Source organism: Sinobacterium caligoides (assembly GCF_003752585.1).
Lineage (GTDB): Bacteria > Pseudomonadota > Gammaproteobacteria > Pseudomonadales > Sinobacteriaceae > Sinobacterium > Sinobacterium caligoides.
The window spans coordinates 34,947-92,617 of record NZ_RKHR01000005.1; the positions used below are offsets into that span (position 1 = coordinate 34,947).

Annotated in this window: 50 protein-coding genes (1 of these 50 only partly in view); 10 read left to right on the top strand and 40 right to left on the bottom strand. The window is 46.4% G+C overall.

Translation table 11 applies throughout. The features are described from left to right. Positions 1-227: 227 nt before the first annotated feature. The 7 genes from EDC56_RS12530 to EDC56_RS12560 form a co-directional block, all read right to left on the bottom strand. Positions 228-1,391, bottom strand: coding sequence for a zonular occludens toxin family protein (locus EDC56_RS12530; protein ID WP_123712925.1), 1,164 nt, complete (start codon positions 1,389-1,391; stop codon positions 228-230). Then, positions 1,391-1,711: a DUF2523 family protein gene (locus EDC56_RS12535; protein ID WP_123712926.1), complete on the bottom strand. Its 321-nt coding sequence runs from the start codon at positions 1,709-1,711 to the stop codon at positions 1,391-1,393. Before EDC56_RS12535 ends, EDC56_RS12530 begins: the two co-directional genes overlap by 1 nt. Before the next feature lie 8 nt (positions 1,712-1,719). Further along, entirely contained in the window at positions 1,720-2,901 is a 1,182-nt protein-coding gene (locus EDC56_RS12540; RefSeq protein ID WP_123712927.1) for a hypothetical protein, read from the bottom strand. A gap of 259 nt (positions 2,902-3,160) precedes the next feature. After that, a complete protein-coding gene (locus EDC56_RS12545; RefSeq protein ID WP_148059406.1) occupies positions 3,161-3,385 on the bottom strand; it encodes a hypothetical protein in 225 nt (74 codons plus the stop codon). A 190-nt stretch (positions 3,386-3,575) separates the two neighbouring features. Then, positions 3,576-3,875, bottom strand: coding sequence for a hypothetical protein (locus EDC56_RS12550; RefSeq protein WP_123712929.1), 300 nt, complete (start codon positions 3,873-3,875; stop codon positions 3,576-3,578). Positions 3,876-3,890: 15 nt separating this feature from the next. Then, the gene (locus tag EDC56_RS12555; protein ID WP_123712930.1) at positions 3,891-4,169 is read right to left on the bottom strand and encodes a hypothetical protein; all 279 of its coding nucleotides are present in this window, start codon (positions 4,167-4,169) and stop codon (positions 3,891-3,893) included. Positions 4,170-4,178: 9 nt separating this feature from the next. After that, positions 4,179-5,420, bottom strand: a complete 1,242-nt coding sequence (locus tag EDC56_RS12560; RefSeq protein WP_123712931.1) for a phage/plasmid replication protein, II/X family — start codon at positions 5,418-5,420, stop codon at positions 4,179-4,181. Between the two features lie 170 nt (positions 5,421-5,590). Here EDC56_RS12560 and EDC56_RS12565 point away from each other — a divergent pair, with 170 nt between their 5' ends. Together EDC56_RS12565 and EDC56_RS12570 are read left to right on the top strand one after the other, a co-directional pair. Beyond that, positions 5,591-5,950, top strand: a complete 360-nt coding sequence (locus EDC56_RS12565; RefSeq protein ID WP_123712932.1) for a helix-turn-helix domain-containing protein — start codon at positions 5,591-5,593, stop codon at positions 5,948-5,950. Positions 5,951-6,216: 266 nt separating this feature from the next. Then, positions 6,217-6,816, top strand: a complete 600-nt coding sequence (locus EDC56_RS12570) for a hypothetical protein (RefSeq protein WP_148059407.1) — start codon at positions 6,217-6,219, stop codon at positions 6,814-6,816. 182 nt (positions 6,817-6,998) lie between these two features. On the opposite strand, the gene EDC56_RS19625 is transcribed toward EDC56_RS12570, so the two are convergent. The 4 genes from EDC56_RS19625 to EDC56_RS12580 form a co-directional block, all read right to left on the bottom strand. After that, complete coding sequence (locus EDC56_RS19625) at positions 6,999-7,154, bottom strand: hypothetical protein (RefSeq protein ID WP_162844186.1); 156 nt, start codon at positions 7,152-7,154, stop codon at positions 6,999-7,001. A 634-nt stretch (positions 7,155-7,788) separates the two neighbouring features. Continuing rightward, on the bottom strand, positions 7,789-7,956 hold the full coding sequence (locus EDC56_RS20115) for a carbon storage regulator (RefSeq protein ID WP_123712934.1): 168 nt from the start codon (positions 7,954-7,956) through the stop codon (positions 7,789-7,791). 607 nt (positions 7,957-8,563) lie between these two features. Then, positions 8,564-8,710 (bottom strand): hypothetical protein, encoded by a 147-nt coding sequence (locus EDC56_RS19630; RefSeq protein ID WP_162844187.1) that lies wholly within the window; start codon positions 8,708-8,710, stop codon positions 8,564-8,566. A gap of 94 nt (positions 8,711-8,804) precedes the next feature. After that, positions 8,805-9,422, bottom strand: a complete 618-nt coding sequence (locus EDC56_RS12580) for an SGNH/GDSL hydrolase family protein (RefSeq protein WP_123712935.1) — start codon at positions 9,420-9,422, stop codon at positions 8,805-8,807. 509 nt (positions 9,423-9,931) lie between these two features. Between EDC56_RS12580 and EDC56_RS12585 the strand changes: the two genes are divergently transcribed. Next, positions 9,932-10,456 carry a beta/gamma crystallin-related protein gene (locus EDC56_RS12585; RefSeq protein WP_123712936.1) on the top strand — a complete coding sequence of 175 codons (525 nt, stop codon included), beginning with the start codon at positions 9,932-9,934 and terminating at the stop codon, positions 10,454-10,456. A gap of 162 nt (positions 10,457-10,618) precedes the next feature. On the opposite strand, the gene EDC56_RS12590 is transcribed toward EDC56_RS12585, so the two are convergent. The 14 genes from EDC56_RS12590 to pdxR all read right to left on the bottom strand — a co-directional run bounded on the left by EDC56_RS12590 (position 10,619) and on the right by pdxR (position 31,658). Then, positions 10,619-10,822 (bottom strand): hypothetical protein, encoded by a 204-nt coding sequence (locus EDC56_RS12590; protein WP_123712937.1) that lies wholly within the window; start codon positions 10,820-10,822, stop codon positions 10,619-10,621. A 223-nt stretch (positions 10,823-11,045) separates the two neighbouring features. After that, on the bottom strand, positions 11,046-11,783 hold the full coding sequence (locus tag EDC56_RS12595) for a SapC family protein (RefSeq protein ID WP_123712938.1): 738 nt from the start codon (positions 11,781-11,783) through the stop codon (positions 11,046-11,048). Between the two features lie 198 nt (positions 11,784-11,981). Beyond that, positions 11,982-12,536: a GNAT family N-acetyltransferase gene (locus EDC56_RS12600; protein ID WP_123712939.1), complete on the bottom strand. Its 555-nt coding sequence runs from the start codon at positions 12,534-12,536 to the stop codon at positions 11,982-11,984. 173 nt (positions 12,537-12,709) lie between these two features. After that, the gene (locus EDC56_RS12605; RefSeq protein WP_123712940.1) at positions 12,710-12,952 is read right to left on the bottom strand and encodes a plasmid replication protein RepB; all 243 of its coding nucleotides are present in this window, start codon (positions 12,950-12,952) and stop codon (positions 12,710-12,712) included. Positions 12,953-13,279: 327 nt separating this feature from the next. Next, positions 13,280-15,499, bottom strand: coding sequence for a DEAD/DEAH box helicase (locus EDC56_RS12610; RefSeq protein WP_211333683.1), 2,220 nt, complete (start codon positions 15,497-15,499; stop codon positions 13,280-13,282). Beyond that, a complete protein-coding gene (locus EDC56_RS12615; RefSeq protein ID WP_123712941.1) occupies positions 15,499-16,806 on the bottom strand; it encodes an ATP-binding protein in 1,308 nt (435 codons plus the stop codon). Before EDC56_RS12615 ends, EDC56_RS12610 begins: the two co-directional genes overlap by 1 nt. A gap of 17 nt (positions 16,807-16,823) precedes the next feature. Continuing rightward, positions 16,824-19,037: a tellurite resistance TerB family protein gene (locus tag EDC56_RS12620; RefSeq protein ID WP_123712942.1), complete on the bottom strand. Its 2,214-nt coding sequence runs from the start codon at positions 19,035-19,037 to the stop codon at positions 16,824-16,826. Positions 19,038-19,371: 334 nt separating this feature from the next. Further along, entirely contained in the window at positions 19,372-20,310 is a 939-nt protein-coding gene (locus EDC56_RS12625) for a bile acid:sodium symporter family protein (RefSeq protein ID WP_123712943.1), read from the bottom strand. A gap of 247 nt (positions 20,311-20,557) precedes the next feature. Continuing rightward, entirely contained in the window at positions 20,558-23,110 is a 2,553-nt protein-coding gene (locus tag EDC56_RS12630; RefSeq protein WP_123712944.1) for a choice-of-anchor D domain-containing protein, read from the bottom strand. 358 nt (positions 23,111-23,468) lie between these two features. Then, on the bottom strand, positions 23,469-24,653 hold the full coding sequence (locus tag EDC56_RS12635) for an MFS transporter (protein WP_123712945.1): 1,185 nt from the start codon (positions 24,651-24,653) through the stop codon (positions 23,469-23,471). Between the two features lie 101 nt (positions 24,654-24,754). After that, the gene (locus EDC56_RS12640) at positions 24,755-26,326 is read right to left on the bottom strand and encodes a tetratricopeptide repeat-containing sulfotransferase family protein (RefSeq protein ID WP_123712946.1); all 1,572 of its coding nucleotides are present in this window, start codon (positions 26,324-26,326) and stop codon (positions 24,755-24,757) included. A 130-nt stretch (positions 26,327-26,456) separates the two neighbouring features. Next, positions 26,457-28,805: a TonB-dependent receptor gene (locus EDC56_RS12645; RefSeq protein ID WP_123713333.1), complete on the bottom strand. Its 2,349-nt coding sequence runs from the start codon at positions 28,803-28,805 to the stop codon at positions 26,457-26,459. 90 nt (positions 28,806-28,895) lie between these two features. Then, positions 28,896-29,738: a carbon-nitrogen hydrolase family protein gene (locus tag EDC56_RS12650; RefSeq protein WP_123712947.1), complete on the bottom strand. Its 843-nt coding sequence runs from the start codon at positions 29,736-29,738 to the stop codon at positions 28,896-28,898. Between the two features lie 90 nt (positions 29,739-29,828). Next, positions 29,829-31,658: a MocR-like pyridoxine biosynthesis transcription factor PdxR gene (gene pdxR, locus EDC56_RS12655; RefSeq protein ID WP_123712948.1), complete on the bottom strand. Its 1,830-nt coding sequence runs from the start codon at positions 31,656-31,658 to the stop codon at positions 29,829-29,831. A gap of 752 nt (positions 31,659-32,410) precedes the next feature. Here pdxR and EDC56_RS12660 point away from each other — a divergent pair. The 7 genes from EDC56_RS12660 (at position 32,411) to EDC56_RS12690 (ending at position 40,722) form a co-directional block, all read left to right on the top strand. Continuing rightward, positions 32,411-33,469, top strand: a complete 1,059-nt coding sequence (locus EDC56_RS12660; RefSeq protein ID WP_162844189.1) for an LbtU family siderophore porin — start codon at positions 32,411-32,413, stop codon at positions 33,467-33,469. Positions 33,470-33,530: 61 nt separating this feature from the next. Beyond that, entirely contained in the window at positions 33,531-34,787 is a 1,257-nt protein-coding gene (locus EDC56_RS12665; protein ID WP_123712950.1) for an imelysin family protein, read from the top strand. Positions 34,788-34,899: 112 nt separating this feature from the next. Next, complete coding sequence (locus EDC56_RS12670) at positions 34,900-36,312, top strand: di-heme oxidoreductase family protein (protein WP_123712951.1); 1,413 nt, start codon at positions 34,900-34,902, stop codon at positions 36,310-36,312. Between the two features lie 32 nt (positions 36,313-36,344). Next, positions 36,345-37,490, top strand: a complete 1,146-nt coding sequence (locus EDC56_RS12675) for an imelysin family protein (RefSeq protein WP_123712952.1) — start codon at positions 36,345-36,347, stop codon at positions 37,488-37,490. A 2-nt stretch (positions 37,491-37,492) separates the two neighbouring features. After that, positions 37,493-38,629, top strand: a complete 1,137-nt coding sequence (locus EDC56_RS12680; RefSeq protein ID WP_123712953.1) for a DUF1513 domain-containing protein — start codon at positions 37,493-37,495, stop codon at positions 38,627-38,629. 54 nt (positions 38,630-38,683) lie between these two features. Continuing rightward, the gene (locus tag EDC56_RS12685) at positions 38,684-40,063 is read left to right on the top strand and encodes a multicopper oxidase family protein (RefSeq protein WP_123712954.1); all 1,380 of its coding nucleotides are present in this window, start codon (positions 38,684-38,686) and stop codon (positions 40,061-40,063) included. 89 nt (positions 40,064-40,152) lie between these two features. Then, positions 40,153-40,722: a DNA-3-methyladenine glycosylase I gene (locus tag EDC56_RS12690; RefSeq protein ID WP_123712955.1), complete on the top strand. Its 570-nt coding sequence runs from the start codon at positions 40,153-40,155 to the stop codon at positions 40,720-40,722. A 69-nt stretch (positions 40,723-40,791) separates the two neighbouring features. Here the strand turns inward: EDC56_RS12690 and lipA are convergent, their stop codons facing one another. The 15 genes from lipA to EDC56_RS12765 all read right to left on the bottom strand — a co-directional run. Beyond that, positions 40,792-41,793, bottom strand: coding sequence for a lipoyl synthase (lipA, locus tag EDC56_RS12695; protein WP_123712956.1), 1,002 nt, complete (start codon positions 41,791-41,793; stop codon positions 40,792-40,794). A gap of 220 nt (positions 41,794-42,013) precedes the next feature. Further along, positions 42,014-44,044 (bottom strand): transglutaminase TgpA family protein, encoded by a 2,031-nt coding sequence (locus tag EDC56_RS12700; protein ID WP_123712957.1) that lies wholly within the window; start codon positions 44,042-44,044, stop codon positions 42,014-42,016. Further along, complete coding sequence (locus EDC56_RS12705) at positions 44,037-44,681, bottom strand: DUF58 domain-containing protein (RefSeq protein WP_162844190.1); 645 nt, start codon at positions 44,679-44,681, stop codon at positions 44,037-44,039. The genes EDC56_RS12700 and EDC56_RS12705 overlap by 8 nt, the downstream gene beginning before the upstream one ends. Before the next feature lie 319 nt (positions 44,682-45,000). Next, entirely contained in the window at positions 45,001-45,918 is a 918-nt protein-coding gene (locus EDC56_RS12710) for an AAA family ATPase (protein WP_123712959.1), read from the bottom strand. Positions 45,919-46,068: 150 nt separating this feature from the next. Next, positions 46,069-47,280, bottom strand: a complete 1,212-nt coding sequence (locus tag EDC56_RS12715; RefSeq protein ID WP_123712960.1) for an O-succinylhomoserine sulfhydrylase — start codon at positions 47,278-47,280, stop codon at positions 46,069-46,071. Between the two features lie 6 nt (positions 47,281-47,286). Further along, the gene (gene purF, locus EDC56_RS12720; protein WP_123712961.1) at positions 47,287-48,822 is read right to left on the bottom strand and encodes an amidophosphoribosyltransferase; all 1,536 of its coding nucleotides are present in this window, start codon (positions 48,820-48,822) and stop codon (positions 47,287-47,289) included. 110 nt (positions 48,823-48,932) lie between these two features. Continuing rightward, positions 48,933-49,442, bottom strand: coding sequence for a CvpA family protein (locus EDC56_RS12725; RefSeq protein ID WP_123712962.1), 510 nt, complete (start codon positions 49,440-49,442; stop codon positions 48,933-48,935). Between the two features lie 80 nt (positions 49,443-49,522). After that, complete coding sequence (locus EDC56_RS12730) at positions 49,523-50,152, bottom strand: SPOR domain-containing protein (protein WP_123712963.1); 630 nt, start codon at positions 50,150-50,152, stop codon at positions 49,523-49,525. Beyond that, positions 50,145-51,398 carry a bifunctional tetrahydrofolate synthase/dihydrofolate synthase gene (gene folC / locus EDC56_RS12735; RefSeq protein WP_123712964.1) on the bottom strand — a complete coding sequence of 418 codons (1,254 nt, stop codon included), beginning with the start codon at positions 51,396-51,398 and terminating at the stop codon, positions 50,145-50,147. The genes EDC56_RS12730 and folC overlap by 8 nt, the downstream gene beginning before the upstream one ends. Before the next feature lie 54 nt (positions 51,399-51,452). Beyond that, positions 51,453-52,316, bottom strand: coding sequence for an acetyl-CoA carboxylase, carboxyltransferase subunit beta (gene accD, locus EDC56_RS12740; RefSeq protein WP_123712965.1), 864 nt, complete (start codon positions 52,314-52,316; stop codon positions 51,453-51,455). 93 nt (positions 52,317-52,409) lie between these two features. After that, on the bottom strand, positions 52,410-53,219 hold the full coding sequence (trpA, locus tag EDC56_RS12745) for a tryptophan synthase subunit alpha (RefSeq protein ID WP_123712966.1): 810 nt from the start codon (positions 53,217-53,219) through the stop codon (positions 52,410-52,412). 38 nt (positions 53,220-53,257) lie between these two features. After that, complete coding sequence (gene trpB / locus EDC56_RS12750) at positions 53,258-54,478, bottom strand: tryptophan synthase subunit beta (protein WP_123712967.1); 1,221 nt, start codon at positions 54,476-54,478, stop codon at positions 53,258-53,260. After that, on the bottom strand, positions 54,478-55,119 hold the full coding sequence (locus EDC56_RS12755; RefSeq protein WP_123713334.1) for a phosphoribosylanthranilate isomerase: 642 nt from the start codon (positions 55,117-55,119) through the stop codon (positions 54,478-54,480). Before EDC56_RS12755 ends, trpB begins: the two co-directional genes overlap by 1 nt. 118 nt (positions 55,120-55,237) lie before the next feature. Next, positions 55,238-56,071, bottom strand: a complete 834-nt coding sequence (gene truA, locus EDC56_RS12760) for a tRNA pseudouridine(38-40) synthase TruA (protein WP_123712968.1) — start codon at positions 56,069-56,071, stop codon at positions 55,238-55,240. A 7-nt stretch (positions 56,072-56,078) separates the two neighbouring features. Then, a protein-coding gene (locus EDC56_RS12765; RefSeq protein WP_162844191.1) for a FimV/HubP family polar landmark protein crosses the window boundary here: on the bottom strand, positions 56,079-57,671 show its 3' end. The gene runs 1,596 nt beyond the window's last position; only the last 1,593 of its 3,189 coding nucleotides appear in the window; its start codon lies off the right edge, out of view; its stop codon occupies positions 56,079-56,081.

A 57,671-nucleotide genomic window follows, 5' to 3' on the forward strand; every position in this document is an offset into this window, starting at 1 on the left:
CCTATGTTAAAGCCGCCCGTGTTAGGAGATATAACACGGGCGATTTACGCGCAGTGGCGCTTAACATAAGCTGCAATCACATTATGCGCAATTGGCTATTAGGGCCCTTAGAGGCCGTTCTAGGCTATCTACCTGATTGATAAGGTGCTGGAAAATCATATTCGAAGTTTGAAATGACGCTGTCGGCCCTAAATATGACGCTGTCAGGACAAAATGTCGTTAAAAACTCAAAAGCCCATCGCAGACACCGGAGTGACTGCGGCTTGCATTGCTGCGCCTCGCAACTCCGGTGTCTGCGACTGGCAAAGAACGAGACGACGAAGACTGCCACGCGTGATGGCGACAACACACGATGACAGGCGCTGCACGGTAATACCAAACGCCTGTAGATCTTCAGAACTCAGGTTAAAAACGGTGTCGCCATCCTTGAACGTAAAAAAGTCACGATCATTGATACTGCCGGTATAAATCGCGTCAAGATCCATCAAAACCGGCTGAATTACACTGACAGCATCACCAGAAACCTCAGACAGGCTGTTACCAGCAGCATCACCATCAGCAATAGCAGCAGACGAAACAGTTTGCGCAACAGAAGCCGACTGATCCGCCAGCTCTTCAGGCCGATCTTCCCCAAAACGAGACAAGTTGTAGAAAAAAAACACAAAACAAATGAGTGTGACCACTCCAAAAGCCACCAACTTAGGTTCCTTATAAAGTGGTTTATCTTCGCTAGATTCTTGCGCAACCCCCGTGGCTGTTGACTTATAGCAGTCGAAGTAGCGTTTATCGGCTCGGTACTTCTTGTGACCACCAATAGCGCTGGTGAGTGATTGTCCAGATGTTGAAGCGTCATGACAGACCTCTTTCCAACAATGTTTATGAAACGGAAGTAAATTCGATAGATCGCGGTGACGGTAGGCAAACTCACAAACTTGACGCACTTCCTTATGAACTTTGCCAATATTGGGTGTTGCCATGTAGATGTCCCAATTGTGATGGCGATGGCGATCGAAGGCATCCTCAACCGTCGCCGGGCGACCAACCTCCTCGGCTGCATCCTCACCGTCAGGGAAGTCAAACACATCAAACTTCTTAATACGCGTCGGGTAAATCTTTTGGACTTCATCCATGAAAATGAGCGCTCCCTGCGGCGCCCAATGGAAAAACTTGGCCATCAAATCAAAGCCGTCTTTATCGTGGTTGATTGCAACGATAGCCGCAGAGTCTGGGAAGCGCTCACCGAGTGCTGCTTCAATACGATCAATCGAATCAAAGCCGCGCAGGTTTGTAACAACAACCCTCCCCTCACGCAGCGCAGGAATGACCTTGAATTGCATGATGCCAAAGGATTTATAGCTGCCCGGAGCGCCATGATGAACGACGGCTGTCATCAGAACATCCCCAGAATAAACCGTGTCACATAGGCGTTAAGCAGGACGTTAATTGCATCCGGTATTCTGAACGCAGTAATAATCCCCATGATCTTACTATCGATACCGCCCCAGGCACTATTGATCATGGCGGAGAGGCCAATATTATCGAGAACCGCAACGGCGACCTCATAAGCAAAGACCATCGCGACCATCTTGGCCTTAAACATCCAAATCACAACATACGAGCCGAGCTGTACCAACGCCTCATTAAAAAAGGTATAGACATCAACCGTAAAGAAATCGATTAAGGTCTGAAAACCAACCATCACTTGATCCATATTACCCCCTAATTTTTAGCTGATAAGACGATAAACGCGGCCGACAAACTCGCGCACGCCAAAAACACATTGCCAACAATGGACAACAAAGACATGTGCCGAGCAATGGAAAAATCAACATCGACACCACGGATTTTCGAGACATTAGAAGCCACACTCCCCCCTCCATTCACGCTCAAGCTCAACCGATCGTAGAGGTCATCTTTAACCTCGTTAAACTTATCTTCGTATTCAGACTGAGCGTCGGCCATCTGCTGAGTGAGATCCTCGAACTGACCGCGGTCAGGGACTCTGAGCTTTTTATTGCCAGCGATGCACTGTAGATACGTTTTCGATTGAGGGTTACAGGCACCAGTCGCGACCTCAGCACCTTGAGAATCGGTTTGAACCGGATTTTCCACCACAGCCGGAGGCGGTTGGTCTGACGGGTTATTACCGGGCTGTGACGGGTGATCCGGCGGTAACTCAGGGTCGTATTGTTCTGGTTCTGGACAACTCGCCAAGTCCCAAACCGGCACGTTATTATCACAAAACTGCGACGGCGTCGGACGATCACACGTAAGACCTGACGAGCCGTAGCGGCTGGGGTAACCATCGTCACAGATCTTAGGCACCGGACAATTGGCACCGTAGCAAATTTCATCCGACACCGGGCACTGATTCGCGGAGTTCGGCCGGGAACCGTCGGGGCAGACATAGTTGCCATCAAGGTCGGTCGGGCTGCCCTCACCGGCCTCATCATATGTCCCGCCGAGAGGCTCCCCCTCGGCACCGGTAGCAGGCGCGGCAGGCAACGGGGCGCAATCAGTAGAGCCATCACCGGACGCGATCACCGCAGAATTTGCACCACAACCACCATTCGCTGGCACGCCATCCAAACAAGCGGTACCACCATTGAAAAAGCCGAACGCCCCACCGGCCGCTTCGCACGAGTCTTTTTGAGCCGCGCAATCTGGGTTTGTCAGTATGTCGTTGGAGTTCTCACACGCGTCAGTTGGCTGATCGTCCATACAACCTGTAGAGAAATTTGTCAGACAATCATCAGGGGCGTCGCACTGCTCTAAAGACTGATCCCAGGCGAACCCATCGTCACACGGCCCATCGTCATCACTTTCAGGAATGTAACGATGACAATAGTAACGATTATCATCGGCCTCAAAACGAACAGCAGTTATTACCCCAGAATCCATTACAACCCCCAAAAGGTCGTAACACGCAATTCGGCGAAGAGCTTCAGTCCCCGTGCTTATACGGTAAGTCCAGCCCGCATTCGCAGACATAGACGACATCAACAAAAGAACCACCAACAAATAACGCATCCCTGCCCCACCAATCAAAGAAAAAAAAGGAGGCCGAAGCCTCCGTTGTACAAGCTACGCTATGCGGCCGGTGTAAAACCCATAGACAAAGGACATCCAGAACACCGACACAAGAAGCAGCGTATACACGCTAGGAGCGTTTAAGCAGGCTGATAATAAAACCAACACCGACCATTATCGCGGTTAGACCGATAAGACCAGTAATCGCCAGCCCTACAGAGACCTCACCAGCAGCGAATGCATCCGTGATATCGCTATCAGCAGCCATTGCACCAGCAGATACAAGCATGCCAGCACCTGCAACAACACCAGCCTTTGAAAACTCTACAACCTTGCCTTTAACTTCTTTCAACATAATAAACTCCATTTCTATCATTTTTATGAGCGTGACATCAGCCTGATGACTTTGCCCGTTACATGTCCGCTAATGAACGTGACGATGCAGCCAGAAAGCACGGCGGCGAACATCGCAGGATCAAAGCTAAACAATTCGGTTAGCGTATTTGACAGAGTTATAACCGCTGTCAGATCGCAAGATTCCATTTTTAGCCAGCCTTCTTTAGCGCTGCTGGCTTAACGTCAACAACATCAAGATAAGTGGTGTCCTCATCAAATTTCTTTTGCTGACCAGTACTTTTATCTGTCCAAGTCTTATGGCGAACAACACCGCGAACATTCACTTTAACTTCAACCTCTTGTAGTGGGCTGCCCAATGCTTGGTCAGAGTAAAGCTTGAACTTTGACGGGTGACTGAAAGCGTCCGGTGCCGGAGTAGTCACAATCGTGATCGTTCTGCCGTTATAAACTTCTGATTTTTCGATGCGTGCTGTCATAGTAAATTGCATATCAGTACCTTTTGGTTACGAGTAATCGGCATCATGTGCCTGTTTTGCCTTCGCATCTAAGTAAGCGAGAGGAGATCTGTTAGATAGAATTAGTGGTGAAGATGGGTTTTTCTGGAGGGTTTCAACCTGCAATTTCAACGCGAGATACAGTTCCTCAGTCCAACCAAGAGTGCCGTTTTGAGCCATTTTTTCACGTTCCGCAAGGATATTATCGACGTTGCCGCCATCGATGATCCCCTTTGCAAAATGGTAGATAAACCGTTGATCTGAAACGGGAGAAGCTAAGCTAAACATGGCAAATCCTTATGCAATGAGTCGTAAGTGGCGGCGACGGTCATCAAACCCAGATTCGGGCTCAACGTACCAATCTGGGCGTTGCTGGCTGAAGTCCACGTTAATCAGCTGAACCATAGAGACAACGTTTTCATTAGGCTTATCTGGGTCAAGCGATTTAAGAAGTGCCCGAGAAATACCGGCATCTTCCAAGTGTTTTACATTACGGAAAAAAGTTGAGCTTTTCTCAGAGGCGAGTTGATCATAGCCCTCGCGTTTAATATCTCGATACATACGAAATATCGCATTAGCCTTACGCTTGCAGACTTTCCCGTTATCCTTTACTTTTATGTACTTAGCGTCAATCTTCAACCTGATTGAGTTATCATCTACGTTCTTCATTGTGTGGCCCTCAAACTGGGAAAAGTAGCGATCAAACGCCCTATGCCATAATAGTTGTGCTAACGGTTGTTTATGTGTGCGCTCGTACCAATCGTGGAATTTGAGGAACTCAAATAACTTTAACGGGATACCATCGGTTTCTAGTGCTCTATAGCCTGTAGTGGCCTCAAAACGAATGCGCCCGAACGCAAAGTCTTGCAATCGCTCATCAGACAAAACAGCGACTTTATCGCTTTGCCTCTTTTTTGTAGCATCTTCAAGATCCGCTAAAAGTTCTTGATGCTTGTAATAGACTTTTTGCCGACGATACTCGCTATATTTATTCGCCTGCATATAGCCCTGATAACGGCTAATCGAGTCTTTATTGGGGAATAGGTTTTCAAACATCCTGATAACCTGCGCACGCTTATATTCGCTAGGGATCAATGCTGAGTAGGTCGAGTCAAGGTAACGAATCTCAGCTTCAGGGATGTCTAAGTGTTCGTAAAGCTTAGGAAAAGCTAAGGCGACATTAGCGAGCATCTGCATTATCCCCGGCTTAATATCCTCCGTTCCAAAAACATTATGACCTTGCAATATCTTGGATGGGCTCGCCTTAACACTAATGTGTGGCCACTGATAAAAACCATTGCCTTCAGGGAAGAATCCAATTGCTGTTTGGGATAACGCGCTAGAAATAGAGTTCCAAGTTTGAGCTTTAGGTGTTGAATGAACCCCTTTACCGTCCACGAATACAACTGAGGCGGATGCAGGAAATTCATACTTACTAATATCAACAAAGCCGCAAGGCTCACCATCAGGCGACAAATCAGCCAGCAAGTTCACGTGCTCAAATGCAAATGGTATCCGTATATCTGCTTTATCCCACATGAATCCCTGCCAAAAAATATACTAGGTCTATAAGGTGATAGTAATACACCCTATAGGCCTATGACAAGAATATATGACGAATAATCAGTAAATAAATAGGCCTAAGAAGCGACTATAATGGCAACATAGTGCATAAAGAACTATTTAGGCATACAAATAGAGGCCAAGTAATGAGCATAGCCACCAATCTAACCAACCTAAGAAAGGAAAAAGACCTAAAGCAAAGCGAACTCGCAAAGCTCGCGAATCTAAAGACCGAATACATCTCTAAGATCGAGCGGGGGAAAATGAACCCAACCGCCGAAAAGATAAAGAAAATCGTCATCGCTTTGGAAACAACAGCGGACCGCCTGTTGTTTGACGAGGATGAATACGAGCCAGAAGATGACCTAAAGCCCTACTTCACTAAAGCCTCGAGCCTGAGCCAATACCAGAAAAGCGTAGTGAAGGACTTCCTCCGTGGATGGATATCTGTCTGCACATCAGATGCACTATCAGGAACAGAGCAAACAAGGCGCTTCGATGACTAGTAAAAAGTCCCATCATGGGACTGATACGGGGCATTAGAGTGCCCCGTATGGCTCAACTGCTTTCAAGACAAAAGCCAGATCAAAAGCCGACGGTGTTACACAGTAGATCGAGCAATCGAATAAGTACTCCTGCTCGTTTGAAGAGGTAAAGCGGTTGATATTAAGAAGCTGAGATAAAGAGCAAATAGGTATATCGGTGTGAACCGATGACTGCCGCGACCATCCGATCGCAAGCCAAACAAAACTATCCCAGGAACAAAAGCAAAATGGATCTAGAAGCAAAAGACGTAATCATTCCTGTTGTATCACTATTCACACTCTTTATCGGAACATGGCACGGCAGAAGATGCCATGAAAGCGCACTAAGATCTAACGAAAAAACACACAAGATGGCGCTAAAACATAATGAAACAATGCAAACTAAAGCATTTGAAGAAGAAGAAAGAAAGCGCAAAGAAAACATAAAGATAGAGAGGCTTGAGGAGGCGTATAGCCTTGTTCCTGATATAGCAGATGAATGCAGAAAAAACACAGATGATGAGCTAGACCTGATAGAAAAAGCTAAAAAGGGGTGCCCTGAGCCTCAAGGAAGAAGAGAAAAAAATAGCAACAGCAACAAAGGATTGAGGTTAAGCATGATAATAGCGTCATGCACAAACGGAGATACTGAAAAAAAGTGCGATGAGTTCATAGAATACTATCTCAGAACCATAGGCACAGAAGGAATAAATTGGTATGAAGGAAAAGATAGTCAACACCTCGAAAGCAAAAAAAACTGGATAAAGATTCATCATGACGAGGGAATGTATTTAGCTGGCAAACTAAGCGATAGCATTTCCCGAGAAATAAAAAAGCTAATGAACTAGCTCTTTATCGACCTAGGAAACCTGCTCGTTTGAAGAGGTAAAGCGGTTGATATTGAGAAGCTGAGATCAAGAGCAAAGTGGTATATCGGTGTGAACCGATGACTGCCGCGACCATCCGATCGCAGCCAGACACAACTAGCCCAGGAACAAAATAGATAGCCCGCCAAAACGGGCCTCTAAGGCTAGCGGTAGTGAAGCTCGATATTATTACCAGAAAAAATCGAGACATCACCAACACTGAAGACAAGCCCATCACCTTGAGTCAATGGCTGACTAAAACACGCAAAGACAGTAGTAAGTACGACTGATACCAAAAAATGAAACTTATTCTTATGCATAAATTGCTTCCTTATAAGGGAGATTGATCCCCGCAAAGTAAAGCATCTGTGAGAAGCAATATTTACGAGGAAAGATTAAACCAAGACAGCCCTCCGGCAACCTTGGAAAGCCAACAGTACCTCAATACATCTAACAGGGCAAACCCCACCCATGTAGTTATTTCTTATAGTACTTTCGACTCAGGAACAAAAAAGCCGACAATAGAATTGCCGGCTTAGGAGATATCATACCATATATTTCGTTCGAGCACAAGAAAGCGCCCTTTAAAACAGGCGCTTATTTCAATGACCTAGAAAGAGGCCACCCATAGGTTACAAACTATGGTTACTTTAGTGCCAGGCAATGAGTGGTTGCAGCACGTAAAGCATGTAAATATCACTTCTCACGATGTAAAAGATACATATACAAATGTTAGCAGTCAATTGAATTCTCAACTAAGTGAGTAAGTTTTGACTTTAGTATCAGCAACTTGAAGAGGCAAAAAATTGTAAATCCTATTAGCAACAGACCCTTACAGGCCTATTTAGACCTACAAAAGGTTATTAAACCATTCTATGCGTCAATGAACATTAACAGGTTTAAACACCATTTATTAGGTATATCTAATATACAGACAGCCCATATGTCACGAACCTATGACTTTTGCGACTTAGAAAACCTAACTTTTGCATCAGCTCTAAGAATGGGGACTTCAGGAGGCGCAGTAATAAATATTCTAGTTTGATGACCGTACTGCTCTACTTCAACGATAGCATTCCCAATTGTCACTCTTTGATTGTTACCCAACGTTAAAACCAACATAAGACACTCCTTGTCTGTTAGTGAGAACCAAGCGTAGTACAAGAGCGCAACTTGCGCATAATGCAGCCTATGTTAAAGCCGCCCGTGTTAGGAGATATAACACGGGCGATTTACGCGCAGTGGCGCTTAACATAAGCTGCAATCACATTATGCGCAATTGGCTATTAGGGCCCTTAGAGGCCGTTCTAGGCTATCTAGCTGATTGATAAGGTGCTGGAAAATCATATTTAAGATTTGAAATGACGCTGAACACCATAGATTTTGTGCTTGGATACATGTTGCTATTGAAACCGCGAAAAATTATTAACTTTCACAGCTCGGTTTCGCGCCGATGAGAAATCAGAAACAGCGTAAGCATGTCGTGGCTATGGAAACTAAGCTGATATTCTTTGAGCATCGATACGTTGGATGCATTAAAAAAGGGGCCGAAGCCCCTTTTTTATATTATTGCAAAAAACCATTGTGATCTTGAAGGCGGCATCGACGCTTTCAGCGTAGCCTCTCAAGTAGTTATTCATATTACCTGCACGTGGACGCATCAGCTTTAATTAATTCTAATGCAATTTGTACTGCAGTTGCCCTACGTATCTTTTTTATATCTTCTTCGCTATCGCTCATAAACAAAACCTTTCTTCATATTATTTTTGGAAAGTGCAGCTTGCACCCCCACTAATACTAACACACTAGATATTGTTCTTTTTCTTTTAAGTGCAAGAATTAATTGCGGTTTTGTAATTAATAACGCAAAAAGCATAGACCACTCCTGGAATAAGCATTACCTCTAGCGTGAAAATGGTAACCACTGATCAAAGTCTATCTTCGATTCAGCGGCCCATCCATCGTGAACGTTAACTGCTGACGATCTTGTTGCTCAGTGTGACGGCAAAATCTTGGTGTTGATGTGCCGTCCAATGGAAGCCATCGGCATCGCTTGTTTCTATTATCTCGCTCGCATCCATGTACAAGATGCCGAGCTCATCCGCGACTCTTTTATACTCAGCGGAAAATTGCAGCGACTTATCTCTGGCGCCGATAAAACCCATGACTTCTTCTGGCATATCAGCCACGTGAGTCGGTGCAATTAGCAGTATCTGAGCATTGGCGTTTTCAACAAACTCGCTATTGAGCACCATTTTACAGAGCCTTTTGACACTCTGGCTAATATCCGACGGCGTGAGATTAAATTGCGACTTAAGATCGTTGGTACCTAGCATGATGACGACTAGATCCAATGGCCTATGGCTCTCAAGTAGCATAGGCAAGTAGCGAGCCGCGTTTCTAAAATCACGACCAGGTTCATCAAAGCCTGAGTTACGGCCGGGAAGCCCCTCCTCTATAACTCGAAAGTTACTACCGAGTTTATTTTGCAGTACCCCCGTCCATCGCACATGCCAGGGATAGCGCAGACAAGTGGCTGGGTCATGCCCCCAAGTATTGGAGTCACCGAAACACAATATATTCTTCATTTCTCTCTCATTATTAACTGGCAAACAACATTTAACTCAACGACTTAGGGTAGCATTTTCGCCTTGATAAGACTACATGAGTGCTGTGGGTTTGGTATTAAAGGAGTATAACAATGGCATAAAGAGCTAGTTGTCTCACTGTGAGACGCCGGCAGAACCTGCTGAGCTGCAGCACTCACTAAGCCCACAGAGCCAAGGATACGGCTATCATTAGTTGACGGAGGTTGTCGCTGCCACTATTCCAGTCATTTTCTTTGTAACTCCCGCTGAAATAACAACGGCGACAACGACAGCCCTGCCGGCGAATAAGTCATTAAAAACTGTAGACTTGGTAATGAAATGGCCCGAGAAGTTGACCTAAAACACCGATTCAATCAGATAGCGGATAGATTCCTCCTGTACGCACTGGTGTCCACTGGGCAACAACATTACTATCGCGGGCAGTTCACCCGCCACTGATTGTTTTTTAATCACTGGCTATCCTTTATTTTCTAATCGATGAGGAAAATATGAAGAAGATTCTTTGTTTAGCGATGATGTTGGGCTGTGCAGCAAGCGTACAGGCGTCCTCAAACCACAATGACGAGACCATTTACATCTGCACTATGTCTGCTTTCTCTGACACCTTTGCCGACGCTGGCAGAACAGAGCAAGAAGCGCGCGATAAAGTCGTCGAGCGGTGCAAGACCAAACGTAACGAAATGTTTTGTCAGCCGAAAGATTCTCATTGCTTCACCAGCACGCTGGCAGGCAATGGAAACAACAACAATCACCACAATAAAGGCAGTCTTGTTCTCTATAGTCACAAGAACCAAAAAGGGCATTCGGTCACTATAAATAAGGATCAGGCCAACTTCTTCAAGCAAGACTTCAACGACAAGATGGTTTCTTTCCATGTACCTAAGGGTTGGAAGGTGCGCTTCTATGAGGACATCAACTTCACTGGTAAGTCGTACACCTACAAAGGCGGCAACGATAACGCCGATGGTTTCGAGCACAGCGTCAGTTCAGTAAAGATCATACACACGCGCTAATTGCTCTGCCCCCTGCTCCATATCCCCTGTAAAGAGTGTCGATTGAATCGGCACTCTTTACCCATCAGCTCGTTTTGTTCGATTCGAAATCTCGACTCATCACCGATATAAGTTGCTGATAGCAATATAAAACATCATATTTAAAATTTGATATGACCTCTTTTAGGCTTCCAGTAATGGCTCTGCCTGGACGGAATTGTCCGCGGGTAACGTACGCATAAAGCCTTGGCTGGCTTGGAAGGTATCGGCTGTGTGGCATTTCGGGCAGTGTGCCTGGTAACTGATTTCACTATCAAACTGGCCGAAGACGAAACAACTGTATTTATCGTGGCAGCCCTTACAAACAATTTTTATGTCATGAACCATAACAGCCTCTTAATCATATAATTTTTAGTTTTCTAAACATACAACGCTTCCCAGCATGGCCGAATAGCTATTTATACTTATGCGACAGATCGAGATCCAGACACAGCCACCCTACTCTCATCCATTTGGAGGTTATTTTGTTGGCTATCGTTGATTGCTTGTGGTGGGAATTCTGGCAGCGCCTCCGCTGGAGACGAGGCGCTGTGGGGGTGAGCGGGTATCGCTAGGCTGCTGCAACAGTACTCGGTAACTTATTGACCAGCTTTTTAAAATTACGCATGGAGGCTAAGTGCGTGTAAATTAACTCTAAGCCATCATTGGTAAACAGCTCTTTAATTGCCTCGTCACCTAGCCCTTTAAGCTTGCCGCGGTTAACCGCCATAAAGCCACCGAGTTGAATTTTCTCGTCACTGCCGGCGGGCGTTATCTCGGCTCCCATGGGCTCAAGCAGGTCTAACTCAACGAGCTTTTGACAGAAATTCTGCGTTTTCGCATAGTGTGATTGATACTCTTTAAGGAACTCGAGCACCTTATTCAGGTAGCTGGTGCGCTCGCCTTCAGAATCAAATAAGCGCTCGCCCTTGCCCTCTGTGTTACAGCCTTTAAACGCCTCATCAAGGCACAGTGTAAGGTCGCCACTCTCATTAGCGCTCGCGAAGACGAAGGGATAGCGACGCAAGAACGCCGGCACATAAGCGGCGTCGAAACGGCCATCTTCTAGGGTGAATAGATTCTGAGCGTCACGCAGTCCCAACACGGCGACAGGCATCAGTTGATCGCCTTTGCCGGCAAAGACAATGGGGAACTCATCGGCGGCGTTTGCGAACTCGACGGCGGTTAACGGCAACGAGTTAAGTTGGCTTGCGAAGCTGTAATCCTCGTCGACCTTAATCGACCAATCAAGATGGCGCTGCGTGGACAGTGGTTTCGCGTTGTTATATATAAGCATTTGTTTTGACATTGATTCCTACCTTCGTTGTCCATTTGTTTAGCAGTCCTGCTAAACGTTTTTGGCGGATAAAACTAATCTGCGAGTATCGCGGCAGCGGTATAGTTGCGGCGATGAAGTCACATTATTGGTCGTAAAGCGCTATAGGTGGTTGATAGTAACAGAATGATTCGCATCGGCAACTCACCCGAGTTTCAACAACCGAACTCATTAAGCGCCCTCCCCAATATGCCGGCTTGAAAGGCGGGCATCATTCTCTTGAGCGGCTTCTTTTGTGATCTTGTAGATATCAATATCAAAACCCTCAGGCGCCGAGAACGTCATTTCTTTAACCCAGCCAATTTTTTTAATAAATGATGCGCAGCGTGAATTTCCGGGCATAACGCCGCCGGTGAAATGTCCTCTACCAGTCTTCTCAAAACCCCATCGCACAACTGAATGTGTTGCTTCGGCTGCGTACTCCTTACCCCAGTGACGTTTGGCTATTAGGGTCCCGAGCTCTAAGCTATCCCACTCTTCACGATACAAGAAGCCGCAACGCCCAACGAAGTCGCCGGTTTCTTGTTCAAAAATAGCAAAGCTACCGACACCCTTCATTGCCCAGTGACCTATCATACTGCAGCAATGATTAAAGACCTGGTCAGGGGTCATTGTCGTTCCTTGACCTATAAATTTCATTACATCTGGATCGCTGTGTAACTCTTGTAAGTGCTGATAATCATCTGAGCATATTGGTCTGATGTGTAGCCGCTGTGTAGTTATCATTATGATTTTAAATCCTATTTATGTTTATGCGTTAGGGAAAGCCTGTTTTCGAAGCGAGTATGATTCAAATTTACTCATATCCCAAATTACGCGCAAAGTCTCGCTGTTCTCGATAGTTGCGTTCAGCTTATCAAAGAATGAATCGTCGGCATCTGGTGGTAGCTGATAGGCTGCTAAGCATCGTAAGGCATCGTGCTCTCGATGGTTACCTCTTGAAAGCCGATCTTAGTCGCCGCTGCAAAGGCCGCATCAATCGACTTATAGATACAGTCGCCGCCGCGCTGACGAGTAACCATAAACGGCTTATACCGCCCCACCAACTCAAGCCCCCAGCCCAAGGCCGTTGGCGACGGTATGATCCTAGCCCCCTTAAGGAAGCCCGCGGAATGATAGATAGCGCATTCAGATATAATCATAATAATGAGTTAATCAAATTCCGATTTTGATTAATTCTAGGTCGCTTTGGTGTGCAAAGCAAAGCGGGAGCGCTGTGGCTTAGTAGTTAGATGGGTGCGAGGGCAAAGCCCCCTCGCATATTTTATATGCTTCTTCTTTTATTTCGCTATGGCGTATAGAATTAATAGAGAATCTAAAGCTGATATTTTTTGCATGTCTACAAACTCATAAATTACGAGACACTTGATGCACTAATAACTTTTTTTGATAAAAAACTTACTGTATCGAGCTCTATCAGATCAACTGGACAAGCAGTTGTCGCTAGACCCGAGAAGTTAATTATCACTCTATAAACCCATCTCGTATAGCCATTTTACCGTAGATCTAACATCAAAGGCCCTTTCACCATATGATAGGTTTAATAGTTCCTCTGGCAGTAAATGATCGTACTTTTCTATAATTTTATTTCTTACATGCTTCGCTAAATCTGCGTTTGTTGTTCTAGACATTGAGGTAAAAGATTTCAATGCTTTCTGTACAGTTGATAGTTGCGCTTTCTCAACTTCAATGACACCAGCGGAGCAATCAACATCAAATCCAGACTGGGCAAGCATGGCATAAAGAGTATTTACTATTCGATCTCCCATCCAAGGAATAACATGCACTGAGGAGCCTTGCTGAATGAGGTGGTTATTTTTTAGATCTTTTTGTTTGTAGAAGCTCAAGCCTTCATGGAATAAACCTTTACCTGCCGAGTCCAGAAAATCTAACTTGGCTCCATTTGACGAAATTTTGTAATCGCCCGAGCTATAAATATCAAACATTTCTTTCCTAATTCGATCGTTTACTGACATACCGCCACCACCAAACTTAGGTGGTTTACCTCCTTTAGCAGGGGAGACGAGTATAACTTTTTTCTCCACATCTACATCCAGAACTATCCAGCGCCTGCCACCAAAAACGATATAGCTATCAGGTAGAATGACTGAGTCTATAGGTAATGTGCCCAGTGTTTTTCCTTCAACTACTACGCGATATTCTTCCGGCGTTTTAAATACGGCATAAAAAGAATAATGACCAACCAGCTGTTCTCCTAATTCACCTAGCACCAATTCTCCACTACCAATTTGAATAATTAGATTTAAGCCCCCCATTTGGCTTACTAACTGCTTAAAGTGCTCTACGGTAACAGCGCCAAAAAAGCCTTCTTTGCAAAGCAATGCCCATAACTGGTCAGGTCTAACACCGCCCCACTGTGCAATAACCGCCAATATCTGATGAAGTAATGTTGAGAAATGATAGAGGTGAGTGTCGGATGGTTCATACCATTTTTCCATCAGTAATAATCGAATCATCGCCAGGCTTTGAAGTAACTCTAATCTGAGCTTATCACCTACGCAGGAATTTGCATTCAGCTCTTTCTCAGTGATATACATTCTGAGTATCGCTGGCGTATCTCTGCGACCTGATCGGCCTATACGCTGGCGCAAGCTTGCCACTGAGTGTGGTGCTGTGACTTGTGCGACAGATTTTACTTTACCAATGTCGATACCAAGCTCCAACGTCATGGTGCATACAGCTGTGGTAGGCAATGTTTCTTTCTGAAGCCTAGACTCTAAGTCGGTTCTTAATTCTTTAGAAAGAGAACCGTGGTGAGGAAAAAACTCATTAGGTACATGATTTTTTTCACAGAGGTCACTTAACATCACCGCAAAGTTTTCTGTGCGTTGCCTACTGTTCGCAAACACGAGGTGTGAATCTCCCCGCAATACATCATATAAATCCAAAGCAATCTGTTGCTCAGCAGTTTTTATATCAGATATTTCTTCATCAGAAACTTCAGAGGTATCGGGCTCTTTTTCTTCATAGCCTCTAACCTGCATTTTCAAAGAGGATTGAGATTGTTTTCCGACGATCAACTCACAAGGGATAGATTTAGATGGCCTTAGATAATCTAATACACCGTCCATATCCCCTAATGTCGCACTAAGAGCAATTCTTGGTATTGGTGACGTTTGCCTTTCTAACAAACATTCAAGGCGATGCATGACAGCTTGTAATTGGCATCCTCGTTCAGAGCCTATGAAAGCATGGTACTCATCAATAATAATGTACTTCAAGTTTTCAAATGCCGAAACAAGCCAACCGGACTCCCGCATTAACATGGACTCTAAGGACTCTGGCGTTATTAATAAAATACCTTCAGGGTCTTGCTTTGCCTTCTTCTTTCTTGATTGCAGACTATCTCCATGCCATGGAGTTACCGTCATATCTAAATCGTCACAAAGGCCTTCTAAGCGGCGGTATTGATCATTAATCAGCGCCTTTAACGGACTGATATATAAAATACCAAAACCATCTTTATTATTAGCAATTGCACTGCAGGCGGGTAAAAATGCTGCTTCTGTTTTACCTGCTGCCGTTGAGGCACTAATAACCAGATCAGTCTTGCCTGCAAGAATGGGAGCAATAGACATCTCTTGGATATCTCTCAAAGTGTCCCAGCCTTGTTTATAGACCCACTTCTGTACTCTGGTATCTAGCTGATCAAAAGCACTATTCATCATTAAATAGTGAAGCTGGCTAAGTCATCATCGGGTGTTGCTTCGATTTCAGGCATATCACTGGCTTGCTCAGATTGAACATCTGTTTTTTTAATTAATTGTTGCCATGTAATATCAGGGTGCTGTTCTAGAACAGCCAACATATCTACAAAAGCCTTAATCGTATTTCTAGGCGTTCGAAAATAAGAATCACCGACTTTTTGACTGCAATGCTTTAAGAATGCCTCAAGAGCTTCATCAGGCACTAGGTATTTGCTTTCATCCCCTGAAGAAAATACATGCCTAAGATTACGTAGTAAGATATATAACTCTTCTGGGGTTAAGCTAGCCAAATGTATGGAAGGGGATGAGTAGTCAATGACACCTGATTTTTTTGCGAAGCTATTTTCAGCTAAACGCGATTGTAAGGCATCATAACTATAAAGGCCTTTTCTTGGGTCTAATAAAAACTCTGGTGTACCACCTAGCAAAAAGCCTATATTCTCAGCATTCCCCTGTAAACAATCGTTCAGGATACGCAATATTTGCTCGTAATTAGACACTCTGGCCTGTGTGTTGTTTAACTTATACAAGTTTACCATTTCATCAAGGTTCACCAATAAGCCTTCATAACCTGCTTGGCGTACAAATAAACTCAGAAGCTTTAATGAATCATAAAAGGAAGCATCAGAAATAATGGTTCTTATGCCTAAATCTTTCTTGGCATCTGTTTTTGTTGAATATTCAGCTCTCAACCAACGTACAGCATTGACTTTCAGCTGTTCATTATCACTTTCATGGCCATTCCAATAAGCTTCTATGACTTTCGCAAAATCATATCCCCCTACTAACTCCGTCAATTCGCTGAGGCGTTCATGGATAACCGTGGGCACCTCTATGCCTTTAGCGTCCGCTTCTTGTCGTGCTTGTGTGATAAAACGCTCAACGACACTAGTTATTGCATTTCCTTCAGATTTATTCCTTGTAGCCATATTTCGCATCAATTCAGAATAGAGGTTTCTGGCTTGACCACCGGAGGCATGGATACGTCGATCTGGGGATAAATCAGCAGTGACGGTTACCAGCTTCATTTCCAAGGCAATGGATCTGATGACACTTAAGAAAAATGTTTTACCGGAGCCATATTCACCAATCACTAATCTGAAAGCAGCACCACCAGCGACAATACGCTCAATATCTTGATGTAGTGCTTTTACTTCATTTACTCGCCCCACTTGGATATGCTGGATACCTACACGTGGGGTAACACCCGCTTTAAGCGACTGGATAATCGCATCACGCTCTTTGGGTCGAATTTTTTTGCTAGCCATAACTATTCCCTTAAAATTTAAAGCGCTGCGATTTCTTCTGCTAACTCAAGATCGACAAATACTGTACTACCATCTTCAACGATGGGTGCATCAAGATTTTCGAAGGCCCAGTCATTCAGTGTTTCAATGGCCCCATTCATCATTAGGTTCAGCTCTTTACAAAGAGACCTCACTTCTTCTGAAGCCCATTGTTCTTTAGTGATTAACGTTTCATAAAAACGTGTATGAGACGCATCTAGACCTGTGATTGTGCCAACTGTAGGCAGACCTTCAACAACTTCTGGCTCATCGTCGATAGTTTCATCGACAAAGATTGATCCAAGAATAGCTTTGACATCATCTGTCTCACTTCCATGAATATTGATCAGTTCATAATTAAGGGAGAATTCAGAAGAAACCAGCGACTCAGGCTGTTTAGCGCTGGTGCTGGCTGTCGGTTCTGGAGCAACCTTGCGGGATGTTAAGCTATGAATGTCACTTGAAACCATACTTTTATCCAATCCAAGTGATGTATATAGTTTCTCAAGTTGCTTGATTTCAGTAGGGTCTACATTGCCATCAGCCAAAGCCACACCTACAAGAATGTGACTTACTGCGGTTTTCTCTCTATCACTAATAGACTCCAGGCGAGCCTTTAAACCGGTCATGTTCACCTTGGTATTTAATCTCCAATGCAAATACGCCTGTAAAGAGGGCTTTTCATCTTTCTTTAGCTGCTTGTCTTCTGAAATGAGTTTTTCTAGAAGATCTATTTCTGAGTTATCTATATGCCCATCAATTGAGGCAACCATAGCGCCCAATCTTAGAATTGTACCCACTTGATTAAATGCATTGCTGGGCTTAAATCCCTCACCATGAGCTTTGTTAAATAAAACGACATTACCATTTAACTCAGGTTTTGCTTGATGGTAACGAACATCAGGAGCTAAACCAAAACCTGACTTTTCAACTAGGCCTGCCAACATTATCGCTTCTTTCTTATTAATCTTTAAAGGTGCTTCTTCACCAAGCTGAGATAACAATTCCTCAGTAGTCACCAACCCTGATTCGCTATCAATCTTAGAAGCAATCCATGATTTTAATTGGTCGAACTGACTATTACTGCTGCTTGCAGCTAAATCAGTTGGCAAGTAAGCGGCAGCTGCAAGTGATTCTCTTGAGTTTTCTGGTTTACCGATAAAACGGCTATATGCCTCAAGTTCAACAGTACATACCTCTGCCAAAACCATCAGCTTTTTCACTGGGGCTTTTAATCGGCTAGCATCCGGTAAGTCTACCTTTGTGCCGTGACTGCCTCTAAGTGAGCTGCTGGCCGGATAATACTCTAACTGAACCTTGGTTTTATTGGGCGCTATGACTAAACCATCACCAAACTTCTTCTTATAGCGCATTGCAAATAGTTCATCGAACTCTTGCTCACAGCGCCTTGCCGGGGTGCGCAGACTAAATTCAGGGTGACTCTTTATCCATACCAGTGCCAGCTCACTTGTTACCGGTTCACCACGATCCACTGTTTTAGCTAGTTGGAGCTTAAATACGGAGGTGAAACCTCGTTTTGCCAAAAGTATTGATTTATCAGGATGTTGATCAGGCTTATACAAGGCCCAAGCATGCGAAAGCAGACCTGTTGCATACCCATTAAACGAACGGTTATCACCATATATAGTTCTTAGGCGTTGTAGCTCATTAATTAAAGCATCTATCTCTGAATCAGATACATCACCTGCTGCTGCATCAACAAGTATGCGACGTTCAAGTCCATAAAAGTAGAGAAATACATAACCAATATAAGCTTCAGGGTCCTTTCTATCGCTGGCTAACCATTCAATATATGCAGCTCGACTCTGGGGACTAATCTGGCCATAGGTCGGCCAATACCCCATATCATCACCGCCATAATCTGGCGATGAATTATTAAGTTTGAGAGTTGGGTCTATGAGAGATGCTTCAGTATCATAGCCATCCAAGCTTTTAAGACTACCACCCGTATAAAAATAGCCTCCGCTAATACTTTCACTGCCGACTTTGATTGCTTCACCTGGCTGCACCCATTTCCCTGGCTTTTTATTTTTTGACTCAGGCTCTGATGAATAACTGGTAGATGTGGAGACTGTAATGCGAAAATCTGTTAATTCATTTTCAACATCGTCTAAAGGAGCGGGCTTCTTCAAACTATTTTTCGCCACTGCATAAATGACAACACCAACGATAATTATTATCAACAACTCCATCAAGTACCTATCTCCAGTTATGCGGGCTTATAATGATTTTTGATATATCGCGGTTATTCTGAAGCTCAAAGGTTAAAGAGTCAAAGAAGTTAAGCAATATTAGGAGTCTCAACAGAGGATTAAAGCACTTTAAATTGTTATCAGCCACACTGATGGGCCAAAGCCCCCGATACGGGGCTTTGTTGTTGTGTGCAATCAAACTCTCTTAATCTTTGTTCATCAGGGGATAGTTATCACCCCTAAAAAAACACTAAGGACGACATAGAGAGCGATCTAATACCCGTCTGACCTTATGTTTGGTACCCTGTCCTCTCGCGTTCATTTTGACATACCACTAAAAAGTGGGACTCTCCCCCCCATCCCCCCTAACTCCCCTACTAGACCAATACCCCGCGATCAGCGAGCCTGATAGGTTGTGCCAGATAGAGAATATTGCGGCGGGCAGTGCCGATGCTGGGCTGAAAAACTTAATGCATAACGCGGTAGCGAGGCCGGAGTTTTGTAGGCCCACTTCTATTGAGATGGTTTTACAAACGGTATGGTTGAACCCTAACAGGCGGCAACAGAGGTAACCCGCTGCTAGCCCTAGGCTGTTATGTAATACGACAGCGACGAGTATGATTGGGCCTATCTTATCAAACTGCCCCGCATTCAATCCCACGATAATACTGATGGCCAAGACTATCGCCAGTATCGATACCAGTGGCAATATGGGGGTGATCTTGCTGACCTGGGCGCGAAAATAATGATTGATCAGCACACCGATGGTCACCGGCATTAGCACAATCTTAACCAGACTGATCAGCATTGCTGATAGCGGGACATCGATTACATGGCCTAACAGCAGACTAATAATCAGCGGCGTCAGCAACACTCCCGCTAGCGTCGAAATCGCCGTCATGGTAATCGACAATGCGACATCACCTTTTGCGAGATAGCAGATCACGTTTGAGGCCGTGCCACCGGCGACACTGCCGACCAGTACCATGCCAATGACATTATCACGATCTAAACCTAACGCTAGACTGATTAACAGTGCGCCTATGGGCATGATGCTAAATTGTAAAATCAAGCCAACGAGGACAGCCCTCTTCTGTTTTATCGCCGCTGAAAAATCATCCAAGCTAAGAGTGAGCCCCATAGAGAGCATGATAACAATCAGCAGCGGCACGATCATCAACTTGAGATCGGCAAACCATTCGGGGATACAGTACGCCGTGATTGCGCCAATCAGCGCAAAAACTGGGAAAAATCGGTTGATGTTAATTAGCATGTTGCCTCTTTAGAATACTGTTCCGTCAGGGACGCTCTAGGACAACAACGATATAGATATCTCTCTGTAGCGCAATAAGCTTCTCTGTTGTTAACAGAAAGTTAAGCACGAAGATATAAACAGCCGGGTGTTATGCTTTGCGACATAATACTACCGCCTTGCTATCCTAAATTTTGGCCAAGCTAGACGATGTTTAATAGGCAAAAAAAAGCCCGCAGTTGCGGGCTATTTTATTTAAGCAAAGATCCTAATCACACAGCGGGCTTATCTTATCGAGCTCATTCGTTGTCGTGGTAAACGAGAAGTCAGAGCCATCGCTGAAGAAGTAATAGGTCATGCCGTTGGGCAACAATTGGATACCGATACCGCCATAACCCGACATGTAAGGCACCCAAGTTTCCTTCGAGCAGTTTTGCATCACAGACGATGCGTTAAGGTCGTAAGACCAGAAGCTATCGTTGTAATAGGCCGTTGGCGTATTTTCGGATGGGTCTAGGGGCAAGCCGCGGTCATTAGCATCTCGCTGTAGCGCGGCATTGACCATATCAGCATCCAAGACTTGTGTGCCATTGATGGCGCCGTTGTCATTGTTGAGCATTGCCGCCAGCTTAACGACATCGTCACGATGATAGAACAAGCCCAATGCAGTCAAAGCGGCCGACTCACTGTCGGTAGTACGTATCGACTGTGACATGGACGGGCTCAAGCCCAGTGGTGCAAAGACATCGGCCACCAACATATCAGCGAAGAACTCTTTGCTCCCGCCTTCTTCGTTCTGCAGGTAGTCATTAACACCGCGGCCGACTAAGTAGGAATCTGACGAATGATAGACCCAAGTTTTGCCGGCATCTTCTTTATGGCTATAGAAGTTACAAGAGATATCGACCTTCTCGCTATGGCTGTTGCTGTACAACCAGTCGACCGCGGAATCAACCTCATCTTTCTCATAGTTTGAAGAGTTATAGTTACCCGTGGCCATATCAAGTGCGTTCTCTAGCGTGACACTGCCCCACTTCGTGCTGTTGTCGCACTCAGAGACATAATCTTTGACGATTGCATCTTTAGCTCCTGGGTACTTTTGCTGCAAACGCATTAGGCTCAAAGCACCGACGACGGATTTTGCCGTAGAGTAGGAAGGCAGACTCATCACGTCACAGAATGGATAAGTACCATAACGTGTCTCACAGCCGCCGACATAATGCACACCATTGTAAACAACGCCGTACAGCGTCATATCATCGGCATTCTGGTCTGAGGCAATCTTACTGATATCGACAGAGGCGTTCGGATAATCCGTCGCGAGTTCACTGATCGCCTTGATCGGCATACGGCTCGATACTTCAGTCTCATAAGCACTCTTGATTGACTCCGCACCGGCAACTGCGCTTTCGCTATAGCTAGCCGCTAGCCTACCGTACAGATTAAACTGGTAATAGGCGCATGTTTCAGAGGCCACTTGATACTGCACATTGGAGATCTCGCCGCCATCTTTAAAGAGGAAGCTCAAGACACCGTTATGGGTACAGTTCTGATTGTACTCAACAAGGGTAAAAGGCATTGCCGCACGGCTATAGCCATTATCACTGCTCTCATCCCATACGCGGCCAGGTTCTAGGATCAAGTCCCACTCGCCCAGAGCCGAAGCCGAGGTAATTAAGCCGCGCTGTTGCGGAATAATATGGGTCCCGTGTTGAACAAACGTATAATCGAAATCCGGCAGCTGCTTAATACCGCTTAACGTGGCGTAACGATGTGGATCAGTGATTCTTTTCCAACCCCGCTCAACCCCTGTGAATTTAAGACTTCCCTGAAAGGTATTGCTTGGGTTGGCAGCAGCCTCAGGTAGCGTAAAGCCACTGAAATCAACCAAGCTGCCATCGCCTGCACTCCCCGTTAACTCACTGTAGGTAACCGTTGAGCGCGAGACGTCACCGTCGCCGCTTAAACAGTCATAAGCACACACCGGATTGCCGCCCTCCTCTATACCGCTGCCGGTGACATCAAAGCTATAGGACGACTCGTCACTGTCATTCGAGCTAATGATTAACGCGTCACTATACGAGGCTACCGAAGTAGGCGTGAATAGTACGTTGGCACTGCAACTAACACCTGCGCTTAAAGTGCTATTACTGCAATCATCACTACTAAGGCTAAAAGGTGCAGATAGGCCAGAGAGTCCGCCCAATACCAGCGAAGCATCACCGTCATTCTTGATCGTGATAACAGAACTCGTCGATGCCCCCAGCAAGACAGAACCTAAGGCCGATGTACCCGATACCGTGATCTCTGGTGCCGGCTCAACATTTCCAGCACTACCTTCCACGGTAATATTATCCAGATAACAATAGTCATTCTTACGATCGCCCGCAGCTAACACACGTAGTTGAAAGTCACTGTTGTCGTCGGCATCACTCGGAGAGCCGCTATAGCTGAGAAATGCTGAGTTATCGTTGCCGTTGGCAACGGTGAGTAACGTCACCCAACTGGTTCCACCGTCTACCGAGGCCTGTGCATAGCACTCATCACTTGCTTCTAAGGAATGTGCCGCCAAGTTCAATGCAACTGAAACGTCGACGTAGCCAGCGGTTGAGATAGCAGCCGTTGCTGCTGCGCTCTGATTAACGCGGAGCGAATAGTTGCCAGCATATTGGTTTAGCGTGGCTGAGCCTGAACCTGATGACGTCCAGCCGCTGATATTACCGTCTTGAAAATCCTCGCTAAAGATGACTTCAGCCTGCGTCAGCCCTGACGCCGAGAAAATTACTGTGGCGATACTCGCCGCAATCGCTTTGTATTTCATTATATCCTCTCTTAAATTAAGGAGTTATTTTATTATTTGTAATAGCAAAACTCAGGCACCATCCGACTTAAAGCGTCAATAACATCCAGCCGTTAGCAATGAAAAACACGACAACAGATTCGCTTCAATAAACCTGTTGCTCGCATTAACACAACCTACCAAACAACGGTTTTACTGGTACAAAACTAGGTTACTACTTACACAGCGGGCGTATAGAGCCAGTCAAATTGATCGGACAGGTCCAGTTGATTATTCTTGAACAAAAAAAGCAGCCAGGGGGGTGGCTGCTAATTTTGGGCGGTAATTTTTACTGTTTTTAGACGTAAGGTAGCGTCAAAACAATGCTGTTTGTTGAAGCCTACGCCTTCCTATCAAGGTATAAGGCCGGTGGAATAACAACGACAAGACAACCGAGAACAGCTATTACGGAAATATTTATCATCACCGTATAACTGTCACCGGTGATCAGAAAGGCAGCCGCCAGAGGACCACTTGCCAAGCCCATTTTTGACGCGAATCCGCCCAGTGCGGCAGTTTGGCCAGAGCTATCAAAGTCTGCACACATACCTAAAAGATACGAGATAACAAAGGCCCAAGTGATACCAACTGCCACATTAGAAATCCAATAGACACTCTTAATATCTGAGTAATGCAATATAGCGCAACCAACGGCGGTGAGAATAACGCCAATACTAATGGGAATGATGCGGCCAAACTTTGTCGATATAAAGATGACCAGAACAGAGCCAGCGATGGCGATCCAGGCCGCAACACCCAGCGTATTAGTGATGAAGTCCATCTCTAAGCCAAACTGCTTACCCATGCCAATGATATAGGCATAAATGCCCATGTTTGCCGCCTGAAAGAGAAAGGTTGCCAGCAGCACAAGTAATAGCCCTTTGACATTAAGGGGCTTGTTTGGCTCATCGACTGAAGTTTTTTTCTCGACCTCATAGCGCGATAAGAAAGGCAACATCATCAGTGTCACAGCACTAAAGGCGATCAACGTATAGAACAGTATCGAGGTGCCATACTCTGGGACTAACCCGGGCAGGTACATGATCCCTAACCCACCTAGACCAAACTGTACGGTCAATAGATAACCAAATGTCCGCTCTGTATTGGTTGTTCGCGAGATGATGGAGAAGCCGATGCCAACCAATAAGCCACCAAAGAAGCCATGAATAAAACGAATGATAATCAACAAGTTCGCAGAGCTGAGTTGAGAAGAGAGCAAATCAATAACAATGAGACTAAGCAGTAAGAAAACGGCTGTTTTACGCCAGGCGATATGTTTAATGATGAAGACTGCAGTAAATGCGCCGAGCGCTGCACCATAAACGTTAGCAGAACCTACCATGCCCGCCTCTTTGTTACTAAAGTGTAGCCCCTCGATAAGACCGTTAATTAGCGCAGGCATAATATTGACGTAAAATAAACCAGCCGTAGCTAGAAATGACAATATGACGCGGGCAATTTCACCATCGGCTTTGGTGGTTGGGATAAAACTCGGGCTAGCATCTGCCGTAATATTATTATGCATATCGATACTCAATTATTATTCTTAAATGTAACGTTAATAACTAGGTTATAGCGTTACCGCTACCTGGGTAGTGCCAGTTCAGGGTTAACGACTAATCCAGGCTAGTAATCCACCCCCAAGCTCGCTAGCCTATCTGCCAGTGGCGCCAGGAAATCACGATAATTCAACCAGTTATTTACAGAGCCTGAATAGACTGGACGGTTTGTTTGGGCCACACTGGCTGTCGCAGTTACAGTTCCGTAACGATGAAAGTCGAGACATTGCGCCTCCCAATCTAGCCCTAGCTCAGCAATAACGCGTCGACTATGCCGCTCTTGGTGGCTAACGACATCCTCATAGTGCAGCTGAATAATGTCACCATCGAGCAATTGAAACCAATGTTCCATCAACAAATGATACCGATGATAATAGCGTGCTAGATCATCTAGCGAATAACTGAAAGGATAGCCATCGCGAAATAGCGTTTTCAACATGGCATAGCAGCTATCCATTGGGTTGCGCTTAATTTCTATGATCTTTGCATTAGGCATCGCAGCCTTGATAATGCCGAGATACAGGTAATTATTGGGCGTCTTGTCAACGAGTATCGGGCCTTGATGCGCATAGCCATTGATTGCAGCGACATACTCATCCGCAATCGGCTTCATATCACATCGTGTAATGGTATTAATCAGGTCAAACTTATTACTGCCTGCCCCCTGCGATTGACGGACCATGGTCATTGCCCAGTCTCTTACTTCACCCATGGAGGAGACGCGACTGTGGGAAGAGAGTATTTTATCGACCAAGCTTGAACCTGTACGAGGCAAGCCAAGGATAAAGACGGGTGATAGCTCTTGCTCTAGCCCTGCTGTATTGATGGCCTGTTTGAACCACTGCTTATCGTAGCTACTGATTATCTGGTCGATCGCGGCGATATCGTTAGCAACATCGTAACGCATCAACTTTCTTTTAATTTCATAGCCTTGCTTAAGTGCGGCAAAGCTATCTTGGTACTCACCGCAGTCTTCCAACTCTTTCGACAAGGCATAGTGTACTGGCAATGCCTGAGCAGGGTTTTGGCACTGACGAATTACAGCATGGAGTTGCTCAATATGATTGTTGCCCTTAGACCAATGACCCAGTGTTGCTCGATTGTAATAGAACTCGGTCTGTTGCGGTGCTGCACTGATCAACTTGTTAACTCGTGTGATCGCCGCAGTGGTTTTACCTACTGCCATCTCACAAGCCAATAATTTAGCGCTAACTATTTCGCTATTGGGCTGAGTCGTATCTGCTAGCTTGAGACATTCATAGGCAGGCTGATGTTGCTCCATCATGGTATAGATGTGCCCTACTTTGATCAGTAGTGGGCCGTTATCGTTCTTTTCAGCGTAGCTTCGTAATGATGATAAAGCTGCCAGTGCACATGCGTTTTTACCACAACGAAATAGTGTCAAAGCCCGCTGTAATGCAATTTCAGCTTGGGCTTTATCAATTTCATAGGCCTGCTCAACCGTCGCTAAAGCTCGCTTAAAATCATTCTCTTTCAGCTGTAACTGACTAAGCAACAACAATATTTTCTGCGACTTTGGTTGTTGACGGAGTATGTCGTGGCAGCGTTTAATCGCTTCAGCGTGATTACCCTGCTGGCTCAGAAGGGATATTGTTTGAATTATTCTTTGTTGTTCCACAGTCGCCTCATTATGACGAGAAATGCCCGCATCATGACAATGCAGGCATTACGGCTATTTTTATTATAACTAGTACCTTGCTGGTATATTATAACGCAACCACATCAACTAACTATAATGGTTAGGCGCACTAGAAATTATAGCTCGCACTAACACCTAACGTACGAGGCTCGCTGATCACCTCCTTCGAGCCATTACCATAGAAGTTTTGTGATGGGCTCGTACCCATATACTCTTCCTTATAAACACCGCTTACCCCTTCTTCATTAAACATGTTCTTTAACCAAAGCGAGGCATCCCACTGACCAGTCGTCAACGTGGTTGATAAGTTCCAAATACTGAAGGCATCGAGAGTTTCATTAAAGCGCTCGGAGGTCAGCACGCTATTCTCTGTTGCAGACTGATAATAACCCGACACACGGGTCACTAACGATAAATCACTGCTAAAGTTAATCGTATAGTCCGTGGCAATATTAAAGGACTTAGACGGTATTCCCGGCAACTTAGAGCCATCAGGTGCTTTTAAGGCACCACTTCCAGGAGACACCATGTCGTCGGTTAACTCAGCATCGACATAAGCATAGCCCGCGCTGTAGTGCCACTGCTCAGTCAAGTAGCCATCGATCGACAACTCTATACCTTGGGTGCGTGCAGACTCTGCATTTTGTACGGCGAAGAAAGCCCAGTTATCGGTAGCAGAGTTAAGCTGTGGCTTATCCCAGTCAACATAGAACGCTGATAACGTGTAGCGGAAATTGTCCGTAGCGCCTTTAACACCTAACTCATAATTGTTGACCTTATCAGGCTCATAGCTAGTCCATACCGGATCTTCTGCAAAGTTACCTTGGGTCGGCGCGGTATTGGTGCCGCCGCGACGATAGCCCTGTGAAAACGTACCGTACAGCATGGCTGTATCCGTCATGTCCCAGGCAGCATTGAACTTGAACAAAGTGCCACTATCCTCGACCTTATTACTGTTTCTTTGCTCAGAATAGGCTACATCCCACAAGCCAACAGACATAAACTGATCACTTGAAAACTCCTGTGAATAATGGCGAGCACCAACGGTCGTTCTAAAGTCATCGCTTATATTGAACGTTAGCTCGCCATAGAAGGATAGGTCTTTGAAGTTATTGTTAGTAACATAGCTAAAGTCTTTATCACTGATGACCCCTTCATACCCCCCCCAGGCTTCATATGTCCAAGCCTTAAAGCCGTGTAATAGGCTCGTTTGACTCTGGGATGTATCTTGGTCTTGATAATAAACACCGGCGACATAATCAATGAAAGCATCGCTATCATTTGAGACTAACCTCAGCTCTTGAATCACCGATTTATCTTCGTACCCTCTAACGGCTTCTGAGAGTGGGCGTGGATAGTAGTAATAATAGTCACCATACCAACCGAGCTGAGAGTAGAAACCGGTGCTATCACTAATGATCTCTCCCTCATGATCATACGTTGAGGTGCTCGATGTGAGCGTCGCAAAGCCGAGATCAAACTCCATCTCTAAACCGTACATGTCGATATCACGATGGGAAGGCTCCAGCATCATCGAGCCATTCTCATAATCATCATAGCTTTCGCCGTAACCGTTTAAACCTGGCGTTGTTGCGCGTCGGCTGCCTATATCATCGCTCTGCTGCTGATAGTTAAGCGTCGCGTTAAACCAATCGGTCGGACTGAACAAGAGCGACGCTCTTACGTAGTCAATATCGACCGTATCAGCGTCTTTTTGCTCGGTGAAAGCGCCATCGTAAGAAGTAATGCCATTAGGCGCGACAGGCACCCCATTGCTATCACGCTGATACAGATTGACATAATCAATCACACCGTCATTCTTAACGGTGCTATAACCGACTCGCGCGGCAAACATATCGCCCATTGGCAGGTTCGCGATCAGATCGCCACCTTTGTTCCAGCCGTCAGAGCCATCCGTTTTACTGTAATAGCCACTGACTTTTGCGCTGTACTCATTAAGTTGTGGCTTAGCCATAATGTAACGTACGGTGCCACCGAGAGAACCAGAGCCGTACAGAGTACCCTGAGGGCCACGTAAAACCTCCACTCTCTCAATATCTTTGAGCAAGAAGTTACCGTAGAGCGGCGTATTATTAACGTAGGTTGATACCGTAGGCGCGCTAACCAAGGCGTAGTCACCAGTAATCGCGCTGTCGACATTCAGCCCGCGGATATTGATACTATTAACAACTGAGTTGCTCCGATATCCCCGATCAACCACGGCGACACCAGGCACCGACTTCATCAATTCGGCCGCATCGATGATGTTCGCCTTTTCAATATCACTACCTGATACTGCCGATATGTTGTAGGGAATATCTTCTACTGATTGTGCGCGTGCTGTCGCTGTTACAACGACTTCCTCCAGCATCACATCAGCGAACAACTGACTCGAGTGCAGCAACGATGCCGCGCTTATTGCTAGTGTTAGCTTTGTTTTAGAGAAGTTATTTTTCATATTATCGTCTCTCATGCAGGTCTGTTTATTAGCTATTATTTTATCTGTCACGCTGAAGCGCTTAGCTCCAGGAAATTACTGCGAAAGGCTTTACTTGCTGGTAGGCAAATCGAGCGGCCCCAGCTCATCAAACGTTCCTTGTTGATGACTATAAACACTGTATTCGATGGTATTGTCTCGGAAACTCTTTAATGGCTGCCCTAACCCCATCAAGCCACGCTCACGCGTTCTTCTAACGGTTGAAAGGTCTATTTCAACGGCGATGACTTCCGAGTTTTCACCAGCAGTATGTAATACTCGCCCCTCAGGACTGACAACGGTAGAGAGCCCATTACCGAGATCACCCGCACAGTTAACATCGAAGAAGTAACATTGATTAACCGCTGCATTAGTTCGTGCTATCGACAGCTCGAGGTCACGATCTAGCGTGTTGGTCATAGTTGGATGAATGATGACTTCGGCCCCCAGGCTGACAAGCTCCCGGGTTGTTTCCGGGAACCACATGTCATAACAGATCGATAAGCCAAAGCGCCCAATATTAGGTACATCGAAAACAACAAACTCGGAGCCTGTTTCAACGCCTGCTTCATAGGGGTAAAAAGGGTATATTTTCCTGTAACGGCAGACCACTTCCCCATCCGGGCTAATCACTGGCATGGTGTTATAGACCTTGCCATCATCAAGCTCGAACATAGATCCAGGAATGATCCAGATGCCGTGCTTTTTTGCTAACTCACAAAACATGGCCTCAGTTTTGTTCGGAACGGGTAAAGCATTCGCCGGATTAGGACCAAAACAGGCTAACTCGCCGACGACGACCATGTTAAGCCAGGGGAAACGCTGCTTGGCCTTTTCTATTTCGCTGGCGACAATAAAACTATTATCTTGATTTTTTAGCGCTAGCTGCAGTCCTGCAATAGCAAACTGGCTCATAGATGACCCCATATTATTATTGATTTAATATCTATGGGTAATCATATAAAGAGTTTTAAAACACCAGTAGTTCCAGTTTTACCTTATCAGTTAGTCCAGATTCATAGGCTTTTTGACTTTAATTATCGCCGAGTCAACGAATTTCCCATCTAGTCTAAACCATTTGATCTGCTCACCATCAATAACAGTACGCAAGGCGAGCGCCTCACCGTAGGCCCATTGCTGCCATTGTCGGTGCCAAAAATCTCCCTCAATCCACCAGCGGCCCTGGTCACAATCCTCATTAGCAAAGCCGGCACGTCCAATCATTAAGCCATCAGCATGCAACTCAATCGTGCAAGGGTCGTTATAGACTGTGTTGAGAAAGATAACCGCTCCACTCAAGGTTTGCTGTAACTCATCCGCTGACAATATGTGGCCCGTTGTCGTTTGCAGTGTCTCTGTATTGGCATCCGATAAAGACTTGATCAGGCCCGACAAGGCCTCTATACCGCTACGGATTTTATCGACAGGGATGCTACTAACGCCTAGGCGAAAGCAATTTTTAGCAGGCCCTTTGGAGGCAAAGTAATGATCGACAGGTTCAATCAATATGCCTCTCTTACTTGCCTCGCCAACTAACGTATTAATATTAAGGTGCTCTGGCCCCTCTATCCAATAGCTCGTACCACCGTGGCTAGGTGCTGTGACAATGGCGTCGTGCAGGTAGTGATTAAGCGCATCACGAAGAGCATTCCAGCGCTCTTTAAATATTGCGTGTATCTGGCGGCTATAGGCATCGTAGTGCCCTAGCGAGATAAAATAAGCCATTGCACGCTGATTATTACGCGGTGGGTGATTAACCATGCTACGCCTTAATCGACGTGCAGCCTTAACTATTTCTGCAGGAGCAACCAGGAATCCAAGCCTCAATCCCGGCGTTAGAACTTGCGACAAACAGGAGAGGTATATAACCCGTTGCTGCTCATCCATGCTGTAGAGGGCTGGATGCGGGCTCTCTAAAAAGTTACTTTCACAATCAATATCATCTTCGATAATAATGAAGTCATGTTGCTCGGCCTTCTCTAGCAACTCTTTTCGACGAGAAACCGGCATCGTGACCGACGTTGGGATCTGGTGGCTCGGGCTACAGTATAGGAGGTCTATCTTATTCAGCCTCTCATCGACAACCAAGCCTTGGTGGTCGATGGGCTGATAACGAATGCCCGCTCCTGTTTGCTGGATGATTTGTCGCATAAAAGGGTTGCCGGGCTCTTCTATGGCCACCGTCTGCTGTTGTTTTGCCAGTAGTTGACAACAGATATTCTGTCCTTGCTCTATGCCTATGGTAATTAAAATTTCATCAGCGCTAGCGATAACACCACGTTTAGGTAGGATCTTTGTACGGATTTCTTCAACCAACAACGGATCATCGGCATCGCCGTTATACCCTGACCATTCAATAACATCACGAACGGCTAATGCTTGTTTGTTAGCCTCACGCCATTCATTAACAGGAAATAGCGTGTTATCAAAGACACCGTCTAAAAAAGGATAAGGGTGCTGGTGCCAGTCTGGCGGAATACGAAAATAATCACCACCACCTAGGTTGGTAATCTGTTTACCCTTCCAATGCTTTCTGAGTTTAGACCTGTTTGTCGCAACATAATCAGCACCGATAGGTTTCGCCTGCCTATGATCACAAACATAAAGTCCGCTACGTTGCTTACTCACGAGGAAGCCCTCGTCGCTGAGCTGTTGCAGCGCAGCTACAACGGTGTTTCGAGCGACACCAAGCTGCTCAGCCAACTTTCTTGAAGAGGGAAGCTTGGCTCCAGGGGGCAAAACCCCTGTGGAAATTGAGGAGACTAACTTCTGGCGAATCTGTTGCTGTAAGCTTAAGTCGCTATCACTGTCTAAATAAAATAGAGGCTCGGTCATACTGTCGCATTTTTACTATAATTATTTGCAGGGTGATCATGTCAATTGTCATATTTTTGACAGTACAGGGGTTTGCAGAAGGAGTAAAGCAGCGAAGGCGTTCTATATAAGAGGTTATTTAAGCTTGTCGCTTTTATCACCATTCTTTGTACGCTTTGTCGGCAACGTGCAGTTGATACTGGGGTATTATTGACACTACCTATGCTACGGTGACTACCAATGCATCCATATTGCCTCTACATCACTGGAGTATATTTGTCATGAGGTGCCAAAGATCACGGCAGCTGCTAGTTGAAAATAATTAACAATATGAAACCTAAATTAAAGACCGAATGATTCAGTCCTGTGCCGTCTCCACCCTGCAATACGCCAGGAAATTACATTTCGGGGACCGGTGCTATCCCCTGATCAACAAATTGTGTGTGTGCTCTATTCAGCACACCACCCTAAATCGTTAGAACAGTGTGTTTTGATAAAAATTATCGATTGCTTTTAATTAACAGCTAATGCCGCGATAAGTATAACAAGCAGTCTATCTTACAATAACTTGTGTAATTCTACCTATATCCTTGCGGCTTTCTCTTAGTTGGGCTATATGTATTCGTGCGTACTCTTTGTCAAAGATTACTTGACCTTAATCTTTAACGAAGTGATAATGATTCGCATTAACGCGAGTGCGCAAAACTATGGATTGCTTGAAGCTTCGACTTCAAGACATGACAACCTATAAAAATGACCTTGGTATTGTAAAAATGAAAAAAACACTTATCTCTAGTGCTATCTCCGTCGCACTACTCTCAACAGCTGTTGCCCACGCTGATGACAGCGAACTGCAAGCTATCAAGCAGCGTCTTGCTGAGCTCGAAGCGCAGTCTGCTGCACAGCCAGCCAGCGGCGAGAGCAGCTGGATGGATAACGTTAGCTATAGTGGTTTAGTCGAAGTTTTAGCCACAAAGAATGAAGGTATGGGTGACGAGAGCGACAGCAGTGATTTATCTGTTGCCACCGTAGAGCTTGGCCTTGAAGCCAAGATCAACGAATGGGCCACAGCCAACCTTGTCTTCCTACACGAAGAAGATGCTGATGAAAGCATCGAAGTTGATGTTGCGACCATCGTGTTCGCCAATGCAGAGCTTTCTCCTGTCTCGTTGACCCTTGGTCAGGATTACCTACCCTTCGGTAGCTATGAGACTAACCTCATCAACGATACTCTTGCCCTTGAAATTGGTGAGACTCGCGCCACAACCGCTATCCTAGGCTTTGAAGCTGCTGGTTTTACCGCAAGCGGTTACGTTTATACTGATGAAAGCAACGAAGATGACCATTCTTTGAGCGCCTACGGTGCCAGCCTTGGTTATGCAACAGAGAGCTTTAACGTTGGTGCAGATTACATCGACAATATTCTCGATGCAGACACACTATCTGAGTTCATCGATGACAACGGTTTGAGACCTTTTATCGATAAAAAGGTCTCAGGAATCAGCCTGCATGCTGCTGCTGAGCTAGGCGACCTAAACTTAATCGCAGAGCACCTAATGCTTGACGAAATTGGCGATGCAGACGTAACCGCCTCTCAAGTTGAAGCAGCTTACAGCTTTGGTGATTTCACCGCCGCCGTTGCCTACCAGCAGACTGAAGATGCTTATGGCCTGCTGCCTGAGCAACGCCTTTCAATCGGTGGCTCTTATGCCGTTCTAGAAAACACTACTCTGAGCCTTGAGTATTGGAACGACGAAGATTACAGCGAGAAGGAAGGTGGTACTGGTGATAATACCAATAACATCGCTCTACAAGTAGCCGTCGAGTTCTGATGACGGAGGGGCGGCCCTGCGCCGCCCTACCCCTAATTAATTATAATATCTTGGAGTAATAATGAACGTTCTTCGTCCCATCAGCGCTGCAGTCATTGCGCTTACCGCAAGCCTTTCAGCCAACGCCGCCGTTACAAAAGCAGACGTACTCGAAAACTATACTCACATTGCTCACGCCGTTTTCGAAGATTCGCTACTAACAGCACAAGCCTTACAAGTTAAAATTGATGCCTTGGTTAAAAACCCTTCGGAAAAGACGCTCAACGATGCCAAGATAGCTTGGAAACAAGCACGTGTTCCCTACCAGCAGAGTGAAGTCTATCGCTTTGGTAACGCCAATGTTGATGACTGGGAAGGTCAGCTTAATGCTTGGCCGCTCGATGAGGGAATGATTGATTACACCTCGAAAGACTACGAATACGAAATGGGTAATGTCGGCGCACAAGCCAACATTATTGCCAATGTTTCCCTTAATATTGGTGGCGAGACCATCGATATGAAGAATATCACCCCTGAGCTTCTTGCAAGTCTCAATGAACTCGGCGGTTCTGAGGCAAACGTTGCCTCTGGTTACCACGCCATCGAGTTCCTACTATGGGGACAAGATCTACACGGCGTTAACGCCGGTAGCGGCGAGCGTCCATACACCGATTACGCCCAAGGTAAAGATTGCACCAACGGCAACTGCGAACGCCGTGGCGCTTACCTTCAGGCAGCAGGACAGCTGTTGATCACAGACCTACAAGACATGACCACGCAGTGGGCCGCTGGCAGCAAAGATAACTATGCTGCTGAGCTCATTGCTGGCGACAAAAACGAAGGCATTACCAAAATGTTCTTCGGTATGGGCAGCCTGGCTCTCGGTGAACTTGCTGGCGAGCGCATGAAAGTCGCCCTTGAAGCCAACTCTCCTGAAGATGAGCACGATTGTTTCAGTGACAATACACACTATTCGCACTACTACGACGCCAAAGGTATTAAGAACATCTACCTTGGTGAGTATCAGCGAGTCGACGGCACTGTTGTCAAAGGTGCCAGCTTAGCTGAGCTTGTTAAAGCTAAAGATGCCGGCCTTAACGACAAGTTGGTTGCCGCATTGAACAGTTCAGAATCAGCCCTTCAGACTATGGTCGACAGCGCCGAATCAAAGGACGGTCTGAAGTTTGATCAAATGATTGCAGAAGGCAACAGCAAAGGACAAAAGATCATCACTGATGCTATTGCAGCACTAGTCGTTGAGACTGGTCTTATCGAGCAAGCCGCTAAAGCCGTTGGCGTATCAAACCTAAACCCTGATACAGCTGATCATCAGTTCTAAACGATCTTTGTAAGACTTACTCTCTGATTAACAGGTAGTAAGTGTTATAGTTTGTTATAAAACCAGCCCCGGTAACGCGGCTGGTTTTGTTGTAAATAACGAAGGTGTTCCGATGCTACAATTCATAAATCGTTCTGTAATACTTGTAACTGCTTGTCTTGCCGCGCCGTTAAGTCAGGCGGTCGTTGAAGATAAGATGTACCTCTCAGGTGGGCAGACCTCGATCAAAGCCAGCGGTCGTAATGCCTTCAGTATGCCTGCGGCTAACATGCCGATGACGGAGCGACTAAACTTTAGCGTCGGCAACAGCTTCTTCCGTAATCCTTGGGTGATCGCACCCGCAACAACAACTGCTCGCGACGGACTCGGCCCCCTTTTTAATACCAACGCTTGTCAGAACTGCCACATAAAAGATGGTCGTGGTCATTTACCTGAGCCCGGTAGTCATAACAGCGTGTCTATGCTGGTGAGACTCAGCATTCCCTCAACTAAGGCCGATGCAGACATTCTCCTGAAACAAGGCATGATCGCCGAGCCGAATTATGGCGGCCAACTACAAGACTTTTCCATCCCCGGCGTAAAACCGGAAGGACAAATTACTTTTAATTATCGCTATCACGAAGTAACACTAGCTGATGGCGAAAAAGTTGAGTTACGGGAACCATTACTAACTATCGACAAGTTAAATTATGGCCCTCTGCATGACAAAGTTCAGCTATCACTGCGTCTCTCGCCGCCGATGATTGGTCTAGGGCTGCTTGAGGCTGTTAGCGATGAAACTTTACTCGCGCTCGCGGCTAGCCAGCCGGCTCAAGGGGTCTCCGGCCGACCCAACAAAGTTTGGGACGTTGAGAAACAAAAAACTGTTATCGGCCGCTTTGGCTGGAAAGCTGGTCAACCAACACTAAGGCAACAAAATGCCGCCGCCTTTAATGGCGACATTGGCTTGACCAGTAGCCTGTTTCTAACAGATGAGTGCTCAGAGAAACAAAAAGATTGCCGTCGCTCACCCAGTGGTAACGGCGATGCTGACTCCAGTGTTCCTGAACTCAGTGATAATCTACTCGAACAAGTGACCTTCTACACACATAACTTAGCCGTACCTGCTCAGCGTAACCGCCAAAATCCCGAGGTCATTCTTGGCCGGCAAATTTTTAACAACATCGGTTGCGCTAGCTGTCATACCGAGACACTAAAAACCGCTAACAGCCCGTTTCCTTGGCTGAGTCACCAGACAATCCACCCATATACCGATCTACTACTACACGATATGGGGCCAGGGTTGAGTGATGGCAGAGCAGAATTTATTGCCACTGGTCAAGAGTGGCGAACACCACCACTATGGGGTATAGGGCTATCGGAAGTTGTATCAGACAGCACTGACTTTCTTCATGATGGTCGCGCTCGTAACCTGACAGAAGCCATTTTGTGGCACGGCGGTGAAGCAGATACTGCTAAAAATAATTTTACCCATTTGCCTAAAAAGGAACGTACAGCGTTAATTCGCTTCCTCGAATCCCTTTAACTTTACGCCTCTTCAGGCCCACGGACCTACTCATGCCGACATTACCAAAGAAACTGCTTCTCAAGCATGGTCTCATCGTCACAGCGCTTAGTATCACAATAGCGGGCTGCAGCAAACAGCCCACTCCTGAGCAAACACTGATTAACACCGAGCTTGATCGTGTAATTGTGCCAATACATCAACACTTCGAAGAGCAAACCGCCCAGCTTAGCCAGCAAGCGACCGCTTTCTGTAGCGATCAACGCAACCCAGACAGTCTAGAGACTCTTCGTGAGCAATGGTTGCTTTCAATGCAGAGCTGGCAACAAGTGATGGCCATTGATTTCGGCCCGATCAAAGAACATAACCAGGCCTGGAAAATTCAGTTTTGGCCCGACAAGAAAAACCTGATTAAGCAAAAAACGCTTAAATTGCTCGCCAGCGATAGTAAAATCGATGGCGATAAGATAGAAAAAGCCAGTGTCGTTATCCAGGGCCTCTCCGCTACCGAGTACCTGCTATATGATCGTCAGTCTCTCGTTAACGCCGAATCGGATTTCAATAGTCTCTATGACACAAGCACAACACAGGGCCAACGTCGTTGCGACATGCTAATGGCTGTCACCGACCACAGTCATCGTGTCGCGCAACACATGGCTGAACGGTGGGTTGGCAACGACGAAGAACAAGGCTATGCAGATATTTACCGAAGTTTTGGCGAAGATAATGTCGACTACCCCACCGCCAATGACGCTATCGGCACCCTTATTCAGTCCATGGTTTCCTCGTTAGAGAAAATAAAGAAAGATAAAATTGGCGGCCCGCTAGGCTATAACGCTAAAACTAAGCTGGTACGCCCCTACTTGGTCGAGGCTTGGCGTAGCCAGCAATCTCTTCAGCTTATTGATGCCAATCTAGAAGCGATAGATCAGCTACTTAATGCTGGGTTATTAGAGTATATCTCCGCTAAACCAGGTGGTGCTGAGTTGGCTGCTAAAATTAAGCAACAGCTTGCTGACACGCAATTTGCAGCCTCTGTCATTAAGCAGTCGCTTTTCGAAGCGGTGAATGATGCAGACGGTAAAGCCCAGACTGAGGATTTATATCGACAGGTCACACTGTTGTTACGCTTACTTAAAAAAGAAACAGTCGACACACTAGGCATCACTCTGGGCTTCAATTCTAACGATGGCGACTAATCATGTATCGTAGAAGCTTCATAAAAGCTGCTGGCTTGGGGCTAGGTGTCGGTTTAGCGCCTAGCGCACTGGCTCTTTTCCCTAAAGGCGAGACTGATGAACTCATACTGAGCGCCGCAAGTGACCGCGGTGGGCATCACTTCGTTACTGCTATCGATGCGCAAGGCAGAGTTCGCTTCAAGATACCTACCCCTTCTCGCGCTCATGGCAGCTTGCTTCTCAAGAAAGAAGGGCTAGCGGTATTCTTTAGTCGTCGGCCTGGCTTCGAAATGCTTGTTGTTGACACATACACAGGCAAGTTGCACCAGCAAATCACGGCCAGTGAAAATCGTCACTATTTTGGCCACGGCTGCCAAAGTCACGATGGCCGCTATCTTTACACCACCGAAAATGCCTTCAACGATGACCCACTATCGGGTCACGGCGTCATTGGCATCTACGATATTGCAGACAACTTCAGCCGTATTGGAGAGTTTGATTGTCAGGGTATCGGGCCTCATCAGATCGAGCGCCTCCCCCATAGCAATACGCTTGTCATTGCCATGGGGGGGATCCTGACTCATCCTGAGCGACGCAGAGAAAAGCTGAATATTGCCACCATGCGCAGCAGCCTCTGCTACCTTGACGGCGATAGCGGTGAAGTTTTGGCGCAGGTTGAGCCCCCAAATCCGCAGCTTAGCCTTCGCCACTTACGAGTAAGCAGCGATGCAAAAGTAATAGCAGGGGCGCAATATCAAGGTGACATTAGCGAGATGTTGCCGCTGGTTTTTAGTCATCGCTTTCTGCCCGGGCAAAAGCAGCAAGAGCTCGTCCCCTTCCAAGCAGATGAGCTAACGTGGTTAGGCCTCAAACAATATATTGCCAGTGTTGCCGTAGACCCGAGTAATCGCTACGCCATCACTACCGCGCCACGCGGCGACTGTGTTGACCTGTGGTCTATCAATAGCGGCAGACAGCTCAATCGATTTAGCATTAAGGATGTCGCCGGCGCCATTTGGCAGCCAAAGCAGCAAGGCTTCCTTGTCTCGACAGGCCGTGGAGAACTGGTGCTACTGCGTATTAACGCAGAAGGAAGCACAACAAGCCATCGACTGGCGATAAACAATCAATTACGCTGGGACAATCACTTGTTTGGCTAGTCACATTGCTCATAACAAGCGTATATTCGCAGGAAGTTTACAAAAGAGAAAAAGATGGATTTAAGTCGTCGTCAGTTGCTCAAAGGTTCACTCATCAGCGCTAGCGCCCTAGCCCTTCCGCAGTTAACGATGGCGCTTGGAAGCGGTGCCAAGTACGACTATCACATTACCGCAGAGCCCGGCCTGTTTGATATTGTTCCCGGTGGAACCACCCCAGGCCTTGGTTTTAACAGCCAGTTTCCAGCACCGGTAATCCGTTGTCGTCAAGGGCAAGAAGTCGCGATCAAGTTCACCAACAAACTCGACGAGCCAACGACGATCCATTGGCACGGCCTACGCATACCAATTGAAATGGATGGCGTACCCTTTCTTAGTCAGCCGCCAATACAGCCTGGCGAGAGTTTCATCTATCGCTTCACTCCGCCTGATGCGGGCACCTTTTGGTACCACCCTCATATGAATAGTCTGGTTCAACTAGGTAAAGGGCTGACAGGCGTCATCATCGTAGAGGAGACCGAAGCGCTACCCTTTGACGCCGATGTGGTAATAGGGCTAAAGGATTGGCGGCTTAACCAAGATGGCAGCTTTCTACCACTCTCTATTCCAAGAAACGCAGCAAGGGGTGGTACTCTCGGTAATGTTAAGACGATCAATGGGATGATCAAGCCTGTGATTGAAGTCCCTGCTGGCGGCGCTATCCGTGCCAGATTTGCCAACATGGATAATAGCCGTACTTATGGTTTGAGTTTCAAAGACTACCCTGCAGTAGTGCTTGCCGAAGATGGCAATGCTATTGAAGCCCCCTACCCCTTGGTCAAACGTAAAACAGGCTCTGGTATGCGGCTCGATGTCGGCTTTATTGCTCCGAGCAACGTCGGTGACGAAGTTATTGTTTACGATCAGAAAGGGCGCCGGGGTTACTATGAAATATGCCGTTTTAGGTGTATTGAAGGAAGCAAAAAGCCAGCGACAAAAATTCCTAAACTACCCGTCAACCCAATCAAAGCACCTGATTTGAGCAAAGCAAAAAAAATTAATCTTGTGTTCGAATGGGCAGGCGCGCTATCACCGACCAAAAAAGATGGCAGCGTTGACCACGTCTTTTGGACCATTAACAAGCGTGCCTGGGAAGGCATGATGGGCGGGAAAATTCCTGCACCAATTGCAACACTTGAGCTTGGCAAAAGCTATATTATCAATCTCCATAATGCCACACCCCATCATCATCCCATTCACCTACATGGACATACTTTTACAGTGATCAAGTCCAATAAGCGACCGATCACACCCTACCATACCGATACGATTCTTCTTGCCAAAAATGAACGTGCTCAGATCGCATTTGTCGCTGACAACCCAGGTCGCTGGATGTTTCATTGCCACGTTGTTGAGCATTTCAAAACGGGCTTGATGGGTTATATCACCGTTGCTTGAGCTATTTTTCACCTCCATCGTAAAGTTGCTACCGATTTACTTTTGATGCCGCTATACTGTGTTTTTATACAGCATAAAGGTAGTGTGACATGGAAAGTAAACCGCGCTGTCAGTGGGCCGGCGAAGACCCCCTTTATCAGCATTATCACGATAATGAGTGGGGCAAGCCTTTGCATGGTGATCAGGCTCTTTTTGAGATGCTTTGTCTTGAGGGGCAACAAGCAGGCCTAAGCTGGATTACAGTTTTAAAGAAACGAGCGCATTACCGCCAATGCTTTCATCACTTTGATATAAATAAAGTGGCTGCAATGAGCGATGAAGATATCGAGCAAAACCTCCTTGATAAGGGCTTGATTCGAAACAGGTTGAAACTCTACGCCATCAGACAAAATGCACGCGCTACGCTGGACTTGCAACAGGAGCTGGGCAGTCTTGATGACTTCCTGTGGAGCTTTGTTAATCACACGCCCATCATTAACACTCCAGAAGATATGGCTAGCCTGCCCTCTAAAACCACCATCAGCGATGCAATGTCAAAGGCATTAAAGAAACGCGGCTTCAAATTCATTGGCAGCACAATCTGCTATGCCTTCATGCAGGCAAGCGGCATGGTCGATGATCATGTGGCGAGCTGTTATCTTGGCAAAAATAACGAATAGTGATTGTTGCAGTAACAAAAAGCCGCTCATCAGAGCGGCTTTTTGTTTGAAGCAGTGGGACAAGCGATATTATAAAGGTGTCGCGAGGCCTACATTGTTTTTCTGTAGTACCTGCTCTGCACGATAGCTTGACCGTACAAACGCACCTGAGACAACTTCCAAGAAACCGCGATCCAATCCCCACTGACGATATTTTTCAAAGTTCTCTGGTGAGACATAACGCTCAACCGGCAAATGATTGACCGTTGGCTGCAAGTATTGCCCGAGTGTCAAAATATCGACGTTAGCACTACGTAGGTGATCCATCGTCTCGATGATCTCTTCTTCCGTCTCACCCAGTCCTAGCATCAAACTCGTCTTGGTAAGTACCTCTGGGCGATGCTGCTTAGCATGGGCCAGTACATCCAGCGTCTGTTGGTAGCTAGCACGTGGGTCACGTACAGGGTGGGTCAAACGCTTAACCGTCTCGACATTCTGTGCGAATACAGCAATACCGCTATCAACGACGGTTTCAACATCGGCAAGAACCCCTTGAAAGTCAGGCGTTAACGCCTCTACAGCTGTCTCGGGGTTATCCTCGATCACCTTTTTGACTACCGCAGCGTAGTGCCCTGCTCCACCATCTTCAACATCATCACGGTTTACTGAAGTTAGCACTAGGTACTTCAGTTTCATCAATCGAACAGAGTCTGCAGTGTTTTGTGCTTCCTCAGGATCGAGCACCCCTTTTGGGTTACCGGTATTCACCGAACAGAAGCGGCAAGCACGGGTACAGGTATCGCCCATCAACATGATCGTTGCTGTCCCTGAGGTCCAGCATTCACTGATATTAGGGCACATAGCTTCTTCACAGACTGTCGCCAATTTGTGGTCGTGCACGATACCTTTAACGTTTTCGAAGCCTTTACCACCTTTCGCCTTAATTCTTAACCATTTAGGCTTCTTCAGTAGCTCTCTATCAGCGCCTTGGGTCGCCTTAATACCATTCTTGATCGCGGTGACACCGGATTCATTGGTAAATTTCTTACCCGTTTCAACTTGTGTTACTGGGATCAAATTGTTATCGGCCATAGTACAACCTTTGTGCAGTGCTTACTTAGAGGGCGAGACGATGTCATTGCCGCGAAATACAGGCGACGGATTATAGCATGAGTGTCTGAGAAAATGAGTAGCAGTTGCCATAACGACCGTTACGTTGCTTGATCTATTTGAACGTTAAAGGCATCAATAGCAAATAATTTAAGGCTATCAACAATCTATTACTATCGATGAATGCCTATCTTAAAGATTGTTAAGTCGATGATGGGGTGAGCCATTTTTTTAGGTAGGACTTTAACAGGGAACGCTGTAGCCTTCGGCTTACCTGGCCTAACCTTCTTTCCTTCGCTGATATAAGCTCTTTAGGACAAGGTGAGCCATAAACTAACTCAGTATATAGCTGTATAAACTCAGCTATAAGCTCTTGATTAACAACAAAGCTATTACCAATACGTAAAAGGTAATGACTTTCCGACTCACCTGCTGAGCAGGGATAGCCAAATAAGTTAAGCTGCCAGCAAAGGTGCCTCCACCTTCGTTGAGCAACCAATTTACTCTCACGTTTTAAGCGAAGTACGTTGGGTAATAAAAATACAAGCAATGGCAGAAGCATTGCCGCGAACATGAAAAGTACAATTCGCACCGCCGTAATTTCTCCAAGCAGCCCTTTGACTACACGGCTCTGTGTGGAGCTATCATAGTTCATCACGAGAGAGTTAAAGCGGTGATTGAAGGCATCATAATGTTGCTGTAGATTATTAAAAAGCATGATCCTGTTAAGCCCTACGCGCTCAAAAAAGCCGCCTGCATAAAACTCATTACGCTGACGCAGCATCGTCTGAGCTCCTTCTTTCACACGCTCCGGGGCAATCGCCGCCGTCGGATCTACTCGCTGCCAGCCAACATCTTCTCGCCAGTACTCCGCCCAAGCATGGGCATCATACTGCCTCACGACAAGTGTCCCATCGCTGTTCAACTCTCCGCCCTGATAACCACCGACAAGCCTAGCTGGTGTGCCTGATGCTCTCATCAATAATACATAGGCGCCTGCATAATGTGAGCAATAGCCTTGCTTGTTTACGAACAAGAAGTCATCAACGCTATTTTCTAGGGATATTGGCGGTGTATTCAGTGTGTAATAATAATTTTGTTGATTGAAAAGCGCTAATATTGCTTGGCTTCTTGCCTCGGCTGTCGGATATTGCTTCGCCAACTCCTTTCCGTAAGCAATGGTACGCCTATTGTTACTAGGTAGTTCAAGGTTAAGCTTACGTGCAGCCAATGGCAGCGGCCTATAATGAGTTGGCCCTGTCTGTACATCATAATAAAACCGTTGGTCTACTGCAGAGGTCTTCCTTAATAAACGGTTCGCAACAACTTCTACATGCGGTGAAGACGAGAAGGCACTGTTAATGGCAAATAAATAGGGCTGGAAGCTGGCCTCTAACGTCACCCGATAAACAAACAGCGGCTCGGGCATGACTGCATCGATGCTGCTCTCTGTTTTCTGTGCCGATATAGACCAACGGCGACCATCGAACTCTTCAAAGACCAGGCCGCGCCAATATAACTGCTGCCTTTCTGGTTGCGGAGTTTTAAAATCAACTCGAAAGGCAACCGCATCACTGCTGCCAAGGACCGACATGCTCGACGCGTCGATTGAGTCTGATAAGCCGATTGTCCTTGTCGAACTAAACGAAGGCACTGCCCAGAGTGGCGCGATGCGAGGGATCACCAAGTACAATACGATCATTAGCGGCAACGCTTGAAGGCTAATAACCATAGCCAGCTTGAGTATATAGTAAACTTGCCCTTGACGACTTGTACCTGTGTTAAGCGATATCAACGCTGATAATAACAAACCACAAGCGAGCAACCCGTGCAGAATTGTGAGGAATAGCTGGCTATACAAAAAGCTGGCCGACACCAGCACAACGGCAATGGCTAAATAGATATAGCCATCACGACGGCATCTTGTCTCTAATAATTTAAAGCTGCTCGCCAGTAGTAACAGCATAATAAACTGATCTAAGCTTGCTAACTTAAAGGAGGACTGAGCGACGCCAACAAAAGCCGTCACCACAAGAGTAAATTTAATAAGCCTTGCGGGAAAGTGCCACCGCCCTCTCGCGATAAAATAGCGCCACACTAGAGCAATCACCGCAACGAGATAGATAACAAGCGGTTGCTCTCCCCAAAAACAGCTAGCAACCACAACATGCGACAATAACAGCCACCAAACGGACTGGCGTGGGATGAGGTCGAAAGCATTTACATCATTCAAGTTCAGCTACCTCTGACTCAAATAACGCTAATGCTTCTAAAGCCTGTATCTTATGTGCCTGTCCAGCTGAGGCCTCAATAATCTGCCCTGGCAAAATCAAACCATAGCAGCCTTTCTTTGCAGCTAGTGTTAACACGCTGTGTGACAAAATCGACAAGCGCCTCTCTTTGTCAGTATTCACTAGAAGTTCGTAATTGAGCCAAACGGGCAGCCCTGACAGCTCTTGGAATTCTACTGTCTGCAAAGGCTGCTCCCTCGCCAATGTTCTCCACATCACATGCTTCGGCGAGTCTCCTTGGCGATAGTTACGTATATTGTGCAACTCCTCTTGCCCAGGCTGAGCCTCACTTAAGCTTGCATTAACTTCCCCTGATACTGGTAATTCACTTACCGCGTAGGGTTTAGGGTAAACAGGCACCTCAACCCCAAGATCCAGCCAGCTCCAACAACGAAATATCGCTAATGGGTATTGGCTCCAGATCATGAAACGCCCTGGGTTTAGACTTCCTCTATAACGACTTGGAAGCACAGCACGGACAACCACCTCTTCGTTACTTTCTATATCAACACGATAACTTTCTAAACCTGGCCAAGCCAAATGAATATTGTGATAACGCCGTCCAGGTGTCCCTGACAATGCTATATTTACCTCGATATCGTCCCCGGCGAAATTTGGCCTCACTGAATGTAGCGATACACTCAAACCAGAAAGGTTACGAAAAGTGTGTAATATACAAACGAGGGAAATCGCTAGCAACCAGAAAAAAACGATGAATATGGCATTATTAGCAAAGTTATTAGCCATCATAAATAGAACGACCAGCAACAGAACAAAAGCCAATCCAGGGCGGCTAAGGAAGATAAAAAGACGTCGTTGATCAAGTTGTTGTGTACGTGCAGCAGGCACTCTACGGTTCAGCCACCGCTTTCTCCAACGATGATATAGGCGCTTCATATTATTTAAAGACACTAACGCCGCGTAATACACGCTCAACTAATACTGAGCCGCTGCTGCTAAAGTCTGTTGAGTCAAGTAGCCGATGTCCTGCAACACAAGGGAAAACATGCTGTACATCCTCTGGTACAACATAGTCTCGGCCATTAATGTAAGCCCAGGCCTTGGCGCTTTGTAACAAACCAAGGCCAGCGCGGGGCGACAGCCCTACCCCAATCTTTGTATCGTCACGAGTAAAGGTCACTAAGCGATGAAGGTAGTCTAACAAAGGCTCTGCAGCCGTTACAGCATTGACAGCCTCTTGTATTCTAATGAGCTGAGGGATACTAATTATCTGCTTTAATTGATTGTGACCTGCTACATGCTGTCCTCTTTGATACATAGCCAGCTCCGCATCCCGATTCGGGTACCCCATAGCCATACACATCAAAAAGCGATCAAGCTGTGATTCAGGTAATGTAAAAGTGCCAGACTGATTCGTGGGGTTCTGGCTAGCGATAACAAAGAAAGGGGTCGGTAGAGCTCTTCTCTCACCATCACAACTAACTTGGGCTTCTGCCATCGCTTCAAGGAGGGCGCTCTGTGTCTTGGGTGTCGCTCGATTAATTTCATCAGCAAGCAATAATTGGCTGAAAATTGGCCCAGGCTTAAATTCAAAAGCTGAGTTGGCTTTGTCGTAGATAGAGACCCCAATAATATCACTTGGTAGTAGGTCGCTCGTGAATTGCACGCGCTTATAATCAAGGCCAAGTACATCGGCCAAGGCATGACTCAGGGTTGTCTTGCCCATGCCAGGCAGGTCTTCTAATAACAGATGACCTCCTGCAAAAAGGCAGCAGAGTGACATTTTTATTTGCTCGTTTTTACCAAGCAAAACTGTGCTTATTTCAGCAACAACATTATCAACTAACGTATTCATAGGGACGTTTTCATCGATGATTAAATATAATTTTATTATTAATTACCAGTACTTCCCTATAGTACCAGAGTCAGTGATAAACCCTGAACAACATCGTTCGCAATGATTAAAGGTGACATCCGTGTCACCTCCAACAAGTGGTTCAAATAGTTATAGAGCGCTAATACCGCGCTCCATATCGACGATTAAATCATCAATATGCTCAAGACCAACAGCTAACCGAATCAAGTTGTCGCTGATACCTGCCGCTGCCCTAGCCTCTGGCGTCAAACGACTATGGGTCGTCGTTGCTGGATGAACGATAGTCGTTTTAGCGTCACCTAAGTTTGCAGTTAAAGATACAATTCTAGTTGCATCAATAAATCGCCAGGCCTCATCTTTACCGCCTGCCACCTCAAACGAAAGTACGCCACCAAAGCCGCGCATCTGTCTCGCCGCCAACGCATGCTGCGGATGGCTCTCAAGCCCTGCATAATGCACTTTAGTCACACTAGGCTGGGATTCAAGCCACTGCGCCAACGCTAAAGCATTAGCACAGTGAGCCTGCATCCGTAGGTTTAGCGTCTCAAGTCCTTTGAGAAACACCCAGGCATTAAAGGGGCTCATGGTCGGCCCACAAGTACGGATAAAGCCTAACACCTCATCCATGTGCTGCTGCTTTCCGACCACCACACCACCTACACAGCGACCTTGGCCATCGAGGTATTTCGTCGCAGAGTGCACAACAATATCAGCACCAAGAGAGAGTGGCTGCTGCAATACGGGCGTACAAAAACAGTTGTCAACAACAAGTAAGGCTGAGCAATCACGTGCGATGCAAGCTACTTCTGTAATATCTGCCAACTCACACAAAGGGTTTGAAGGCGTCTCCATAAACAACATGGCCGTATTACTACGAACAGCCTGCTGCCACTCGTCAATATCAGTCAATGAGACATAACTGATTTCAACGCCAAACTTCTCCATGTATTTATTAAACATGACTGTAGTCGTCCCGAAGACGCTACGCGAACAGATAATATGATCGCCACTCTTCAATAGAGCCATCACAGTGCTGAGGATCGCGGCCATGCCCGATGATGTACCAACCCCCATCTCTGCGCCTTCCATGGCCGCAATCCGCTGCTCAAAATTTCGTACTGTTGGATTGGTGTAGCGAGAGTAGACATTACCCTGCTCTTCACCACTAAAGCGTGCAGCTGCAGAGGCCGCGCTATTAAAGACATAGGAAGATGTCGTGAAGATAGGTTCACTGTGCTCACCTTCCATCGTCCTTGTCTGGCCGGCTCGAACAGCCAACGTGTCAATATGACACTCGGCAAGCGCCTGATCTCTGGCGCTTTGCTCTTTATCTTCACTCATCTGAACTTATCCCTCTCGAGTCGCCTCATTATAAATTTCTAAGAACGCGCCGTCGCCACTCTCGTCTTGGTTTTCTGCGCTAGACTTTGTCGCATCGTTACGTTTGTCATGCAGTGCTTTTAAATAGTCCTCATCAATGTCACACGTGACATAATCGCCATTAAATACAGAGCAATCGAAACGTTTGATCGCCTTGTTCATGCCGATAGAACAATCAATTAAATCGTCTAAGTCTTGATAAAGCAAGAAATCCGCTCCGATAAGCTTGCCAACTTCATCGATGGTTCTGCCAGACGCAATCAGCTCATCTGTAGACGGCATATCAATGCCGTAGACATTTGGGTAACGAACCGGGGGGGCCGCAGAAGCAAAAAATACTTTGTTTGCCCCGGCTTCTCTTACCAACTCAATAATCTGACCACTGGTCGTGCCACGTACGATGGAGTCATCAACGAGCAAGACATCTTTGCCCTCAAACTCACTGCGAACTGCGTTCAGTTTTTGTCGAACAGATTTTTTACGCTGTGTCTGGCCAGGCATGATAAAAGTACGGCCTATGTAGCGGTTTTTAACGAGCCCGCCACTGAACTTAACTCCTAGCTCTTGCGCCATGGATTGAGCGGCAATCACACTCGAATCTGGAATCGGCACGATCGCATCAATTTTCAAATTAGGGTATTCACGCTGGATTTTCTGGGCGAGCTTAACACCTTGCTGTACGCGCGACTGATAAACACTCACGCCATCGAGCACACTATCAGGTCTTGCAAAGTATACTTGCTCAAAAATACAAGGGACCAACTCAGTATCTACGCAGCACTGTTGAGTTGATAGGTTGCCATCCATATCAATGTATACTGCCTCTCCTGGCGCGACATCACGCATGACCTCAAAGCCCAACACATCAATCGCAACCGACTCAGAAGCCACCATGTATTCAGTGCCGCTATCAGTCTTACGCTGACCAATCACTAGAGGGCGGATACCAAAGCGGTCACGAAAAGCGACCATACCGCGATTAGCAATCATCGCCACAACGGCGTAAGCGCCACGACAACGTTGGTGTACACGCTTTACTGCAGTGAAAACATCGTCTGCACAAGGGTTTAACTTTCCAAGTACCTGCATTTCATGGGCAAAGACATTGAGCAAGACTTCGGAATCTGAGTCTGTGTTCATATGACGAAGATCTGTCTTAAAGACCTCTTTGCTGAGTTGCTCAGCATTCGTCAGATTGCCATTGTGCGCCAGACTAATGCCATAAGGCGAGTTGACATAAAAGGGCTGTGCAAGTGCAGGACTTGAACCTCCTGCGGTTGGATAGCGAATATGGGCGATACCCATAGTGCCAACCAAGCGTGTCATATGGCGTGTTCTAAACACATCACGAACAAGACCATTGCCCTTGCGCTGATGCAGAGAACTATTATCACAAGTCACCATGCCTGCAGCATCTTGACCACGGTGTTGCAGCACTGTCAAGGCATCAAAAAGCGCCTGGTTTACGTTACTTTTGGCGACTACGCCCACTATTCCACACATGCGATTAAGCTCCAGCCCATTCTAAAATAGCGATTAATACACCTAGCTAATACTAGGAGTGTTGAAAATACATTGTTTGAAGGCGACATTATACACTGAGTGTCAACATACTAGGCACTGCTAGTACCGAAGATGCTAGTAAGCCAGCCAAAGACCATGCTCCCCATCTCTCTAGCCCAATCTTCTAGCATAAGAAACTTGGGGATTAACAATGATTGCTTCCACCAGCTATCCTGATCAATGCCAAGTATAGGGGGAGCCAATATAAGGATGGCAAGTACTAAGATAACGCCTCTGGCAGCTCCGAAAACAGTGCCAAGCAGCCGATCTGTTCCACTGAGCCCCGTCATACGTACGACGGCAGCCACGAGATGATTGATTAATGTGCCGATAACGAGAGTAATGACAAACAGTAGACCAAAAGAAGCCATCTGCCGCAGAGAAGGTGTTGAAATGGAGTCTACAAGGAAGGCATTCATCCTATCGCCAAATGTCATGGCAACAAAAAAGGCGGCTACCCACACGACTAGTGAGAGCGCCTCTTTAACAAAACCGCGCCACAAGCTGATAACACATGAAAGAACCAGTGTCGAAACAATCACCCAATCAGCAATATTCATATAGGATGTAACTCAAGTAATTAATTGAACGAGTAATTTGCGGCGGATTGTAGCAACATATACGTTAGCAGAGCTAGCTATTACGGTACAAACCTAACCACAAGACCACTTAGACGGTGTGTTTCTGCAAGTCTCTTTGTCTCTGACATGGCGGCAGCCTTATTACTCATAGGGCCGATAAACACACGCCATATAGGCTTGTTGTTGTATGAGCCCTGCTTAATATACGCATGAAACTCACTAGCCTTAAGCTTATCAGTGATCGCTGCAGCATTTGTTTTAGAACTAAAACTGGCTACTTGTACCGACCAAGCAACAGGCAAACCCTGCTCATCAAGCACCGGCTGCTTCTCTTCGAGCTTTTTCTGTTGACGCTCTATCTCTCGAAGGTGCTGCTTCTCTTTAAGTCTAGCCTCAGCTTCGTCATCGACTACTGGTACCGGGCTAACAACGTCATCTACGATAGGCTGGTCAACCTCTGTTACTACCTGCTCAACAAGCTGACGCTGGTATTCTCCAACCTCTTTAACGTCACGGACTTTATTGGGATTCTCGATAACAAAAGTTTCAAGCTTGGGTTGATTTATTTCTCTTTTAAGCTCATCAGTTTGAGCCAATTGCTTTGGTGTTAGCATCATCGGCAGAAAAATGATCGCCAAGAGAATGAGTATGACAGCGCCTATGATGCGCTGCTTCATCTGCTTACCCATCGATGCCCCCCTTACGTATTAATATTGAAAGGGTCTCTGAGACCGTGAAAAAAGAGCCACAAACAACCAACAAATCGTCATCACTCAGTATAGACATCGCCCGAGCTAACGCTTGCGCCACCGACTTATTGACACTAACTGACTTAATATCAAGTGCATAAAAGTGCTCGGCCAACATCTCGGGGGGGATCGCTCGATCTACTTTGAGGCCTGAAACAAACCATGCTCCGTTGACCATGGGCGTTAACGCTTTAATAACACCATTAATATCTTTATCGGCCATGCTACCAAAAAGCACATTAACTCGGCCGCCAAACTCTCTTCCGACTCTTTCAGTAAGACGTAAAGCAGATGCGGGGTTGTGCGCCACATCTAGAAGCAATGATCGCCCTTGATATTGGATGCGCTGAAAGCGCCCCGCTAACTGTATCTTCTCTACAACTGAAGGTACGTCTTTTGGGAGAGGTAGATCGCTCAATGCAATAACTTGCAGGGCTGTTGCCAACGCCTCGTTGCTCAAGGGAACATTACCAACAGAGATTGATTCAGTGCTACCGCTCGGTTGTCGCCAATGAAATTGCTGGCCTGAAAAACCAAAGTCGTTACCAATCCAATAAGGGGTTGCCCCAATATTGTCAAAACTAGCGAGTAAACTTTTTGGGGGCAAAGGATCAGCACAAACAACAGGCTTTCCAGCACGGCAAACACCGGCCTTCTCAGGGGCGATCGTTTCTCTATCAGAGCCAAGCCAAGACTCATGATCCACCGCAATATTCGTAACCACCGCGATATCGGCGTCGATTATATTGCAGGCATCAAGTCTACCACCTAGACCAACCTCCAAAATCACCACATTAACACCAGCCCAGGCAAAACATTGTAGGGCTGCCAGCGTAGTAAACTCAAAGAAAGTGAGATCAATCTCAGCACGCGCATCATCAATCTGCTGAAATGCACGGACCAACTCATTATCAGAAATCTGATTGCCGTCGACCCTTATGCGTTCGTTAAATTTGAGTAAGTGGGGTGAAGTATTCACCCCCACGCTAACATCTGCTGCGAGCAGTAACGCTTCGAGTGTGGCGACGGTCGAGCCTTTGCCGTTGGTGCCTGCCACCGTTACCACTTTGGCAACCGGACTGAGCAGGGAGAGGCGCTCGGCAACTTCTGAGATGCGTGCTAGCCCCATCTCGATCTCAGCCGGATGCATTCGTTCAATCTGCTCCAACCAGTCATCAACTGTCACTAACAACTACCGCTCCTTACTCATGACGTAGCAAACTATTCGCTCACACTGCAATTACGCTGCAGTCTGGTGAGTTAACTTAGACAAAACAGAATAAAGCTTATCGCGCATCTCGTAGCGAGGGATTATCAAATCGATCGCGCCATGCTCCATCAGGAACTCACTTCGCTGAAAGCCTTCAGGCAGTTTCTGACGAATTGTCTGCTCGATAATATTTGGCCCAGCAAAACCGGCGCGTGCATTGGGTTCTGCTACGTTGATATCTCCCAACAGAGCAAGACTTGCCGATACACCACCGTATGTTGGGTCGGTCATAACAGAGATATATGGAACACCTGCCTTGCGAAGACGACGAATAACAGCACTGGTTTTAGCCATCTGCATTAGAGAGATTAAAGCCTCTTGCATACGGGCCCCGCCAGTTGCCGAATAGCAAATAAACGGAATACCTTCAGCTAGTGCCACATTAGCGGCTCGAGTAAAGCGTTCACCGACAACGTAGCCCATTGAGCCACCGTGAAAGTTGAACTCAAAGGCGACAGCAACAACCGGCATGCCTTTAAGTGTGCCTTTCATAGCCACAAGGGCGTCATCTTCCCCTGTTGCCTTTTGTGCTGCAGAAAGGCGATCCTTGTACTTTTTAAGATCTTTAAACTTCAGGCGATCGATCGGCTGTACTTCTTTAGCCAACTCCTCTTTTTCACCCTCATCAAGGAATATCTCAAGCCTACGTCGTGCTCCGACACGCATATGGTGGTCGCACTTAGGGCACACGTCGAGAGCACGTTCGAGCTCCGGACGGTATAATACTGCGTCACATTTGACACAGCTCTTCCAGAGACCTTCTGGTACGCTATTACGATCATCACTTTGTTCGCTACGTCCCATGGACGGTAAAATTTTATCTAGCCAACTCATAATATTCTGTATTCCTTGCCCCATTAACTAAGGGGAGTTCAATCAATAAATAGTTTTCTACCAGCTGAACCGGCACGAACAACATCACGGTTTCTAGCTGTCCATTGCTATGCGCATGGAGCCGATCAATTCAGCACCATACTTTGCAAGAGCTGCATTATCATACTTCGAAGACGCATCAGCAATACGTTGTACTAACGCACTACCGACTACAGCACCATCACTGACTGTAGCGATGGCAGAAGCTGAGGCATCATCTTTAATACCAAAGCCGACAGTAATCGGCAAATCAGTCATACCCCGTAGACGTTCGACTCGCTCACGAACCTCGGCGATATCGAGATTAGCGGCACCAGTTACCCCTTTGAGAGAAACATAGTAAAGGTATCCGCTTGCGGCTTGGCAGATATTGGCTGCACGATCATCTGTCGTCGTCGGCGACAACAAGAATATGTTATCAATATCGTGCTTCTTAAGCTCACTATCAAGAGCCGTTGCTTCTTCAGGCGGCATATCAACTGTAAGCAAGCCATCAACACCGGCATCGGCTGCACGATTGGCAAACTCTTCATAGCCCACAATCTCAACAGGGTTGGCATACCCCATTAAAATAACAGGCGTCACATCATCGCTCTTGCGGAACTCCGACACCATATCTAACACGCTAGTTAAACTAACATTATGTTCCAAAGCCCTTTCATGCGCGAGGGCAATCGTTGGGCCTTCTGCCATCGGGTCAGAGAAAGGTACGCCAAGCTCTAGAATATCAGCGCCCGCTGCCACCAGCTCGAGCATTGCGCCGACAGTAAAGTCGGGATTCGGGTCTCCCGCTACAATATAGGGTATAAGTGCCTTACGGCCATCCTGTTTCAGTTGAGCCCATTTTTTGGTTAAACGGTTCACGTATGCTACCTCTATAATATTGTTTTCATGTCAGAGAATTAGATTGAAAGACCGTCAATGGCAGCGACAGTATGGATATCTTTATCACCTCTTCCTGACAAATTAACAATAACAATCTGATCACTGCTCATCGTTGCAGCTAATTTAGTGGCGTAAGCTATAGCATGGCTCGACTCAAGCGCGGGTATAATACCCTCCACTTGGGTTAATTGGCGGAAACCTGCCAGAGCTTCATCGTCGGTGATGCTAACATAGTTAGCACGACCTATATCCTTCAACCACGAGTGTTCGGGACCAACACCAGGGTAGTCAAGCCCTGCCGAAACTGAGTGAGTATGGATAATTTGACCGTTGTCATCTTCCATCAGATAAGTGCGATTGCCGTGCAAAATACCAGGGCGCCCGTCGGATAACGGCGCCGCATGTTTACCTGTTTCAAGGCCCAAACCACCAGCCTCAACGCCGTAAATAGCAACATCCTTATCATCGAGGAAAGGGTGAAATAAACCAATCGCATTGGATCCACCGCCAACACAGGCAACGATAGCGTCTGGTAGACGGTCGGCCTGTTGTAAAATTTGCTCCCGTGCCTCTCTACCAATAACACACTGAAAGTCCCGAACCAACTGAGGGTAAGGATGCGGCCCTGCCGCAGTACCGATAATATAAAAGGTATCATCGACATTGGTAACCCAATCACGCATCGCTTCATTCATCGCATCTTTAAGAGTGCGTGAACCAGAGGTCACGGGAGTCACTTTGGCGCCTAGCAACTTCATTCGATAAACATTCATCGCCTGGCGCTGGATATCTTCCTCACCCATGAAGACCTGACACTCAAGCCCAAGACGTGCAGCGATAGTAGCAGTTGCAACACCATGCTGCCCTGCGCCAGTTTCAGCAATAACACGCTTCTTACCACTATATTTAGCAAGCAATGCCTGGCCGATAGTATTGTTAATCTTATGCGCACCAGTATGGTTAAGGTCTTCACGCTTAAGGTATATTTGCGCCCCACCCGTCTCCTTACTTAATCTCTGCGCGTGATACAGCGGTGACGGACGACCAACATAATGAGCTAAGTCGTGATCAAATTCAGCTTGAAAGGCAGGGTCTGCAGAAAGCTTGTTATACATCTGTTCGAGGTCGTGCAGGGCAGACATCAATGTTTCAGAGACGAAACGGCCACCATAGACACCGTAACGGCCATTGCTGTCAGGCATATTTCGGATCGTTGTATTATCTTCTTTTGTCATCATTATTGCTCACTCTTTATCTCTGAAGTAGCGCCGGCAACCTCGCCACAAAAGGCACTAATCTTATCATGATCTTTACGGCCAGGTGCGGCTTCAACCCCCCCACTGACGTCAACCGCATACGGTCTAGCATGTGTAATCGCTTTGGTTACGTTTGCTGGGGTTAAACCTCCAGCTAGGATGATACGTGAAGCGAATTCAGGCGGAACAAGATGCCAGTCAAAGCGCTCTCCTGTACCCCCAGGCACACCTTTTTTGTAGGCATCAAGAAGCCATCCAGAGGCCTCTGCGTAACGAGAGAATTCAGCATCCAAATCAATGCCTTCGCGCATCCGGATGCCCTTTATCCAAGGACGATCAAACTGAGCGCAGTAATCCGCTGATTCATCTCCGTGAAACTGCAGACATGTAAGCTTTACCTTACTTAAAACCGCCTCCACATAGTCAGCAGGTGCATCAACAAACAAGCCAACGCAGCTAACAAAAGGAGGAAGGGCTTGTGCAATTTCCCGCGCTTGTTGAATACTCACATGACGTGGGCTCTTATCATAAAAAACGAGACCAATAGCGTGAACACCGCAACTTACCGCCTGGATGGCGTCTTCTACAGAAGTAATCCCGCAAACTTTTACTCTCGTTATCAAATTGACACTCTTCACGCTTATAAGTACATCTCAGGGCTGTTTTTAATGGTCAACAGTCTAACAGATGAAATTACTCCATGTCTCACTCACAGAGCCTATTCATAGGCATTAAGACATCTTAATCAACAAAAAAACATGGACCTAGGGGGTGTTCAGGGATCTCGTAGGCGGCGGGATAATCGACAGCCACCAGGTAGAGGCCGTTCGGAGCAGCGGTCGCAGCAGCTTGACTGCGATCTTTTAAAGCCATTAGAGACTCTATCCACTCAGGCTCACGTCGGCCGTCGCCTACAAAGAGTAAACTTCCAACAATATTACGTACCATATGTAATAGAAATGCGTTCGCCTGAATATCGACGATGACTAAGTCCCCCCTGCGTGAGACCTGTACTTTCTTCACCTCTCTAAAAGGAGTATTTGACTGGCATGCTAGCGCCCTGAACGATGTAAAGTCCTGTTCCCCAACAAGGTATTGAGCTGCTCGATGCATGCGTTCAGCATCCAGCGGAAATGCATGCCAGGTTAGACCCTTGTGAAAAATACCAGGCTGAACCGCTGTATTGGCAATAACATAACGATAGCGACGTGCTGTGGCCGAAAAGCGCGCATGAAAGTCATCGGCAACATCTTTAGCCCAGACAACACGTACGGAGGGGTCCATTTGAGTATTCGTACCACGTATCCATGCTTTATAAGGTCGATCCACCGTCGTTTCGAAGTGAACGACTTGACAGGTGCCATGAACACCTGCATCTGTTCGGCCAGCACAGACGACGCTGACGGGATGATTAGCGATCTTTTCTAGCGCTTGCTCGAGTTCGGCCTGAACGGTAGGCACCGGGGGTTTTCGCTGAATCTGCCAGCCATGATATTGACTGCCATCATACTCAACGCCCAGTGCGACACGTCGGACTGGGCGTTGGGGTAAAGCGATACTACTTACTTCTGTCATTCAACCATCAACTGATACTTGCAATTAACTCATCGGCCTGTTGGCGCTGAGTGTCATCCCCCTCTAGGACAACTTCGTCAAGTATATCACGAGCACCATCGTCGTCACCCATATCGATATAGGCTCTTGCTAGATCAAGCTTTGTCGCCACTTCATCATCAGCATCTTCTCCTTCGAGCAAATCATCACCTTCAGGCATCACCATCAGGTCATCATCAAGGTCAAGATCATCAATTGACAATTCAACGCCAGAAGACGAGCCTGCTGAGCTAGCAACATCCTCAAGCCCTTCTATATCTAACTCGCCTAAATCTAGATCTGATCCCGCCAAATCCAATCCACCTAGTTCAGCGTCATCAAGGTCAAAATCACCTAAATCTAACTCAGAACCTGCTAGATCCAGCTCATCAGAAACCTCGAAATCTGAGTTAGACTGCGCTTGCTCAACAACCTCCGACAACTCAAGCTCATTAACAGTCGGCGCACCCTGAACGACGCTCTCATTAAGATCGTCGTCAAGTGTTAGCTCATCTAAGTCACTAAGATCACTATCATCAAGATTGGTTAATTCACTATCATCGAAGCCTGCCATTAATGCAAAATCATCATCTGACAGATCAATATCGAGTTCATCAATACCCTCGAGTTCAACCGCAGATGAAGCATTATCTTCGCCGCCCCCACTACTATCGAGCTGAACCTCAGTATTATTAACACGTGCAGTTTCTGCTGCACTTAATGAGGTTGTGATCTCGTCTTCAAGCTGGTCGGCAGATAGTGAAAGCTCATCATCTGACAATGTATCGATATCAAAGTCATCAAGCGATAACTCGTCAAGCGAGAGTTCATCTAGCGCTTCCCTTGCTGAATCACCCTGGTCAAGTTCATCAATAACGTCAACTGCAGGCTTTTCATCAAGGTCCACATCAAGGTCAAGATCAAGCGCAAACTCTTCGTCGACCAAAGACTCGACAGGCTGCAGGATCTCATCATCTGAAGCTTCATCTAGGTCTAAGGTAATCTCAGTGTCTGCAATACTTGAGACCTCTTCATTAACATCGCTTAGATCACCTGCATCACCACTGGCTATTTCTGCCAACCAGTCAGCACCATCAGGAACACCGGACAACATATCTTTAGCCTGATGAAGTGCCGCAGCTCCTAGTACACCCGACATAACGGAGTAATGATTGACAAAAGACTGGCGCTCATTAGCTTGCGCAAGAACTTCCATCTTTTTTAAATGTAAGGCTTCATCATTTGGCTGTGAAGCCAAACCTGCATCGAGTATTTCTACCGCTTTATCAAATCTACCATAGGCAATATAGACGTCTGCCTCACCGACAACATCCTCGCTTCGTGCCACCTCTGTTTCTGATACAACCTCGTCAACAACCTGCGGCTCAGGAGTATCACCAGCCTGCTCATCAAGCAGCAAAGACTCGTCATCTGCCTGCAGCGCTAGATCATCCTGGGTATAGTTCTCGATCTCATCAACAACCGATGATTCAGCAACTTCGCTGTCTGCTAGCGAGCTCTCACTTAGGTCTGAATCTTCTACAGCTGCTTCAGTTTGCTCTACCTCGGTACCGATATCGAC

What these genes read in the sequence shown, in the direction of transcription:
- EDC56_RS12570 (WP_148059407.1), top strand. Translation starts at nt 6,217, where the DNA reads ATGGATCTAGAAGCAAAAGACGTAATCATTCCTGTTGTATCACTATTC.
- EDC56_RS19625 (WP_162844186.1), bottom strand. Translation starts at nt 7,154, where the DNA reads ATGCATAAGAATAAGTTTCATTTTTTGGTATCAGTCGTACTTACTACT.
- EDC56_RS12615 (WP_123712941.1), bottom strand. Translation starts at nt 16,806, where the DNA reads ATGGCTAGCAAAAAAATTCGACCCAAAGAGCGTGATGCGATTATCCAG.
- EDC56_RS12620 (WP_123712942.1), bottom strand. Translation starts at nt 19,037, where the DNA reads ATGGAGTTGTTGATAATAATTATCGTTGGTGTTGTCATTTATGCAGTG.
- EDC56_RS12730 (WP_123712963.1), bottom strand. Translation starts at nt 50,152, where the DNA reads ATGGGTAAGCAGATGAAGCAGCGCATCATAGGCGCTGTCATACTCATT.
- trpB (WP_123712967.1), bottom strand. Translation starts at nt 54,478, where the DNA reads ATGATGACAAAAGAAGATAATACAACGATCCGAAATATGCCTGACAGC.
- EDC56_RS12715 (WP_123712960.1), bottom strand. Translation starts at nt 47,280, where the DNA reads ATGAGTGAAGATAAAGAGCAAAGCGCCAGAGATCAGGCGCTTGCCGAG.
- EDC56_RS12605 (WP_123712940.1), bottom strand. Translation starts at nt 12,952, where the DNA reads ATGATTATATCTGAATGCGCTATCTATCATTCCGCGGGCTTCCTTAAG.
- EDC56_RS12680 (WP_123712953.1), top strand. Translation starts at nt 37,493, where the DNA reads ATGTATCGTAGAAGCTTCATAAAAGCTGCTGGCTTGGGGCTAGGTGTC.
- EDC56_RS12565 (WP_123712932.1), top strand. Translation starts at nt 5,591, where the DNA reads ATGAGCATAGCCACCAATCTAACCAACCTAAGAAAGGAAAAAGACCTA.
- EDC56_RS12635 (WP_123712945.1), bottom strand. Translation starts at nt 24,653, where the DNA reads ATGCATAATAATATTACGGCAGATGCTAGCCCGAGTTTTATCCCAACC.
- EDC56_RS12630 (WP_123712944.1), bottom strand. Translation starts at nt 23,110, where the DNA reads ATGAAATACAAAGCGATTGCGGCGAGTATCGCCACAGTAATTTTCTCG.
- EDC56_RS12590 (WP_123712937.1), bottom strand. Translation starts at nt 10,822, where the DNA reads ATGGTTCATGACATAAAAATTGTTTGTAAGGGCTGCCACGATAAATAC.
- EDC56_RS12650 (WP_123712947.1), bottom strand. Translation starts at nt 29,738, where the DNA reads ATGAGCCAGTTTGCTATTGCAGGACTGCAGCTAGCGCTAAAAAATCAA.
- purF (WP_123712961.1), bottom strand. Translation starts at nt 48,822, where the DNA reads ATGTGTGGAATAGTGGGCGTAGTCGCCAAAAGTAACGTAAACCAGGCG.
- EDC56_RS12580 (WP_123712935.1), bottom strand. Translation starts at nt 9,422, where the DNA reads ATGAAGAATATATTGTGTTTCGGTGACTCCAATACTTGGGGGCATGAC.
- EDC56_RS12595 (WP_123712938.1), bottom strand. Translation starts at nt 11,783, where the DNA reads ATGTCAAAACAAATGCTTATATATAACAACGCGAAACCACTGTCCACG.
- EDC56_RS12665 (WP_123712950.1), top strand. Translation starts at nt 33,531, where the DNA reads ATGAACGTTCTTCGTCCCATCAGCGCTGCAGTCATTGCGCTTACCGCA.
- lipA (WP_123712956.1), bottom strand. Translation starts at nt 41,793, where the DNA reads ATGGCCGATAACAATTTGATCCCAGTAACACAAGTTGAAACGGGTAAG.
- EDC56_RS12585 (WP_123712936.1), top strand. Translation starts at nt 9,932, where the DNA reads ATGAAGAAGATTCTTTGTTTAGCGATGATGTTGGGCTGTGCAGCAAGC.
- pdxR (WP_123712948.1), bottom strand. Translation starts at nt 31,658, where the DNA reads ATGACCGAGCCTCTATTTTATTTAGACAGTGATAGCGACTTAAGCTTA.
- EDC56_RS12710 (WP_123712959.1), bottom strand. Translation starts at nt 45,918, where the DNA reads ATGAATACGTTAGTTGATAATGTTGTTGCTGAAATAAGCACAGTTTTG.
- EDC56_RS12530 (WP_123712925.1), bottom strand. Translation starts at nt 1,391, where the DNA reads ATGACAGCCGTCGTTCATCATGGCGCTCCGGGCAGCTATAAATCCTTT.
- EDC56_RS12685 (WP_123712954.1), top strand. Translation starts at nt 38,684, where the DNA reads ATGGATTTAAGTCGTCGTCAGTTGCTCAAAGGTTCACTCATCAGCGCT.
- EDC56_RS12725 (WP_123712962.1), bottom strand. Translation starts at nt 49,442, where the DNA reads ATGAATATTGCTGATTGGGTGATTGTTTCGACACTGGTTCTTTCATGT.
- EDC56_RS12560 (WP_123712931.1), bottom strand. Translation starts at nt 5,420, where the DNA reads ATGTGGGATAAAGCAGATATACGGATACCATTTGCATTTGAGCACGTG.
- EDC56_RS12540 (WP_123712927.1), bottom strand. Translation starts at nt 2,901, where the DNA reads ATGGATTCTGGGGTAATAACTGCTGTTCGTTTTGAGGCCGATGATAAT.
- EDC56_RS19630 (WP_162844187.1), bottom strand. Translation starts at nt 8,710, where the DNA reads ATGCTTTTTGCGTTATTAATTACAAAACCGCAATTAATTCTTGCACTT.
- EDC56_RS12550 (WP_123712929.1), bottom strand. Translation starts at nt 3,875, where the DNA reads ATGCAATTTACTATGACAGCACGCATCGAAAAATCAGAAGTTTATAAC.
- EDC56_RS12645 (WP_123713333.1), bottom strand. Translation starts at nt 28,805, where the DNA reads ATGAAAAATAACTTCTCTAAAACAAAGCTAACACTAGCAATAAGCGCG.
- EDC56_RS12545 (WP_148059406.1), bottom strand. Translation starts at nt 3,385, where the DNA reads ATGTTGAAAGAAGTTAAAGGCAAGGTTGTAGAGTTTTCAAAGGCTGGT.
- EDC56_RS12625 (WP_123712943.1), bottom strand. Translation starts at nt 20,310, where the DNA reads ATGCTAATTAACATCAACCGATTTTTCCCAGTTTTTGCGCTGATTGGC.
- EDC56_RS12690 (WP_123712955.1), top strand. Translation starts at nt 40,153, where the DNA reads ATGGAAAGTAAACCGCGCTGTCAGTGGGCCGGCGAAGACCCCCTTTAT.
- EDC56_RS12555 (WP_123712930.1), bottom strand. Translation starts at nt 4,169, where the DNA reads ATGTTTAGCTTAGCTTCTCCCGTTTCAGATCAACGGTTTATCTACCAT.
- truA (WP_123712968.1), bottom strand. Translation starts at nt 56,071, where the DNA reads ATGACAGAAGTAAGTAGTATCGCTTTACCCCAACGCCCAGTCCGACGT.
- EDC56_RS12675 (WP_123712952.1), top strand. Translation starts at nt 36,345, where the DNA reads ATGCCGACATTACCAAAGAAACTGCTTCTCAAGCATGGTCTCATCGTC.
- EDC56_RS12600 (WP_123712939.1), bottom strand. Translation starts at nt 12,536, where the DNA reads ATGATAACTACACAGCGGCTACACATCAGACCAATATGCTCAGATGAT.
- accD (WP_123712965.1), bottom strand. Translation starts at nt 52,316, where the DNA reads ATGAGTTGGCTAGATAAAATTTTACCGTCCATGGGACGTAGCGAACAA.
- EDC56_RS12535 (WP_123712926.1), bottom strand. Translation starts at nt 1,711, where the DNA reads ATGGATCAAGTGATGGTTGGTTTTCAGACCTTAATCGATTTCTTTACG.
- EDC56_RS12610 (WP_211333683.1), bottom strand. Translation starts at nt 15,499, where the DNA reads ATGATGAATAGTGCTTTTGATCAGCTAGATACCAGAGTACAGAAGTGG.
- EDC56_RS12660 (WP_162844189.1), top strand. Translation starts at nt 32,411, where the DNA reads ATGAAAAAAACACTTATCTCTAGTGCTATCTCCGTCGCACTACTCTCA.
- EDC56_RS20115 (WP_123712934.1), bottom strand. Translation starts at nt 7,956, where the DNA reads ATGTTGGTTTTAACGTTGGGTAACAATCAAAGAGTGACAATTGGGAAT.
- EDC56_RS12670 (WP_123712951.1), top strand. Translation starts at nt 34,900, where the DNA reads ATGCTACAATTCATAAATCGTTCTGTAATACTTGTAACTGCTTGTCTT.